Annotated in this window: 54 protein-coding genes and 1 pseudogene (1 of these 55 only partly in view); 30 read left to right on the top strand and 25 right to left on the bottom strand. The window is 64.2% G+C overall.

Translation table 11 applies throughout. From position 1 onward, the window contains the following. The 4 genes from ACN8M7_RS16040 to lnt form a co-directional block, all read left to right on the top strand. A protein-coding gene (locus tag ACN8M7_RS16040; RefSeq protein WP_061241599.1) for a PhoH family protein crosses the window boundary here: on the top strand, positions 1-359 show its 3' end. It extends 634 nt beyond the left edge of the window; 359 of the gene's 993 nt are visible here — the last part of the coding sequence; its start codon lies beyond the left edge, outside the window; it ends in the stop codon at positions 357-359. Further along, positions 352-831: an rRNA maturation RNase YbeY gene (gene ybeY, locus ACN8M7_RS16035; protein WP_061240846.1), complete on the top strand. Its 480-nt coding sequence runs from the start codon at positions 352-354 to the stop codon at positions 829-831. The genes ACN8M7_RS16040 and ybeY overlap by 8 nt, the downstream gene beginning before the upstream one ends. Positions 832-837: 6 nt before the next feature. Continuing rightward, positions 838-1,677 carry a CorC family transporter gene (locus ACN8M7_RS16030; RefSeq protein WP_061240845.1) on the top strand — a complete coding sequence of 280 codons (840 nt, stop codon included), beginning with the start codon at positions 838-840 and terminating at the stop codon, positions 1,675-1,677. Positions 1,678-1,791: 114 nt separating this feature from the next. Further along, positions 1,792-3,315 (top strand): apolipoprotein N-acyltransferase, encoded by a 1,524-nt coding sequence (lnt, locus tag ACN8M7_RS16025; protein WP_490261412.1) that lies wholly within the window; start codon positions 1,792-1,794, stop codon positions 3,313-3,315. Positions 3,316-3,418: 103 nt separating this feature from the next. On the opposite strand, the gene ACN8M7_RS16020 is transcribed toward lnt, so the two are convergent. Then, the gene (locus tag ACN8M7_RS16020) at positions 3,419-4,195 is read right to left on the bottom strand and encodes a YdcF family protein (protein WP_490261411.1); all 777 of its coding nucleotides are present in this window, start codon (positions 4,193-4,195) and stop codon (positions 3,419-3,421) included. Between the two features lie 24 nt (positions 4,196-4,219). Next, positions 4,220-4,648, bottom strand: a complete 429-nt coding sequence (locus ACN8M7_RS16015; RefSeq protein ID WP_490261410.1) for a hypothetical protein — start codon at positions 4,646-4,648, stop codon at positions 4,220-4,222. 177 nt (positions 4,649-4,825) lie between these two features. Between ACN8M7_RS16015 and leuS the strand changes: the two genes are divergently transcribed. From leuS to lipA, 6 genes and pseudogenes are all read left to right on the top strand, one after another. After that, positions 4,826-7,438 carry a leucine--tRNA ligase gene (gene leuS / locus ACN8M7_RS16010; RefSeq protein ID WP_490261409.1) on the top strand — a complete coding sequence of 871 codons (2,613 nt, stop codon included), beginning with the start codon at positions 4,826-4,828 and terminating at the stop codon, positions 7,436-7,438. 54 nt (positions 7,439-7,492) lie between these two features. After that, positions 7,493-8,104 (top strand): LPS-assembly lipoprotein LptE, encoded by a 612-nt coding sequence (locus ACN8M7_RS16005; protein ID WP_490261408.1) that lies wholly within the window; start codon positions 7,493-7,495, stop codon positions 8,102-8,104. Positions 8,105-8,160: 56 nt separating this feature from the next. After that, entirely contained in the window at positions 8,161-9,192 is a 1,032-nt protein-coding gene (holA, locus tag ACN8M7_RS16000; RefSeq protein WP_490261407.1) for a DNA polymerase III subunit delta, read from the top strand. Positions 9,193-9,279: 87 nt separating this feature from the next. Beyond that, a pseudogene (gene arfA, locus ACN8M7_RS15995) lies at positions 9,280-9,426 on the top strand (alternative ribosome rescue factor ArfA); the annotation flags it as partial. A gap of 81 nt (positions 9,427-9,507) precedes the next feature. Then, a complete protein-coding gene (locus tag ACN8M7_RS15990; RefSeq protein ID WP_490261406.1) occupies positions 9,508-10,764 on the top strand; it encodes a lytic murein transglycosylase in 1,257 nt (418 codons plus the stop codon). A gap of 177 nt (positions 10,765-10,941) precedes the next feature. Then, a complete protein-coding gene (gene lipA, locus ACN8M7_RS15985) occupies positions 10,942-11,994 on the top strand; it encodes a lipoyl synthase (RefSeq protein ID WP_061240837.1) in 1,053 nt (350 codons plus the stop codon). Positions 11,995-12,062: 68 nt separating this feature from the next. Here lipA and lipB read toward each other — a convergent pair whose 3' ends face one another. From lipB to ACN8M7_RS15930, 11 genes are all read right to left on the bottom strand, one after another. Continuing rightward, a complete protein-coding gene (gene lipB / locus ACN8M7_RS15980) occupies positions 12,063-12,680 on the bottom strand; it encodes a lipoyl(octanoyl) transferase LipB (protein WP_490261405.1) in 618 nt (205 codons plus the stop codon). 5 nt (positions 12,681-12,685) lie between these two features. Further along, positions 12,686-12,964, bottom strand: a complete 279-nt coding sequence (locus tag ACN8M7_RS15975; RefSeq protein WP_490261404.1) for a DUF493 domain-containing protein — start codon at positions 12,962-12,964, stop codon at positions 12,686-12,688. A 219-nt stretch (positions 12,965-13,183) separates the two neighbouring features. Then, a complete protein-coding gene (locus ACN8M7_RS15970) occupies positions 13,184-14,359 on the bottom strand; it encodes a D-alanyl-D-alanine carboxypeptidase family protein (RefSeq protein WP_490261403.1) in 1,176 nt (391 codons plus the stop codon). 109 nt (positions 14,360-14,468) lie between these two features. Continuing rightward, positions 14,469-15,482, bottom strand: coding sequence for a septal ring lytic transglycosylase RlpA family protein (locus ACN8M7_RS15965; protein ID WP_490261402.1), 1,014 nt, complete (start codon positions 15,480-15,482; stop codon positions 14,469-14,471). Continuing rightward, complete coding sequence (gene mltB / locus ACN8M7_RS15960) at positions 15,479-16,489, bottom strand: lytic murein transglycosylase B (protein ID WP_061240832.1); 1,011 nt, start codon at positions 16,487-16,489, stop codon at positions 15,479-15,481. Before mltB ends, ACN8M7_RS15965 begins: the two co-directional genes overlap by 4 nt. A gap of 19 nt (positions 16,490-16,508) precedes the next feature. Beyond that, positions 16,509-17,612 carry a rod shape-determining protein RodA gene (gene rodA / locus ACN8M7_RS15955; RefSeq protein WP_197432208.1) on the bottom strand — a complete coding sequence of 368 codons (1,104 nt, stop codon included), beginning with the start codon at positions 17,610-17,612 and terminating at the stop codon, positions 16,509-16,511. Positions 17,613-17,650: 38 nt separating this feature from the next. Next, complete coding sequence (gene mrdA, locus ACN8M7_RS15950) at positions 17,651-19,543, bottom strand: penicillin-binding protein 2 (protein WP_490261401.1); 1,893 nt, start codon at positions 19,541-19,543, stop codon at positions 17,651-17,653. A 14-nt stretch (positions 19,544-19,557) separates the two neighbouring features. Next, positions 19,558-20,025 (bottom strand): 23S rRNA (pseudouridine(1915)-N(3))-methyltransferase RlmH, encoded by a 468-nt coding sequence (gene rlmH / locus ACN8M7_RS15945; RefSeq protein WP_013717179.1) that lies wholly within the window; start codon positions 20,023-20,025, stop codon positions 19,558-19,560. Between the two features lie 9 nt (positions 20,026-20,034). Next, the gene (rsfS, locus tag ACN8M7_RS15940; protein ID WP_003240193.1) at positions 20,035-20,388 is read right to left on the bottom strand and encodes a ribosome silencing factor; all 354 of its coding nucleotides are present in this window, start codon (positions 20,386-20,388) and stop codon (positions 20,035-20,037) included. 65 nt (positions 20,389-20,453) lie between these two features. Continuing rightward, entirely contained in the window at positions 20,454-21,113 is a 660-nt protein-coding gene (nadD, locus tag ACN8M7_RS15935) for a nicotinate-nucleotide adenylyltransferase (RefSeq protein ID WP_061240829.1), read from the bottom strand. Beyond that, a complete protein-coding gene (locus ACN8M7_RS15930) occupies positions 21,114-22,379 on the bottom strand; it encodes a glutamate-5-semialdehyde dehydrogenase (RefSeq protein ID WP_490261400.1) in 1,266 nt (421 codons plus the stop codon). A 303-nt stretch (positions 22,380-22,682) separates the two neighbouring features. Between ACN8M7_RS15930 and ACN8M7_RS15925 the strand changes: the two genes are divergently transcribed. Next, positions 22,683-23,912 carry an alpha/beta fold hydrolase gene (locus ACN8M7_RS15925; RefSeq protein ID WP_490261399.1) on the top strand — a complete coding sequence of 410 codons (1,230 nt, stop codon included), beginning with the start codon at positions 22,683-22,685 and terminating at the stop codon, positions 23,910-23,912. 30 nt (positions 23,913-23,942) lie between these two features. Here the strand turns inward: ACN8M7_RS15925 and ACN8M7_RS15920 are convergent, their stop codons facing one another. Beyond that, positions 23,943-24,797: a class I SAM-dependent methyltransferase gene (locus ACN8M7_RS15920; protein ID WP_490261398.1), complete on the bottom strand. Its 855-nt coding sequence runs from the start codon at positions 24,795-24,797 to the stop codon at positions 23,943-23,945. Between the two features lie 66 nt (positions 24,798-24,863). On the opposite strand from ACN8M7_RS15920, the gene ACN8M7_RS15915 reads away from it, so the two are divergent. Next, a complete protein-coding gene (locus ACN8M7_RS15915; protein WP_490261397.1) occupies positions 24,864-25,580 on the top strand; it encodes a DNA-3-methyladenine glycosylase in 717 nt (238 codons plus the stop codon). Further along, entirely contained in the window at positions 25,577-26,893 is a 1,317-nt protein-coding gene (locus tag ACN8M7_RS15910; protein WP_490261396.1) for a bifunctional DedA family/phosphatase PAP2 family protein, read from the top strand. The genes ACN8M7_RS15915 and ACN8M7_RS15910 overlap by 4 nt, the downstream gene beginning before the upstream one ends. A 9-nt stretch (positions 26,894-26,902) precedes the next feature. Here ACN8M7_RS15910 and ACN8M7_RS15905 read toward each other — a convergent pair whose 3' ends face one another. The 3 genes from ACN8M7_RS15905 to ACN8M7_RS15895 form a co-directional block, all read right to left on the bottom strand. After that, entirely contained in the window at positions 26,903-27,487 is a 585-nt protein-coding gene (locus ACN8M7_RS15905; protein WP_490261395.1) for an LON peptidase substrate-binding domain-containing protein, read from the bottom strand. A gap of 61 nt (positions 27,488-27,548) precedes the next feature. Then, on the bottom strand, positions 27,549-28,265 hold the full coding sequence (locus tag ACN8M7_RS15900) for an LrgB family protein (protein WP_061240822.1): 717 nt from the start codon (positions 28,263-28,265) through the stop codon (positions 27,549-27,551). Further along, on the bottom strand, positions 28,262-28,621 hold the full coding sequence (locus ACN8M7_RS15895; protein WP_061240821.1) for a CidA/LrgA family protein: 360 nt from the start codon (positions 28,619-28,621) through the stop codon (positions 28,262-28,264). The genes ACN8M7_RS15900 and ACN8M7_RS15895 overlap by 4 nt, the downstream gene beginning before the upstream one ends. Positions 28,622-28,919: 298 nt before the next feature. Between ACN8M7_RS15895 and ACN8M7_RS15890 the strand changes: the two genes are divergently transcribed. The 6 genes from ACN8M7_RS15890 (at position 28,920) to ACN8M7_RS15865 (ending at position 35,674) form a co-directional block, all read left to right on the top strand. Continuing rightward, on the top strand, positions 28,920-29,375 hold the full coding sequence (locus ACN8M7_RS15890; RefSeq protein WP_061240819.1) for a MaoC family dehydratase: 456 nt from the start codon (positions 28,920-28,922) through the stop codon (positions 29,373-29,375). A 136-nt stretch (positions 29,376-29,511) separates the two neighbouring features. Further along, positions 29,512-31,236, top strand: a complete 1,725-nt coding sequence (locus ACN8M7_RS15885) for a C13 family peptidase (RefSeq protein WP_490261394.1) — start codon at positions 29,512-29,514, stop codon at positions 31,234-31,236. A gap of 144 nt (positions 31,237-31,380) precedes the next feature. Then, complete coding sequence (locus tag ACN8M7_RS15880; protein WP_490261393.1) at positions 31,381-32,022, top strand: oxidoreductase; 642 nt, start codon at positions 31,381-31,383, stop codon at positions 32,020-32,022. Between the two features lie 16 nt (positions 32,023-32,038). Then, the gene (locus ACN8M7_RS15875; RefSeq protein WP_061240816.1) at positions 32,039-32,383 is read left to right on the top strand and encodes a DUF5629 family protein; all 345 of its coding nucleotides are present in this window, start codon (positions 32,039-32,041) and stop codon (positions 32,381-32,383) included. Between the two features lie 3 nt (positions 32,384-32,386). Then, on the top strand, positions 32,387-32,998 hold the full coding sequence (locus ACN8M7_RS15870) for a class I SAM-dependent methyltransferase (RefSeq protein WP_061240815.1): 612 nt from the start codon (positions 32,387-32,389) through the stop codon (positions 32,996-32,998). Between the two features lie 66 nt (positions 32,999-33,064). Next, positions 33,065-35,674, top strand: a complete 2,610-nt coding sequence (locus tag ACN8M7_RS15865) for an EAL domain-containing protein (protein ID WP_490261392.1) — start codon at positions 33,065-33,067, stop codon at positions 35,672-35,674. A gap of 3 nt (positions 35,675-35,677) precedes the next feature. Here the strand turns inward: ACN8M7_RS15865 and ACN8M7_RS15860 are convergent, their stop codons facing one another. Beyond that, complete coding sequence (locus ACN8M7_RS15860; RefSeq protein WP_061240814.1) at positions 35,678-36,304, bottom strand: response regulator transcription factor; 627 nt, start codon at positions 36,302-36,304, stop codon at positions 35,678-35,680. Positions 36,305-36,390: 86 nt separating this feature from the next. Continuing rightward, entirely contained in the window at positions 36,391-38,325 is a 1,935-nt protein-coding gene (locus tag ACN8M7_RS15855; RefSeq protein ID WP_490261391.1) for a PAS domain-containing sensor histidine kinase, read from the bottom strand. Between the two features lie 141 nt (positions 38,326-38,466). Here ACN8M7_RS15855 and ACN8M7_RS15850 point away from each other — a divergent pair, with 141 nt between their 5' ends. The 6 genes from ACN8M7_RS15850 (at position 38,467) to ACN8M7_RS15825 (ending at position 46,333) form a co-directional block, all read left to right on the top strand. Beyond that, positions 38,467-40,086: an acyl-CoA synthetase gene (locus ACN8M7_RS15850; protein ID WP_490261390.1), complete on the top strand. Its 1,620-nt coding sequence runs from the start codon at positions 38,467-38,469 to the stop codon at positions 40,084-40,086. Positions 40,087-40,211: 125 nt separating this feature from the next. Further along, the gene (locus ACN8M7_RS15845) at positions 40,212-41,585 is read left to right on the top strand and encodes a solute carrier family 23 protein (protein ID WP_490261389.1); all 1,374 of its coding nucleotides are present in this window, start codon (positions 40,212-40,214) and stop codon (positions 41,583-41,585) included. Between the two features lie 61 nt (positions 41,586-41,646). After that, complete coding sequence (locus ACN8M7_RS15840; RefSeq protein WP_490261388.1) at positions 41,647-43,419, top strand: acyl-CoA dehydrogenase C-terminal domain-containing protein; 1,773 nt, start codon at positions 41,647-41,649, stop codon at positions 43,417-43,419. A 105-nt stretch (positions 43,420-43,524) separates the two neighbouring features. Further along, positions 43,525-44,703, top strand: a complete 1,179-nt coding sequence (locus ACN8M7_RS15835; protein ID WP_490261387.1) for an acetyl-CoA C-acetyltransferase — start codon at positions 43,525-43,527, stop codon at positions 44,701-44,703. Between the two features lie 122 nt (positions 44,704-44,825). Beyond that, on the top strand, positions 44,826-45,692 hold the full coding sequence (locus ACN8M7_RS15830) for an MBL fold metallo-hydrolase (protein ID WP_490261386.1): 867 nt from the start codon (positions 44,826-44,828) through the stop codon (positions 45,690-45,692). 161 nt (positions 45,693-45,853) lie between these two features. Further along, positions 45,854-46,333, top strand: coding sequence for a YbaK/EbsC family protein (locus tag ACN8M7_RS15825; RefSeq protein ID WP_490261385.1), 480 nt, complete (start codon positions 45,854-45,856; stop codon positions 46,331-46,333). An 85-nt stretch (positions 46,334-46,418) separates the two neighbouring features. Here ACN8M7_RS15825 and ACN8M7_RS15820 read toward each other — a convergent pair whose 3' ends face one another. From ACN8M7_RS15820 to mpl, 4 genes are read right to left on the bottom strand one after another with little or no spacing between them, the layout of a single operon-like run. Then, positions 46,419-46,709: a YceK/YidQ family lipoprotein gene (locus ACN8M7_RS15820; protein ID WP_490261384.1), complete on the bottom strand. Its 291-nt coding sequence runs from the start codon at positions 46,707-46,709 to the stop codon at positions 46,419-46,421. After that, positions 46,706-46,975, bottom strand: a complete 270-nt coding sequence (locus ACN8M7_RS15815; protein WP_394326859.1) for a DUF2845 domain-containing protein — start codon at positions 46,973-46,975, stop codon at positions 46,706-46,708. Before ACN8M7_RS15815 ends, ACN8M7_RS15820 begins: the two co-directional genes overlap by 4 nt. 22 nt (positions 46,976-46,997) lie before the next feature. Further along, positions 46,998-47,627 carry a flavin prenyltransferase UbiX gene (gene ubiX, locus ACN8M7_RS15810; RefSeq protein WP_061240806.1) on the bottom strand — a complete coding sequence of 210 codons (630 nt, stop codon included), beginning with the start codon at positions 47,625-47,627 and terminating at the stop codon, positions 46,998-47,000. After that, on the bottom strand, positions 47,628-48,983 hold the full coding sequence (gene mpl, locus ACN8M7_RS15805) for a UDP-N-acetylmuramate:L-alanyl-gamma-D-glutamyl-meso-diaminopimelate ligase (protein ID WP_490261383.1): 1,356 nt from the start codon (positions 48,981-48,983) through the stop codon (positions 47,628-47,630). It lies immediately after the preceding gene. Between the two features lie 247 nt (positions 48,984-49,230). Here mpl and ACN8M7_RS15800 point away from each other — a divergent pair, with 247 nt between their 5' ends. Next, positions 49,231-49,686, top strand: coding sequence for a GNAT family N-acetyltransferase (locus tag ACN8M7_RS15800; RefSeq protein ID WP_061240804.1), 456 nt, complete (start codon positions 49,231-49,233; stop codon positions 49,684-49,686). A 27-nt stretch (positions 49,687-49,713) separates the two neighbouring features. Here the strand turns inward: ACN8M7_RS15800 and ACN8M7_RS15795 are convergent, their stop codons facing one another. Next, positions 49,714-51,297 carry a serine/threonine-protein kinase gene (locus ACN8M7_RS15795; protein ID WP_490261382.1) on the bottom strand — a complete coding sequence of 528 codons (1,584 nt, stop codon included), beginning with the start codon at positions 51,295-51,297 and terminating at the stop codon, positions 49,714-49,716. Positions 51,298-51,411: 114 nt separating this feature from the next. Here ACN8M7_RS15795 and ACN8M7_RS15790 point away from each other — a divergent pair, with 114 nt between their 5' ends. The 3 genes from ACN8M7_RS15790 (at position 51,412) to ACN8M7_RS15780 (ending at position 54,254) form a co-directional block, all read left to right on the top strand. Then, positions 51,412-52,239: a M90 family metallopeptidase gene (locus tag ACN8M7_RS15790; RefSeq protein ID WP_490261381.1), complete on the top strand. Its 828-nt coding sequence runs from the start codon at positions 51,412-51,414 to the stop codon at positions 52,237-52,239. A 78-nt stretch (positions 52,240-52,317) separates the two neighbouring features. Further along, positions 52,318-52,845: an inorganic diphosphatase gene (gene ppa / locus ACN8M7_RS15785; protein WP_061240801.1), complete on the top strand. Its 528-nt coding sequence runs from the start codon at positions 52,318-52,320 to the stop codon at positions 52,843-52,845. A 203-nt stretch (positions 52,846-53,048) separates the two neighbouring features. Beyond that, the gene (locus tag ACN8M7_RS15780) at positions 53,049-54,254 is read left to right on the top strand and encodes a tyrosine-type recombinase/integrase (protein ID WP_262948125.1); all 1,206 of its coding nucleotides are present in this window, start codon (positions 53,049-53,051) and stop codon (positions 54,252-54,254) included. A gap of 149 nt (positions 54,255-54,403) precedes the next feature. Here the strand turns inward: ACN8M7_RS15780 and ACN8M7_RS15775 are convergent, their stop codons facing one another. Then, positions 54,404-54,739 carry a YegP family protein gene (locus ACN8M7_RS15775; protein ID WP_003118434.1) on the bottom strand — a complete coding sequence of 112 codons (336 nt, stop codon included), beginning with the start codon at positions 54,737-54,739 and terminating at the stop codon, positions 54,404-54,406. 370 nt (positions 54,740-55,109) lie between these two features. Between ACN8M7_RS15775 and ACN8M7_RS15770 the strand changes: the two genes are divergently transcribed. After that, complete coding sequence (locus tag ACN8M7_RS15770) at positions 55,110-56,144, top strand: GGDEF domain-containing protein (protein WP_170050457.1); 1,035 nt, start codon at positions 55,110-55,112, stop codon at positions 56,142-56,144. Positions 56,145-56,328 lie beyond the last annotated feature (184 nt).

The raw sequence follows: 56,328 nt of genomic DNA, 5'->3' as shown, positions 1-56,328 counted from the left end.
AGCAAGTCATCGAGATTGCGCCGCTGGCCTACATGCGCGGGCGCACGCTTAACAACAGCTTCATCATTCTCGACGAGAGTCAGAACACCACCGTCGAGCAGATGAAGATGTTCCTCACCCGTATCGGTTTCGGCTCCACCGCCGTGATCACCGGCGACATCACCCAGGTCGACCTGCCGCGCGGCACCAAGAGCGGCCTGGCCCACGTCATCGAGGTACTGCGTGACGTGCCTGGCATCAGCTTCACCCACTTCAAGCCCAAGGACGTGGTGCGCCACCCATTGGTGCAGCGCATCGTCGAAGCCTACGAGCGCCACGACGCACGCCTGAACGGCAAGGGCGACAGCCACGATGCTTGAACTGGATCTGCAACTGGCCAGCGACGGCCAGCACCCGGACGAGGCGCAACTGCGCCGCTGGTGCGAACTGGCCCTGCGCCAGCGCACCGCCGATTCGGAGCTGACCATTCGCCTGGTCGACGAGGCCGAAGGCCGCGAGCTGAACCACACCTGGCGGCACAAGGACTACGCCACCAACGTCCTGTCCTTCCCCGCCGAGATTCCCGATGGAATTCTCGACATCCCGCTGCTAGGCGATCTGGTGATCTGCGTGCCGGTGGTCGAGCGCGAGGCGGCCGAGCAAGGCAAGGCCCTGCACGCGCACTGGGCCCACCTGGTGATCCACGGCTGCCTGCACCTGCTGGGTTATGACCATATCGAGGAAGACGAAGCCCTCGAGATGGAAGAACTGGAACGACAATTGCTCGCCGAACTGGGTCACCCCGACCCTTATGCGGACGACGAATCTCCTATTGATAAGGACCCCGAGTAAAACGCCATGAGCGAAGACCGATCGAGCAACGAGCAGAAGTCCTGGTTCAACAAGCTGACCCAGGCTTTTGCTCATGAACCAAGGAACCGCCAGGAACTGCTGGAAGTCCTGCGCGAAGCCCACCAGAACAAACTGCTCGACAGCGAAGCGCTGGCCATTGTCGAAGGCGCCATTCAGGTCGCCGACCTGCAGGTTCGCGACATCATGGTCCCGCGCTCGCAGATGATCAGCATCAAGGCCACCCAGACGCCCCGCGAATTCCTGCCCGCCATCATCGACGCTGCGCACTCGCGTTACCCGGTGGTCGGCGAGAGCCTCGACGACGTCATCGGCATTCTCCTGGCCAAGGATCTGCTGCCGCTGATCCTGCAGGGCGAACAGCCCAACTTCAACATCAAGGATCTGCTGCGCCCGGCCACTTTCGTGCCCGAATCCAAGCGCCTCAACGTGCTGCTGCGCGAGTTTCGCGCCAACCACAACCACATGGCCGTGGTCATCGACGAATACGGCGGCGTTGCCGGCCTGGTGACCATCGAAGACGTGCTCGAACAGATCGTCGGCGACATCGAGGACGAGCACGATGTCGAGGAGGACGGCTACATCAAGCCGCTGCCCTCCGGCGACTACCTGATCAAGGCGCTGACGCCCATCGACAGCTTCAACGAGACCTTCGACAGCGAGTTCTCCGACGACGAGTACGACACCGTCGGCGGTCTGGTGATGAACGCCTTCGGCCACCTGCCCAAGCGCAACGAAGTCACCGAGATCGGCGAGTTCCGCTTCCGCGTGCTCAATGCCGACAGCCGCCGCATCCACCTGCTGCGCCTGACCCCGGTCAGCCGCTGACGGCTGGTATCCGGGGATGGCGAGCGCGCCTCCCCGGCTTGCATCCGGCTACGACTTGCCGCCTGCCACTGCCTGCCCCTACCCTTGCGCCACCCTGATTCCAAGGATCAACCCATGCTGCAATGGATCACTCGTCCGGGCTGGCCCGGCCACCTGCTCGCCTGCGGCGCAGGCGCACTGACCACCCTGGCGCTCGCCCCGTTCGATCTCTGGCCATTGGCCGTGCTGTCCATTGCCCTGTTCTATTTCGGCCTGCGCCATCTGCGCCCCGGCCAGGCAGCGCTACGCGGCTGGAGCTATGGCTTCGGCCTGTTCGCCTCTGGCACCAGCTGGGTGTATGTCAGCATCCACGACTACGGCGCCGCCTCCCCCGCATTGGCGGGTGCTCTCACCCTGGGCTTCGTCGCAGGCCTGGGCCTGCTCTTCGCCCTGACCGCCGCCCTCTGGGCACGCTGGCTACGTCGCAGCGAAGCGCCGCTGGCCGATGCCCTGGCGTTCGCCGCGCTGTGGGTCGCTCAGGAAGTGTTTCGCGGCTGGTTCCTCACCGGCTTCCCCTGGCTGTATGCCGGCTACAGCCAGCTCGACGGCCCGCTGAGCGGTCTGGTGCCGGTTGGCGGGGTCTGGCTGGCGTCCTTCGTCATTGCCCTGTCGGCAGCGCTGATCGTCAATCTGGAGCGCCTGCGCCCGCAAAAGCCGCGTTACGTCTGCGCCCTGCTCCTGCTGCTGAGCCCCTGGCTCGCTGGCCTGGCCCTGAAGGATCACAACTGGACGCGACCATCGGGCAACAGCCTCAGCGTCGCCGCCGTGCAGGGCAACGTCGAGCAGAGCATGAAATGGGATCCGGCCCAGCTCAACGCGCAGCTCGCGCTTTATCGCGATCTCAGCTTCAGCGCCAAGCCGGTCGACATTCTGGTCTGGCCGGAAACGGCGATCCCGGTGCTCAAGGACATGGCCCAGGGCTATATCGGCGTGATGGACCGCTTCGCCCGTGACCGCAACAGCGCGCTGATCACAGGCGTGCCCGTGCGCCAGTCCAACGAGCACGGGGAAATTCGTTACTACAACGCCATCACCAGCTTCGGCGAGGGCCAGGGCACCTACCTCAAGCAGAAGCTGGTGCCATTCGGCGAGTACGTGCCCCTGCAGGACCTGCTGCGCGGCTTGATCGCCTTCTTCGACCTGCCCATGTCCGACTTCGCCCGCGGCCCGGCCGACCAACAGCCGCTACTGGCCAAGGGACATCGCATCGCGCCGTTCATCTGCTACGAAGTGGTCTATCCGGAGTTCGCGGCAGCGCTGGCGGCGGATAGCGATATCCTCCTGACCGTGAGCAACGACGCCTGGTTCGGCACCTCCATCGGCCCGCTGCAGCACCTGCAGATGGCGCAGATGCGTGCACTGGAAGCAGGGCGCTGGATGATCCGCGCCACCAACAACGGCATGACCGTGGTGATCGACCCACAGGGGCGCATCCAGTTCAGCCTGCCACAGTTCGAACGCGGCGTGCTGTACGGTGAGGTCCTGCCCATGCAGGGGCTGACGCCCTATCTGCAGTGGCGCATCTGGCCGCTGGCGATACTCTGCGCCCTACTGCTGGGCTGGGCGCTGCTGGCCAGCCGCATGGCCAAGACGGTATAGGAGCAGCGGAGCAAGACACCGAACAGGCCTTGAGGCGCGATCGAGCCGCCAAGCCACAGCATCGCAGGAGCGGCTGGGCGGCACTCCGCTCCTACGCGAAGGTTCAGCCTCGATCACCGCCATATATCAGCGGATAGCTCAGCAGGCCAATGACCTCATTGAGCAACTGACTGCTCTGCCAGATCACCCGTGACTCGGGCAGCCAACCGCCCAGGGGCCGGCTGTAGCCGGCACTGAGATAGCCCATCGGCGCGCTGATCACCTCGAAACCGGCCTGCTCGAAACACCAGCGCGCCCGCGGCATATGCCAGGCCTGGGTGACCAGCACCACGCGCCGCACGCCCTGCGGCTGCAACAACCGCGCACTGAGCACGGCGTTCTCCCAGGTGGTGCGGCTTTCCTCCTCCAGCCAGCGAATATCCAAGCCATAGTCGCGCTGCATGGCATCGGCCATCAGTGCAGCTTCGCTGGGCGGCTGGCCGTAATGCAGGCCACCAGTGGCTGCCAGGGGCAGGCCAGACGCACGCGCCAGACGAGCGGCGTAGCGCAGCCGCTCCAAGGCCATCAGCCCCGGCTGATCGGTTCCACCCCAACCCGGATCGTTCTGCTCGCGCCCGGCGCCGAGAATCACGATGGCATCGGCACGCTGCGCCAGCGTCGGCCACTGCGTCTGCTCCAGTACCGGCTCACGCTCGAGCCAGGCGGCGCTCCATTGCATCACCGCCGGCAGGCTCATCAGCCACAGCCCAGCGAAACCGACGGCAAAGCACGTAACCGCCACTCGCGGAAAGCGGCGGCGCAGCCACCAACCCAGCAAAATCAGCAGGAGCAGAACGCCTGGCGGCATCAGCAATTGTTTGAGGATGTAGCGAATCGGCATCAGGCACCTCCGGGGCGCCCAAGCCTAACGAGGTTTACCGCTACGAAACAACTTCGAACCACAGGCCTGACAGGCCTGTGCATCCTGCCCGCGATGCCAGTTCACTGCGGTGCCACAAAGCGCACAACAAAGCGCCTGACGGCGCTTCATCAACGGCTTGACCCTGGCCATCGATTTGCCGCCGACGGCCTTGGCGCTACGCAGTGGCTGGCGCTGGATCAACGCCAACTCCTCGGCCGCTGAGTGCCAACCGCGCAGCCAGTGCAGGTCGCGATTGAGATAGGCGCGGATCAGCTCCAGTTCCGCCGGGCTCAATCCATCGAGCTCCAGCTCGCGCAGCGGCTCGGCATGCAGGCGGTTGGCGGTGTCGGCTTCCTCCAGCGCCAAGGCAAGCCTTTGCAGCAGTCGTTCGTAAAGACCACCACCCCGTTCCGCCTGCCGAGCATCGACCATCTAACACCTCGCGAGCCCCGACGACTGCGGGCCTTGAATAAAGCTTAGCGAAGGCCCTGCCGGCAGCCTGGCGCCGCGACAAACGGCGGGGACAGCACAATCGGGTTTCCCTCGGCAGACGGCGCTCATGTATGCTACGACGTTTTCCGCAAGCCCCATTCCTTCAGCGCCAGAGCCATGCACGAACAGTACTCGCCCCGTGAAATAGAAGCCGCCGCGCAGTCCCACTGGGACGCGCAAAAATCCTTCGTCGTCAGCGAACAGCCCGGCAAGGACACCTTCTACTGCCTGTCGATGTTCCCCTACCCCAGCGGCAAGCTACACATGGGGCATGTGCGCAACTACACCATCGGTGACGTGATCGCGCGCTACCAGCGCATGCAGGGCAAAAACGTGCTGCAGCCGATGGGCTGGGACGCCTTCGGCATGCCGGCGGAAAACGCCGCGATGAAGAACCAGGTGGCGCCGGCCAAGTGGACCTACGAGAACATCGCCTACATGAAGTCCCAGCTCAAATCGCTGGGCCTGGCCATCGACTGGACGCGTGAAGTCACCACCTGCAAGCCGGATTACTACCGCTGGGAACAGTGGCTGTTCACCCGCCTGTTCGAGAAGGGCGTGATCTACCGCAAGAACGGCACCGTCAACTGGGACCCGGTGGACCAGACCGTACTGGCCAACGAGCAGGTCATCGACGGCCGTGGCTGGCGTTCGGGCGCGCTGATCGAGAAGCGTGAAATCCCGATGTACTACTTCAAGATCACCGCTTACGCCGAAGAGCTGCTGAGCAGCCTGGATGAGCTCGATGGCTGGCCCGAGCAGGTCAAGACCATGCAGCGCAACTGGATCGGCAAGAGTTTCGGTGCCGACATCGTCTTCGACTACGACGTCGCCAGCATCGGCATCGACGGCCAACTGAAGGTTTACTCGACCCGCCCTGACACCTTGATGGGTGCCACCTACGTCGCCGTGGCCGCCGAGCACCCGCTGGCCCAGCGCGCTGCCGAGGGCAACCCGGCCATCGCCGCCTTCATCGCCGAGTGCAAGGCCGGCTCCGTGGCCGAGGCCGACATGGCCACCATGGAGAAGAAAGGCCTGGCCACCGGCCAGTTCGTCACTCATCCGCTGACCGGCGACAAGCTGCCGGTATTCGTCGCCAACTACGTGCTGTGGGGCTACGGCGAAGGCGCGGTGATGGCCGTACCGGCGCATGACGAGCGCGACTTCGAATTCGCGGGCAAGTACGACCTGCCGATCAAGCAGGTCTACACCGGCGAAGGCAAGGACTACGACGCCAGCACCTGGCAGGACTGGTACGGCGACAAGGCCGGCCTGACCACCATCAATTCCGGCAAGTACGACGGTCTGGACTTCAGCACCGCTTTCGACGCCATCGTCGGCGACCTGGAAGCCAGCGCGCACGGCACCCGCAAGACCCAGTTCCGCCTGCGCGACTGGGGCATCAGCCGCCAGCGCTACTGGGGCTGCCCGATCCCGATCATCCACTGCGATAGCTGCGGCGACGTGCCGGTGCCGGAAGACCAACTGCCGGTGGTACTGCCCGAAGACGTGGTGCCGGACGGCGCCGGCTCGCCGCTGGCCAAGATGCCCGAATTCTACGAATGCAGCTGCCCGAAATGCGGCGCCCCGGCCAAGCGCGAAACCGACACCATGGACACCTTCGTCGAGTCGTCCTGGTATTTCGCCCGCTATGCCAGCCCGAACTACGACAAGGGCATGGTCGACCCGGCTGCGGCCAACCACTGGCTGCCAGTCGATCAGTACATCGGCGGCATCGAGCACGCCATCCTGCACCTGCTGTACGCGCGCTTCTTCCACAAGCTGATGCGCGACGAGGGCCTGGTGTCCTCCAACGAGCCGTTCAAGAACCTGCTGACCCAGGGCATGGTGGTCGCCGAGACCTACTACCGCACCCTGGAAAACGGCGGCAAGGACTGGTTCAACCCGGCCGACGTCGAAGTCGAACGTGATGCCAAGGCCAAGGTCATCGGCGCCAAGCTCAAGAGCGACGGCTTGGCCGTGGAAATCGGCGGCACCGAGAAGATGTCCAAGTCGAAGAACAACGGCGTCGACCCGCAGGACATGATCGATGCCTACGGCGCCGACACCTGCCGCCTGTTCATGATGTTCGCCTCGCCGCCCGATCAGAGCTGCGAATGGTCGGATGCCGGCGTCGAAGGCGCCAACCGCTTCCTGCGCCGCGTCTGGCGTCTGGCCCACAGCCATGTCGCCGCCGGCCTGCCGGGCCAGCTGGATGCCACCGCGCTGTCCGACGAGCAGAAAGCCGTGCGCCGCGCCATTCACCTGGCGATCAAGCAGGCCAGCAACGATATCGGCCAGCACCACAAGTTCAACACCGCCGTCGCCCAGGTGATGACGCTGATGAACGTGCTGGAAAAGGCTGCCACCGCGACCGAACAGGATCGCGCACTGGTGCACGAAGGCCTGCAAGTCGTTACCCTGCTGCTGGCGCCGATCACCCCGCACATCAGCCACGAACTGTGGCAACGCCTCGGTCACGCCGATGCGGTGATCGATGCGCAATGGCCGCAGGTCGACGAGTCCGCCCTGGTGCAGGACAGCCTGACCCTGGTGGTACAGGTCAACGGCAAGCTGCGCGGGCAGATCGAGGTTCCGGCATCCGCTTCCCGCGAAGAGGTCGAAGCCGCCGCCCGTGCCAACGAGAACGTGCTGCGCTTCACCGAAGGCCTGAGCATTCGCAAGGTCATCGTGGTGCCAGGCAAGCTGGTCAACATAGTCGCCAACTGATTAAGCTCGGCGCCACACATGTGTGGCGTCGTGATCCGCCAAGGGGATATGAGAATGATGAAACGGAATCTGCTGGTCATCGGCCTGGCTGGCCTGCTCAGCGCGTGCGGTTTTCAGCTGCGCGGCACCGGCGATGTGCAGTTCGCCCTGAAGGAACTCGATGTCAGTGCGCGCGACGCCTATGGCAACACCGTGCAGCAAGTGCGTGACGTTCTGGAAAACAACGATGTTCGCGTTTACGCCGGTGCGCCCTACAAGCTGGTGATCACCCGCGAAACCGAGAATCGTCGCAGTGCCAGCTACAGCAGCGGCGCACGTACCGCCGAGTACGAACTGACCATGGAGCTGGACTACGAGATCCGCGGCGCGAAGAACCTGCTGCTGACCGGTAACAAGGTGGAAGTGCAGAACTACTACCAGCAGGACGATAACAACCTGGCCGGCTCCGACCAGGAAGCGACTCAACTGCGCGGCGAGCTGCGCCGTGAAATGATCCAGCAACTCGTGCAGAACCTGCAGCAAGTTACGCCAGAGCAACTGGACCAACTGCAGCAGACCGCCGAAGCCCGCGCCAAGGCAGAAGCCGAAGCCCTGGAAGCAGCGCGTCGTGCTCGCGAAAGCCAGGTCGCCCCGCAGCAGTCGCCGATCGAACTGCCGGTCCAGTAACGGCACCAGGGCCGCTGCGGCGGCCCTGATCCACTCGCCTCGATGGCATCACCTCGATGAAGCTCGCCCCCGCCCAGCTCGGCAAACACCTGCAAGGCTCTCTCGCACCGGTCTATGCGATCAGCGGTGACGAGCCGCTGTTGTGCCAGGAAACCGCTGACGCCATCCGCAATACCTGCCGCCAGCAGGGTTTCGGCGAACGCCAGGTGTTCAATGCCGAAGCCAACTTCGACTGGGGCAATCTGCTGCAGGCGGGCGCCAGCCTGTCGCTGTTCGCCGAGAAGCGTCTGCTGGAGCTGCGCCTGCCATCCGGCAAGCCTGGCGACAAGGGCGCCGCAGCCTTGCTGGAATACCTGGCCCGGCCGCCCGAGGACACCGTCCTGTTGCTGAGCCTGCCCAAGCTCGACGGCAGCACGCAGAAATCCAAATGGGCCAAGGCCCTGATCGACGGCCAGGCCTGCCAGTTCATCCAGATCTGGCCGGTGGATGCCAACCAGTTACCGCAGTGGATTCGCCAGCGCCTGGCCCAGGCCGGCCTCAGCGCCAGCGCCGACGCGGTGGACATGATCGCCGCACGGGTGGAAGGCAACCTGCTGGCTGCCGCCCAGGAAGTGGAAAAACTCAAGCTGCTCGCCACAGGCAACCAGATCGACGCTGAAACCGTCCAGGCTTCCGTGGCCGACAGCGCCCGCTTCGATGTATTCGGCCTGATCGACTGCGCGCTCGGCGGCGATGCCGCTCACGCCCTGCGCATGCTCGAAGGGCTGCGCGGCGAAGGCGTGGAAACCCCGGTGATTCTCTGGGCCCTGGCACGCGAGATTCGCCTGCTGGCCGGCATCGCCCATCAGCAGAGCCAGGGCATCCCGCTGGACAAGGCCTTCTCCAGCGCTCGTCCGCCCGTATGGGACAAACGCAGACCGCTGGTCTCCAAGGCGCTGCAACGCCACAGCAGCAAGCGCTGGGGTCAGCTGCTGCAGCAGGCGCAGCTGATCGACGCGCAGATCAAGGGTCAGGCGCCTGGTAACCCCTGGAGCGAGCTGGCCATGCTGACCCTGCAGCTGTCCGGGCAACGGCTACGCCTCGACTGAGCCTGGGTACGCTGGACATTTTCTGTACAGCGGCGCATAGTCCGCGCCGTCTGCATTGGCGCAGACCAGTCTGCATGAGGAAACGCCATGAGCAAGAAAACCGGCAAACGGCCGAACAAGGCCAAATCCATCGTCGCCCAGCCACTGTTTCGCTCCCGCCAGGAGCGACCACAGAAAGGCAAAGGCAGCTACCGCCGCGAAGCCTCCCACAATTGGGAGGCTTCTTGCTTTATGGGCCTCTTCGTTTCGCTGATAGCCCAGAATCCCCGTCGGGCATGCTAAGGTAACCGCCTGCTTAAACGCCCTGAGATAGACATGCCACACCAGTTTCCTCGTCGCGCCCTGGCTCTGCTTCCTCTCCTGCTACTGGCCGCCTGTGCCCAAGCCCCAGCGGAAAATCTGCCGACCGCCACGACTCCGGCAATGCCCCAGCCCACCATCGCAGTGCCATTGAGCAGTTTCGCCGACTGGCGCCAAGCCTTGCGCAGTGAAGCGATTGCCGCCGGTATCGACGCCAGCCTGTTCGACCACGCATTCGCCGGCATCAGCCCCGACCCTGCAGTGCTCAGGGCTGACAGCAGCCAGCCCGAGTTCACTCGCCCGGTGTGGGAGTATCTCGACGGCGCCGTGTCCTCCAGCCGTATTGGCCGTGGCCGAGTATTGCTGGCGCAGCACAACGCCGTACTGCAACGCATCGAACAGCAATATGGTGTCGAAGCGCAGATTCTGGTCGCCATCTGGGGCCTGGAAAGCAATTTCGGCAACAACATCGGTAGCAACAGTGTCATTCGCTCTCTCGCCACCCTCGCCTATGACGGTCGTCGTCAGGGTTTCTGGCGCGTGCAGTTGCTGGCCGCCCTGCAGATCCTGCAGAACGGCGACGTGGCCAGCGAGCGCATGATTGGCTCCTGGGCCGGCGCCATGGGCCAGACCCAGTTCATGCCCACGACCTACAACCAGCATGCGGTGGACTTCGACGGGGACGGCAAGCGCGACCTGTGGAACTCCTCGACCGATGCCCTGGCTTCGGCGGCGCACTACCTGCAGGCATCTGGCTGGCAGCGTGGCCAGCCCTGGGGCTTCGAGGTGAACCTGCCCGATGGCTTCGACTACGCCCTGGCCGACCCGGACCAGCGCCGCACGCTGGCCGAATGGGCCGAGCTTGGCGTACGTCCACTGGCGCCGACCGGCGCCGCCGCCAGCGCACGCGCCAGCCTGCAGTTGCCCGCCGGGCACAAGGGCCCGGCCTTCCTGCTGCTGGACAATTTCCGCAGCATCCTCAAGTACAACAACTCCACCTCCTACGCGCTGGCCATCGGCCTGCTGGCCGACAACCTGCTGCGCCCGAGCGAAGTCAAAGGGCAGTGGCCACGCGGCGAACGCCAGTTGGGGCGTAGCGAACGCGTCGAACTGCAGGAGTTGCTGACCAAGGCCGGATTCGATCCCGGCCCGGCCGACGGTATCATCGGCGCCAATACGCGCAAGGCCATCCGCGCCCTGCAGCTGCAACTGAACTGGCCAGCCGATGGCTACCCCAATACCGAGCTGCTGCAACAGCTGCGCGCACGCTAAGCCGAGCAAACGCTGTTCCTGTTGCCTGCCAGCGATGGCAGGCAACAGACCGATCAGGCGCGTCATCGGCATTTTGTCGACAGGCGGCCCCAGCGTCTGCATACACCTTCTGTGGTAGACTGGCCGGCGGCCAAAAGCCACCTGCCCACGGAGCCTCTACCGGAGCCCTGATTTCCGATGTCCGACACCTCCTCGCCCAAATCCGTCGCCAGCGGCGAAAAATTCCGCACCGCCCAAGGCATCACCGCGATCAAGGATGGTCAGAAGCGCCGCGCCTCGGCCGAACCCCAGGTCTTCGAGCCCAAACCCAAGTGGTTGCGAGTCAAGGCCCCTGGCGGCAGCCGCTTCGAAGCGGTCAAGCGCAACGTCGGCGAGCACCGCCTGAGCACCGTCTGCCAGGAGTCGCATTGCCCGAACATGGGCGAATGCTGGTCCAACGGCACGGCCACCATCATGCTGATGGGTTCGGTATGCACCCGCGCCTGCCGCTTCTGCGCCGTCGACACCGGCAATCCCAACGGCTGGCTGGATCTGGAAGAACCGCAGAACACCGCCAAGTCGGTAGAGCTGATGGCGCTGCGTTACATCGTGCTGACCTCGGTAGACCGTGACGACCTGGAAGACGGCGGCGCCGGGCACTATGCGGCCTGCGTGCGCGCAATCAAGGAAAACACCCCACAAGTGGTAGTAGAGGCCCTGACGCCGGATTTCGACGGTGATCACCAGGCCATCGAGCGCGTGGTCGATTCCGGCCTGGAAGTCTTCGCGCAGAACGTCGAGACGGTCAAACGCCTGACCCATGTGGTGCGCGACCCACGCGCCGGCTACGAGAAGACCCTCAAGGTCCTCGAGCACGCCAAGAAGCACCGCCCCGACGTGCTGACCAAGACCAGCCTGATGCTGGGCCTGGGTGAAACCGACGAGGAAATCATCGAGACCATGGATGATCTGCGCGCCATCGGCGTCGACATCCTCACCCTCGGTCAATACCTGCAGCCCACGCGCAATCACCTCAAGGTGCAGCGCTGGGTCAGCCCGGAAGAGTTCAATCGCTTCCGTGACATCGGCCTGGAGAAGGGCTTCATGGAAGTCGCCGCTGGCCCGCTGGTGCGCTCCAGCTACCGCGCCGACCGCGTGTTCGAGAAGAACAACCTGGGCCTTGCCGCACCGGTTCCGGTGCCTGGCCAGGAAGTCGATACCAGCCTGATTCCGGCATTGAACCTGAACTGACGGGTAGCGTTGGATAAACGAAAGGGGCGCCATGGCGCCCCTTTTTGTGTCTGCACGCTTGCCGCTGCTTACTGATAGCCCAGCCTGTCACGCAGCGCCTTCTCCAGACGCTGCGATACCTCGTCGAACGCAGGCGGCGCTTGCAGCAGGTCACGCACCTGGACCATCTTCAACCCGGCGTAACCGCAAGGATTGATGCGCAAGAACGGCGACATGTCCATATCGACATTCAGCGCCAGGCCATGGAACGAGCAGCCACGACTGACGCGCAGGCCCAGGGACGCGATCTTGTCGCCCGCCACGTACACACCCGGCGCATCCGCCTTGGGCGCGGCCTCGATGCCGTAACTGGCCAGCAAGTCGACCAGACTCTGCTCCATGGCGGTGACCAGCTCACGCACGCCAAGATCGAGACGACGCAGATCGAGCATCAGATAGGCCACCAACTGGCCAGGACCGTGATAGGTCACCTGGCCGCCACGCTCGACCTGCACCACCGGAATGTCGCCTGGCGCCAGCAGATGCTCGGCCTTGCCAGCCTGACCCTGGGTGAACACCTTGGGATGCTGCAACAACCAGATCTCGTCTGGCGTTTGTGCGTCACGCTCGACGGTGAGCCGACGCATGGCCTCCAGCGTAGGCTGGTAATCGACCAGACCAAGGTGGCGAACGATGAGTTCGGGCATCGGCTTCACAGCACCATGTGCACGCGGCCGGTGGCACGCAGATCGACGTGAATCGCCTGCAGCTGCTCGATGCTGGTCGCGGTGATGAGCACCTGCACGGAGAGGAAATTGCCATTGCGGCTGTCGCGCATCACCAGCGTGGATGCATCCAGATCCGGCGCATGGCGCTGGATCACTTCGATCACCAGATCGGAAAATCCTTCGCCAGCAGTGCCGATCACCTTGATCGGGTAACGCTCGCAGGGAAATTCGATCTTGGGTGGTTGAACGTCATTATCGGTCATGTCGTCAGCGGGCCTGTGGCCCGTCCAGAAAGGGCCGCCCCGGGCTGGAGCGGACTGGTTGAGTCAGGGCGCGTCCATGAGACGCTCGGCACAAGATGCAGTGCCCGGAAGACAGGCTGAATGAAACGGCGGAGCAGCCCCCTTTACAAGACGTAAGTGGGTGCTGCTCCGCCGTTTTCAATGCTGGAGCACAACGTGGCTCGCTTCCAGCGCGCCCGATCAGTTGAACAGGCCGAAGAAGAACAGGCGAATGCTGTCCCACAGACGACGCAGCAGGCCGCCCTCTTCCACCGACTGCAGCGCCACCAGATCGGTGCTGCGCACCACCTCGTCACCCAGTTTGACTTCGACCTTGCCGATCACGTCGCCCTGCTGGATCGGTGCGATCAGTTGCGGGTTGAGCGTCATGCTGGCCTGCAGTTTTTCCAGCTGGCCCTTGGGCATGGTCATGGTCAGGTTTTCCGCCAGCCCCGCCTTGACCTGGCTCGTCGCGCCTTTCCACACGGTGGCCTGGGCCAGCTCGGCGCCCTTCTGGTAGAAGGTGCGGCTTTCGAAGAAACGGAAGCCATAGGTCAGCAGCTTCTGGGTTTCCGCGGCGCGAGCCTGCTCGCTGTCAGTGCCGAACACCGAGGTGATCATGCGTGCACCATCGCGTACGGCCGACGCCACCAGGCAGTAGCCAGCCTCGGAGGTGTGGCCGGTTTTCAGGCCGTCGACAGTGCGGTCACGCCACAGCAGCAGGTTACGGTTGGGCTGCTTGATGTTGTTCCAGAGGAACTCCTTCTGCGAGTAGATCGCATAGTGCTCCGCGTCTTCGTCGATGATCGCGCGAGCCAGGATCGCCATGTCATGGGCACTGGAGTAGTGATCCGGATGCGGCAGGCCAGTGGCGTTCATGAAGTGGCTGTTCTTCATGCCGAGACGCTCGGCGGTGGCGTTCATCATGTCGGCGAAGGCGTCTTCGCTACCGGCGATGTACTCGGCGATGGCGATGCTCGCGTCGTTACCGGACTGGATGATGATGCCGTGCAGCAGGTCGTCGACCGTGGCCTGGCTGTTCAGTGGCAGGAACATGGTGGAACCACCGGAAGCGGCGCCACCGGTACGCCAGGCGTGCTCGCTGATGGTGACCAGATCCTTCTCGCCGATCTTGCCGTTGCGGATTTCCAGGGTGGCGATGTAGGCGGTCATCAGCTTGGTCAGGCTGGCTGGCGGCAGGCGCTGGTCAGCATTGTTCTCGACCAGGACGTTGCCGCTGGCGGCGTCCATCAGCACGTAGGATTTGGCGGCCAGTTGCGGCGCCGCAGGCACCACCTGCTGGTTGGCCATGGCAAGTGGCGCGGCCAGAAGGGTCAGTACCAGTGAAGCACGTTGCACGAAGCTGGTGATGTTCATCCGTCTCTCGAAAATCGTTGCATGGGTTTGTACGGCCCCGCAGGGCCATCTTGCGGCTCGCCAACGGGCAAGCCTCGGATTTAGTCCGGCAAAAGCCGGTTAAGTGCCATCAGTCGGCACGTACCAGTGTGGGTTGACCAAGGTTGGCAAGCCGCACGCTGCTCTGCAGCTGCTCAGCCTCGCCCTGGTTGCTGATCGGCCCCATTCGGACCCGATGCAGAATCTGCTGGTCGCGTACCACTGAGCTGATGAACACCGGCACACTGCTGGTCTGGCTCAGCTTGGACTTGAGCAGCTCCGCAGCGTCCGGATTGGCGAAGGCTCCCACCTGGAGATACAGGCCAGAAGCTCCGAGTGAATCGTTTTTTTTTGCGTCGATCTGTACCGGCACCACCGCAGCGGCGTGCTGAGCAGGCGGCGGCGCGTACTTCTCGACGGCAGGCGCTGCTGGCTGGGCCGCCGGCTGGGCGACGGCTGCCTTGGCTGGCTGGTTGTTGGCCAGCACCAGCGGCACCGGACGACCCTGCTGCGCCCACCACTCATGCGGATCGATGCCTTCGACCTTGACCCGCGCCGTGCCTTTCTCGGCATAGCCAAGCTTCTTCGCCGCCGCGAAAGACAGGTCGATGATGCGGTCCGAATAGAACGGCCCACGGTCGTTGACTCGCAGGATCACGACCTTGCCGTTCTCCAGGTTGGTCACGCGCACGTAACTGGGCAGCGGCAGGGTCTTGTGCGCAGCGGTCATGCCGTACAGGTCGTAGGTCTCACCGTTGGCTGTGGCCTGGCCGTGGAACTTGGTGCCATACCAGGACGCCGGGCCGACCGCCTGATAACGGCGCGCGTCCTGGATCGGGTAGTACTGCTTGCCGAACACCACATAGGGGCTGGCCTTGACCGGCCCGTAGTGCGGCATGGGAATGGCATCCTGAATCTTGGAGACGTCGACGTCCCACCAGGGCGCGCCATCACGATGCGGGCGGTTGAAATCGTCCGGCCCGGAGATACCGGCCGACTGCCCGGGCGCGGTGCCTGGCTGCGGCGCCCGATTGGAGGAGCAGCTCGCCAGCAACAGCGCTGCCGTTACGCAGGCTGCCAGCGGCAGCAGTTTTGATGCACTCATCGATTACCCCGTGCTTCGACCAGCAGCTCGGCCAGTTGGTTGACTGCCATGGCATACATCACGCTGCGATTGTAGCGGGTGATGGTGTAGAAGTTGGGCAAACCGAACCAGTATTCGTCGCCTTCGGCACCTTCCAGACGAAACGCGGTGACCGGCACGTCTTCAGCCAGCTGGTCCTGGCTGCTCCAGCCCAGCTCGCGCAGCTCGGCGACGTTCTTCACCGGATCCAGGCCCTGGGTCAGGCCTTCGTCGACACGCGCACCACTGACCTCAACGCGACTGGCGACCTGGCCACCGGCCTGCCAGCCGTGACGTTTGAAATAGCTGGCGACACTGCCAATGGCATCGGTCGGGTTGCTCCAGATGTTGATATGCCCGTCGCCGTCGAAATCCACGGCGTAGGCGCGGAAGCTGCTCGGCATGAACTGCGGCAGGCCCATGGCCCCAGCGTAGGAGCCTTTGAGCGAGAGCGGGTCGACCTGCTCTTCACGGGTCAGCATGAGAAACTCACGCAGCTCCTTGCGGAAGAACGGCGAGCGCGGCGGATAATCGAACGCCAGGGTGGACAACGCGTCCATCACGCGCCAACTGCCGGTGTTGCCGCCGTAGAAGGTCTCTACACCGATGATCGCAACGATGAACTGCGGTGGCACGCCGTACTCGGCCTCGGCCTTCTCCAGCGCCGCCTGGTTCTTGCTCCAGAACTCAACACCCTGGGCGATACGCTTGTCGGTGATGAAGATCGGCCGGTATTCCTTCCAGGGTTTGACCTTCTCGGCCGGACGCGAGATGGCGTCGAGAATGGCCTGCTTGCGCTCGACACCGGCGAACAGCGCGTACAACTGCTCGCTGGCAAAACCGTAGTCACGGGTCATTTCCTCGACGAACTCGGTCACCTGCGGCGAGTTCTGGTAATCGGCCGCCAGCGCCTGGGCACTGTTGCCGAGCATGCCGGCGATGCCAACGCCAATGAACGTACGAGCTGCCCAACTGCGCAGAGAATGCATTAACTCAAAACCCCCAAAATCAAACCTGAGCGATCCACTTTCTATGAGTGTGAATCGCCATCAATATCCCGAAGCCTGACAACAGCGTGACCAGATGGGTTCCGCCATAACTAATGAAGGGCAGCGGAACCCCAACCACCGGCAGCAAACCACTGACCATGCCGATGTTGACGAATACGTAGACGAAGAAGGTCATGGTCAGCGCCCCGGCCAGCAGCTTGCCGAACAGCGTCTGCGCCTGGGCAGTGATCACCAGGCCGCGCGCCAGCAACAGCATGTAGAGCAGCAACAGCAGACAGACACCGACCAGGCCGAACTCCTCCGCGAGCACGGCAATGATAAAGTCCGTATGGCTTTCCGGCAAAAAATCCAGGTGCGACTGGGTGCCCAGCAACCAGCCCTTGCCCAGTACGCCACCGGAGCCGATGGCGGCCTTGGACTGGATGATGTTCCAGCCTGCGCCGAGCGGATCGCTCTCCGGGTTGAGAAAGGTCAACACGCGGCGTTTCTGGTAGTCGTGCATGAGGAAGAACCACATGCCCACGGCAATCGGCACCACCGCTGCCGCCGCCCCCAGGATCCAGCGCCACTGCAGCCCCGCCATGAACACGACGAAGCCACCCGAGGCGAGAATCAGCAGCGAGGTGCCCAGATCCGGCTGCTTGGCGATCAGCACCACCGGCACGATGATCATGGCCAGACTGACGACGATATGCTTGAAGCGCGGCGGCAGGTTATGCCGCGACAGGTACCAGGCGATGGTCATCGGCATGATGATCTTCATCAGCTCCGAGGGCTGGAAGCGAATCACCCCGGGGATGTTGATCCAGCGCGTAGCGCCCATGGCGGTGTGCCCCATGACCTCCACCACCGTCAGCAGGGCGACTCCGATCACGTAGGCCAGCGGCACCCAGCGCGCCATGAAGCGCGGGTCGAACTGGGCGATGACCACCACTGCAACCATGCCGATGCCGAAGGACGATGCCTGCTTGATCAGCAGCTCGACGTTCTTGCCACTGGCCGAATAGAGAATGAACAGGCTGCCGGTCCCCAGAATCAGCAACAGCAACAGCAACCAGCCATCGATATGCATGCGCTGCAACAGGCTGGCGCGACGGCGCAGGACGTCTTCGTCGGACAGGGTACGGTCGAAATTGCTGATCATCGCTGACTGACCTCGGCAGGCGTGGGCAAGGCGAACTCGGCCTTGAGCTGACCGGTATTTTTATCCAGCAGCCAGGCATCCATTACCTGCTTGACCACTGGCGCGGCGACGCCGGAACCGGACTCACCGTTCTCCACCATCACCGCGACGGCGATCTGCGGGTTGTCCGCCGGCGCAAAGCCGATGAACAACGCATGGTCACGGTGGCGCTCCTGCACCTTGTTACGGTCGTACCTCTCACCCTGCTTGATCGCGACCACCTGCGCCGTCCCGCTCTTGCCAGCGATGCGATAGACCGCGCTGTCGCCCACCTTGCGCGCCGTGCCGCGAGCACCGTGCAGCACTTCTTCCATGCCGTGAATGCCGTATTCCCAGAACTTAGGATCACGCAGGACGATATCCGGAATCGGGTTGGGGTCCACCGGCTGGACACCGCCGACACTCTTGGCCAGGTGCGGACGAATCCACTTGCCACGCGTGGCCATCAAGGTGGTGGCCTGCGCCAGCTGCAGCGGCGTGGTCTGCATGTAGCCCTGACCGATGCCGAGAATCAGCGTCTCGCCCGGATACCAGGGCTGGCGGAAGCGCGCACGCTTCCAGTCGCGCGATGGCATCAGGCCCGAGGTCTCCTCGAACATGTCCAGCGCCACTCGCTGACCGAGACCGAAGCGGCTCATGTAGTCATGCAGACGGTCGATGCCCATCTTGTGCGCCAGCTCGTAGAAATAGGTGTCGTTGGAACGGGCGATGGCCAGGTTGAGATCGATCCAGCCGTCACCGCTGCGGTTCCAGTTACGGTACTTGTGGCTGTTGTTGGGCAACTGGTAGAAGCCCGGGTCGAATACCCGTGTGGCCGGGGTGATCACCCCGGCATCCAGCCCCGAGACGGCGACCATCGGCTTGATGGTCGAGCCCGGCGGATAGAGGCCACGCAACACCCGGTTGTACAGCGGCTGGTCGATGGAGTCGCGCAACTCGCCGTAGGCCTTGAAGCTGATCCCGGTGACGAAGGGGTTGGGGTCGAAGCTCGGCTGACTGACCATGGCCAGTACCTCGCCAGTCTTCGGCTGGATCGCGACCACCGCCCCGCGCCGCCCGCCCAGGGCATTCTCGGCCGCTTCCTGCAGGCGCGAGTCGAGACTCAGGACGATGTCCTTGCCCGGCTTCGGATCGATACGATTGAGCACCCGCAGCACGCGGCCACGGGCGTTGGTTTCGACCTCTTCATAGCCGACTTCGCCGTGCAGCTCATCCTCGTAGAAGCGCTCGATACCGGTCTTGCCGATATGGTGAGTGCCCGCATACTCGGTCGGATCCAGGCGCTTGAGCTCCTGCTCGTTGATCCGCCCGACGTACCCCACCGAGTGGGCAAAGTGCTCCTGCAAAGGGTAATGACGCACCAACTGCGCAGCCACCTCGACACCCGGCAGACGGAACTGATTGACCGCGATGCGGGCGATCTGCTCCTCGGAAAGCTCGAACAGGATCGGCACCGGCTCGAACGGGCGCCGCCCCTGGCGCACCCGACGGTCGAACAGAGCACGGTCTTCCTCGGTCAGGTCGAGCACCTCGACCACGGTATCGAGCACCTGCTGCCAGTCGCCGGCACGCTCGCGGGTCACGGTCAGGCTGAAGCTGGGCCGGTTGTCGGCGATGATCACGCCGTTACGGTCATAGATCAGCCCCCGGGTGGGCGGAACGGGCTGTACATGGATACGGTTGTTTTCCGCCAGGGTGCTGTGATGCTCGTACTGAACCACCTGCAGGTAGTACATGCGCATGATCAGCACACAGGTCAGCAGGACGATCACCACGCCGCCGACGACCACCCGGCGCTTGACCAGGCGAGCGTCCTTTTCGTGATCCTTGAGGCGAATCGGCTGCGGCATCGTGGACTACTGGCTCACTTGTGGTACGGATGGCCGGACAGCACGGTCCAGGCCCGGTAGATCTGCTCGCCAAGCAGGATACGCACCAGCGGATGAGGCAGGGTCAGCGGCGACAGCGACCAGCGTTGCTCGCTGCGCGCACAGACCTCCGGCGCCAGCCCTTCCGGGCCGCCGACCATGAGGTTGACGTTGCGCGCATCGAGGCGCCAGCGATCGAGCTCCGCCGCCAATTGCTCGGTGCTCCATGGCTTGCCATGGACCTCCAGCGTGACGATACGTTCGCCGGGCTGCACCTTGCTCAGCATGGCCTCGCCTTCCTGACGGATCAGGCGGGCAACGTCGGCGTTCTTGCCGCGCGTGTTGAGCGGAATCTCCACCAGCTCCAGCGGCAATTCGGCCGGCAGACGCTTGACGTACTCCTGCCAGCCCTCCTCGACCCAGCGCGGCATGCGCGAGCCGACGGCGATCAGTTTGATCCGCACGGCTTGCGCTTACTCTGCGCTGTGCTGGGCGCGGCTCTGCTCGGCGCCCTGCCACAGGCGCTCGAGGTCGTAGAACTGACGTGCGGTCGGCAGCATCACGTGCACGACGATATCGCCCAGGTCGAGCAGGGCCCATTCGCCGCTGTCCAGACCTTCGCTGCCGATCGGCCGCACGCCCTGCTCCTTGACCTTCTCCAGCACGTTTTCCACCAGCGACTTGACCTGACGGCTGGAGCTACCGCTGGCGATCACCATGAAATCGGTGATGCTGGTCTTGTCCTTGACGTCGATCACGGTGATGTCGGTCGCCTTGATCTCTTCCAGCGCCGCCACGGCGATCTTGACCAGCTCTTCGCTGGGCATGTTCTGCTTGCTCATAAAAACTCATTTGCCTCGTGTAATGGACGCCAGCGCACATGCACGGCGTTTCAAGCATGGGACGCACGGTACAGATCGTGCGCCTGGATATAGGCCAGTACCGCATCGGGCAGCAGATAACGCGCCGAGCGGCCGGTTGCCAGTAGATGGCGAATCTGCGTGGCGGAAATCGCCAACGGAGTCTGCCAGATGAAACTGATTTGCCCGCCAGCACCCTCCAGGCTCAGAGGGTCGCTGACACTGCGCGCCGCCAGCAGATCGCGCAGGGCCTCCGGCGCCTCGCTGTCGGCATCCGGCCGCTGCAGCACCAACAGATGGCAATGCTCGAGCAACTCCTGCCAGCGATGCCAACTCGGCAAGCCGCAGAAGGCATCCCAGCCAAGCAGCAGGAACAGCTGATCGTCGTCTGCCAGCTCGGCACGCACCGACTCCAGCGTGTCCAGGGTGTACGACGGCTTGTCGCGGCGCAGTTCGCGGTCATCGACCGTCAACCGCGTCTCGCCAGCTACCGCCAGCTCGACCATGGCCAGACGCTGTTCCGCCGTCGCCTGCGGCGTATCGCGGTGCGGCGGCCTGGCGCTGGGGATCAGCCGCAGTTCGTCCAGCGCCATGAATTCGGCCACTTCCAGCGCAGCACGCAGATGCCCGATATGCACCGGGTTGAAGGTACCGCCGAGCAGGCCGATGCGTCGGGCGCCGAGTCCTTTCATTTATGTACGAATGTGTCCGTCGCCGAAGACCACGTACTTCTCACTGGTCAGCCCATCCAGCCCGACCGGGCCACGAGCGTGCAGCTTGTCGGTGGAGATGCCGATTTCCGCGCCCAGGCCGTATTCGAAACCATCGGCGAAGCGGGTCGAAGCGTTGACCATCACCGACGCGGAATCCACTTCGGTGAGGAAGCGCCGCGCATCGCTGAAGTTCTCGGTGATGATCGAATCGGTGTGCTGCGAGCCGTAGTGATTGATGTGCTCGATGGCCGCATCCAGCGAGTCGACGATGCGAATCGCCAGGATCGGCGCGTTGTACTCGGCGAACCAGTCGTCCTCGCTCGCTTGCAGCACGTCGCTGCCGAGCAGTTCGCAGGTGGCGGCATCGCCACGCAGCTCCACGCCCTTGTCGCGGTAGATGGAGGCCAGCGGCGGCAACACGCGTGCGGCGATGGCCTGGTGTACCAGCAAGGTTTCCATGGCGTTGCACGGCGAGTAGCGCTGAGTCTTGGCGTTGTCGCAGACGCGAATGGCCTTGTCGAGATCGGCCGCGACATCGACATAGACGTGGCAGACGCCGTCCAGGTGCTTGATCACCGGCACCTTGGCGTCGCGACTGATGCGCTCGATCAGGCCCTTGCCGCCACGCGGCACGATCACGTCGACGTATTCGGGCATGGTGATCAGCTCGCCGACCGCGGCGCGGTCGGTGGTTTCCACCACCTGCACGGCGGCAGCCGGCAGATCGGCCTCGGCCAGGCCCTGCTGGATGCAGCGGGCAATCGCCTGGTTGGAATGAATGGCCTCGGAGCCGCCACGCAGAATGGTGGCATTGCCCGACTTCAGGCACAGGCTGGCGGCATCGATGGTCACGTTCGGACGCGACTCGTAGATGATGCCGATCACCCCCAGCGGTACGCGCATCTTGCCGACCTGGATGCCGGACGGCAGGTAGCGCATGCCCTGAATCTCGCCGATCGGGTCAGGCAGGGTCGCCACCTGGCGCAGCCCTTCGATCATGCTGTCGATCACCTTCGGCGTCAGCGCCAGGCGATCGACCATGGCCGGCTCCAGACCACTGGCGCGGGCGGCGGCCAGGTCCATTTCATTGGCGGCGGCAAGCTCGGCGCGGGCGGCGTCGAGGGCATTGGCGGCGGCCTGCAGCGCGCGATTCTTCTGCGCGGTGCTGGCGCGGGCGAGCACCCGCGAAGCCTGGCGGGCGGCCTGGCCCAGGCGGGTCATGTATGCGTGCACGGACTCGGTCATGGCGGCGGAGGTCTGGCAGTTGGAAAAAGGGGCTGATTATAGCGGGCTCGCAAGTCCGCGCCCAGCGGCGTCTGGCAAGCGGTAGACAGCACGTTCGCCAGAACCCGGCGGTAACGCCGGCAGCCGCGCTGCAAAGGCGCTTGTAGCGCAACGGTGACACCCACGCACAGAGGCCGCCCGAAGGTTGGGTAAACAAATCGCCGCCTGATGTTTACCTTGCAATCGAGGTTTTGCCGAAGCCGGCGAGACGGCGCCGAGTGCCGCCCCACCAGAACAACGATAAAAGCCCCTGGAGTGCACCCCATGCGTTACCGCACCGACTACAGCGCCGCCCTGCTCGCCAGCCCGCCTGAAGTGATCGAGATCGCCGGTTGGCGCCTCCACTACCAGGCCTACTCCAAACGCCAGCGCGACGCTCGCGCACCGGTGCTGATGCTGGGCGGGGCGTTCCAGAGTTTTCGTTCCTTTGCCGCGGAAGTCGACGAGCTGCTGGTGGAGCACCCCGTGATCCTGCTCGACCTGCCCAGCCAGGGTGGCAATCTGCAGCTGGCCCCCGAGCTCGGCCTGGAACAGCTGGCCGACCTGATCGCCGCCTTCGCCGAGCAACTGCGCTTGCCACCACTGATGCCCATCGGCCTGTCCTATGGCTCGGCACTGGCGGCGCTGTTCGCAGCGCGCCATCCGCAGCGTTGCGCGCGCCTGCTGCTGGCCGGCATCACCGCCTTCGGCCGTCCAGGCGCTCGGAGAATGCTGGAGGAAGGCCTGGCCCTGCTCGAGGAAGGCCGTAGTGGCGAGTTCGCCCATGGCGCCGTATGCGGCCTGCTCAACCCGCTGCAACTGCAGGCGACCGGCATTTCGCCGGTGTTTCGCAAGGCGCTGCTACGGCAGATTCAGCGTCTGTCACCGACCGAGGTAGAGCGTTATCGGCAGAACAGTCAGCGTCTGTTGGCATTCGGCGGCTTCAGCCAGCACCCGCAATGCCCGACCCTGGTACTGGCCGGCGAACATGACCACTTCACCCAGCCCTGGGAGCACGCCCACTTCGCCGCCGCCTGCGCCAGTGCCGACTGCGTGCTGATCCACCATGCCGACCACCTCGCCCAGTTCGAACAGCGCGAAGCCTGCGCCGCGCTGTACCGTCCGTTTCTTGGCGAGCGGGCTCTGCCCCTGCGCAGCCCGGGCAGCACGCGCCTGCAGGGCGAGCAGCTACTGCAGTTGGAGAAACGTTGCGAACCCCGCCTTGCGCCACGCCAGCGTCAGGCGCGGCTGCAGCATGCGGAGGGCCAGCAATGGGTAGTGGAGCTGAGCGAACTGGGCTTCTTCGGCGGCCAGCTGCAAGGCGACCTGCCTCGTGACCTGCCGCTGCGCGGCTGGCAACTGAGCTACGCCGGCCTGCCGCACCAGCCGCTGTTGCCACTGCGCCAGGACGAGCAGGGCCTGGCCTTCGTCTTCCCGCATACCGATGCAGAGGCCTGCCTGGCGCTGGCCGAGCGTATCCATCCAGCGCCCCTGCCGACGGCCGCGTGCGCCTGACTCGGGCCACGTATCGAGCCGCGCGAGGCGCTAAACCTGCGCCTGAATCACCCGCACCAGTCCGGGCAAACGCGACGGCTTGAGGCCCAGGCTGGAGGCATCGGCGCTGGGGTCGAGCACCTGAACCTGAGCGAAGCCGCAGCGCTGGAAACCCGCGACGATCTCGTCGTGACTGCGGTAATGCAGTGGATAGCTGCCGCGGGTCAGCCTGCCGATCAGCTCGACGCCCCAGCGCAGCTGGCGATAGCGCGGATGTTCATGCAGATCCGGATAAAGCTCGGTCAGATAGATCGCACTGGGGAAATCACTCAGTTCGCTGGCAAGCCGGCTCCAGAAGCCCTCGATCAGCGCCAGCGGGAAGTAGTTGACCAGCCCCTCGGTGATCACCACCACCGGCTGACTGCGGTCCAGATCCGCGAACAGCGTGTTGAGTTTCTGATTGCCACGCTCGGCGAGAATGTCCACTGCACACACCCGATGCCGACCATCCAGCCAGCCTTCGCCATGCAGCAGCAGACGCTTGCGCGCCGCCATGGCCGGCAGATCGGCCTCCAGGTATTGCAACTGAGGGTAACGCGAGCAAAAGCGGCGACCACGCGGCGACAGGCCACAGGCGATTTCCACCACCTGGCGCACCCCTTGCCGCTCGATGGCGGCGCTGAGCTGCGCATCGATCTGCAGGTGCCGTTGCAGCAGCAATGCCTCGATATCCAGCCCGAAACCAGCCCTGGCCCCCCAGGCCAGCGGCCACAGCAACTTGTGCACGAGGCTGCCGAACGCGGTGACGAAGGCGGGCTCGGCGAGGCGGTGGCGATACCAGACGTAACCGGTGTAATGCGCCGACGGGCTGATATGGGCGCTGCTGGCTCGGGCGCGTTCAGGCATTTTTAAGGCTCTTGTTGTTATGCTCGCGCGCCCAGACTATGCCTGCTTGAGTGAATACGACAGTTCATGCCCGCCGAACCCACCCTTAGTTTGCCCTGGCCCGGCGCCCGGCCGTTGCCTGATGCCTTTTTCGACCGCGACGCGCAGCTGGTCGCTCGCGAACTGCTCGGCAAGGTGATTCGCCACCGCGTCGGCGCACTGTGGCTGAGCGCAAGAATCATCGAGACCGAGGCCTACTATCTGGTCGACAAAGGTAGTCATGCCTCGCTCGGCTACACCGAAAAACGCAAGGCGCTTTTCGCTGACGGCGGGCACATCTACATGTACTACGCACGCGGCGGTGACTCGCTGAACTTCAGCGCCCATGGGCCGGGTAATTCGGTGCTGATCAAATCCGCCCATCCCTGGCTCGATGCCGTCAGCGGCGCCGATGCCCTGGCCGCGATGCAGCGCAACAACCCCGACAGCCAGGGCCTGCCACGCGCGCCGGAACGCCTGTGTGCCGGGCAGACCCTGCTGTGCAAGGCGCTTGGCCTGAAAGTGCCGGACTGGGATGCACGCCGCTTCGATCGGCAACGGCTGTTCGTCGAGGATGTCGGCGAACGACCGCAAGCGATCATCCAGTGCGCGCGCCTGGGCATTCCCAAGGGGCGGGACGAGCACTTGCCGTACCGTTTCGTCGACGCCCGGTATGCCCGTCACTGCACGCGCAACCCTTTGCGCCGAGGACAGGTCGAAGGGCGTGACTATCGATTGTTGAACCTCTCTGGAGCAGAGCGATGAGCGTCTGGCTGGACAACCTGACCACCTGGCTGAGTGGCAACCCGCAATGGCTGGGTGTGGCGATCTTTCTCATCGCCCTGCTCGAATGCCTGGCCCTGGTAGGCATTGTGCTGCCCGGCGTGGTGCTGCTGTTCAGCGTCGCGCTGCTCGCCGGCAGTGGTGTACTGACGTTGCCGCAAACATTGTTGCTGGCCTATGCCGGCGCGCTGTGTGGCGACCTGATTTCCTACTCGCTGGGCAGACGTTTCAAGCACGACATCGGCCGCCTGCCAGTGCTGCGTCGCCATCCGCAGTGGATCCTGCGCGCCGAGCTCTATTTCCGTCACTACGGCGTGGCCAGCCTGCTGGTCGGTCGCTTCATCGGCCCGCTGCGCCCCATGCTGCCGTTGGTGGCCGGCATGCTGAACATGCCGCTACTGCGCTTCATTCTGGTCAGCCTGGTGGCGGCGGCCGGCTGGGCCGTGGCCTACCTGTTGCCGGGCTGGGCAACCGGCGCCGCGCTGCGCCTGCCGATGGCGGAAGGTTTCTGGACCGAAGCGGCGGTGCTGCTGGCCGGTATCGGCATGATCCTGCTGCTGACCATTCAGGCCAGCCTGGCGGAAAAACCACGGGCCAGCCTGCTGGGCGGCGGCCTCAGCCTGGCGCTGCTGATAGCCATCGTCATCGGTTGGCCGCATCTCGATGCACTGGATCAGGGGTTGATGACCCTGGTGCAGGAACAGCGCCAGGCGCACCTGGATCAATGGATCGGCACTCTGACCCGACTTGGGGACTTTCATATCCAACTGGTGGCGGCGGCAGTACTTTGCACCCTGCTGCTGCTGGCGCGCCGCTGGCGCCACCTGCTTTTTGCCGGTTCGACCCTGCTGGTCACCGCTATCGGCAACACCACACTCAAGCACGGATTCGCCCGGGCGCGGCCCGATGTGCTGAGCGAGCCACTGAGCACCTTCAGCTTTCCCAGCGGCCATAGCTCGGCAGCCTTCGCCTTCTTTCTGGTTCTCGGGGTACTGGCAGGGCGTGGTCAATCCGCACGCCTGCGCCTGGCCTGGCTGACAGTGGCGTGCCTGCCAGCCGCGGCGATTGCCTTGTCGCGGGTCTATCTGGGCGTGCATTGGCCCAGCGATATCATTGCCGGATCCCTGCTGGCCTCCGCCGTCTGCGGCCTCAGCCTGGCCCTGTGCCAGCGCCAGGAGCCGTTGCCGGCGCTGCCGGCCCGCCTGTGGTGGATCATCCTGCCGGCCTGCCTGGCGGTACTGGGCGGCATGGCGACCTGGCAGCTGTCCAACGCGCTACTGCGTTATGCCTACTGACCTGTCGCCTCAGGCATCGCCCTGCAGTTGCTCCACCATGGCCTGCAGCTGGCTCAGGCGCAGCTCGGGGTCGTCCAGTTGCAGCAACTGCAGCTTCTGCCCGGGTTCCAGCGGCAGCAGATAGGCGAGCTGATTGGCCAGCTGCAACTGGCCACTGGGCAACCCGGCCATGCCCAGCCCTTCCACCAGCGGGTGCTGGGCCAGGGCCGAGAGCAGCGCCGCCAGGTCAGCATGTTCGCCGAGCAGCGGAAGCTCTTCATGCTCTTCGAGCCATTCCACGTCGGCGATGGTCAGCTGGTCCGGCAGCACCTGGGCGCGTCCCACCTTGAACCGACGACCGCCTTCCACGCGAATCCCGAGCAGGCCGTTGGGACGCTGCTGGAAGTCGCGCACCAGCGCCTCGCAGCCGATGGCAGCGAAACGACTGGCGGCCTCCCCCACTTCCTCGCCCTCGACGATGCACACCACGCCGAAACCGCTGCCCTGTTTCATGCAGCGGCTGATCATGTCCAGGTAGCGCGCCTCGAATATCTGCAGGTCGAGCACGCAGCCGGGAAACAGTACGGTGTTGAGCGGAAACAGTGGCAGATTCATGGTTTAAAGGCCTGCTATCAATGCAATGGTGCCGGGGCAACAGAGATTGCCGCGCAGGCTCTCACAGGAACAGGACAATCGCCAGAGGCAACAACACGGCCGTGATCACGCCCATCAGGCTCATCGCCAAGGCGGCGAAGGCACCGCACTCGTCGCTCTCCTGCAGCGCTCGCGCCGTACCCACGGCATGCGCGGTCAGGCCCAGCGCCATGCCCTGCGCGGCGGGGTGATGAACCCGGCACAGGCGCAGGATGGTCGGCCCGACGATGGCGCCGATGACCCCGGTGATCATCACGAACACTGCCGCCAGCGCGGCGATACCGCCGATCTGGTCGGCCACCAGCATAGCGATCGGCGAGGTGACCGACTTCGGTGCCATGCTCATCAGCACCAGTCTCTCGGCGCCGAACAACCAGGCCAGCCCTGCGCCGAGCACGGTGGCGAAGGTGCCGGCGATCAGCAGGGTCAGGATGATCGGCCAGAACAGCTGGCGAATCCGCCGCAGATTGAGATACAGCGGTACGGCCAGAGCCACGGTGGCCGGGCCGAGCAACAGGGTCATCGCCGCGACGCTGTTGCGGTACTCGGCGAAGCTCAGGCCACACAGCAGCAGAATGCCGATCACCGTGAGCATCGAGACCAGCACCGGCTGCAGGAACACCCAGCGGGTGCGCTCGTAGCCGGCCATGGCCAGCTGATAGGCGCCCAGGGTAATACCGATGCCGAACAGCGGGTGATGGGTCAGCGCCTGCCAGGCGCCCAGCCAATCCGGACTCATGCGTCCTCCCCGCGCTGCTGGCGCTCGATCAGTTTCTGCATCAGCCAGCCGGCGAAAGCCAGCGACAGCAGCAGCGACAGTACCAGGGCACCGACCACGGCCCAGAAATCGGCGGCGATATCACTGGCATAGACCATCACCCCCACGGCAGGCGGCACCAGGATCAGCGGCAGATACTTGAGCAGGCTGCTGGACGCGATACTGAGCGACTCGCCCACCTCGCCACGCAGCATGAGAAAAACGAACAACAGCAGCATGCCGATAATTGGCCCTGGCAGCATCGGCAGCAGCAGCACATTGAGGACGGTACCCAGCAACTGGCACAGCACCAGCCAGGAAAGGCCGCGAAGCAGCATGTTTGTGGTCTCCAGAAGACGAGCGATGACCGCGAGCGTTGCTTACCAGCAAACCGCTGAAAAATGCACATGGCTTTCCAGCGGCCTACTAGAGGGGATTCCGGGCATCTATTGGGGCATGTCGGCCATTATAGGCCCGATCCCCCTTCACTGGCCCCCGTATTGCTTCGTCGAGCAGGCCTATGCCTCGTCATTCATCACGCCTAGGCAAGCTTGACCCGCTGCCGCCCCCATGATCATGTAGGCCGCAACGGTTTCACGCACACAAGAAAAACACCCGCGTCCTCAAGGAGGAACTATGCCGTTAGTACCCGTAGCAGAGCTCAAGGACTATGTAGGCAAGGAACTCGGCAAGTCCGAGTGGCTGAGCATCGATCAGGAGCGCATCAACCAGTTCGCCGAGTGCACCGGCGACCACCAGTTCATCCACGTCGACCCGGAAAAGGCCAAGCTGACCCCCTTTGGCACCACCATCGCCCACGGTTTCCTGTCACTGTCGCTGATACCGATGCTGATGGAAAAGATCATGATCCTGCCGCAGGGCCTGAAGATGGCGGTGAACTACGGCCTCGACAGCGTGCGCTTCGTCCAGCCGGTCAAGGTCGACTCCAAGGTGCGTCTGGTGGTGACGCTGATCGAAGCCACTGAGAAGAACCCCGGTCAGTGGCTGCTCAAGGCTCGGACCGTGCTGGAGATCGAAGGTCAGGAGAAACCGGCCTACATCGCCGAACCGCTGACCCTCTGCTTCGTCTGACATCCGCGCGTTCCCGTTTCCGGCTTCAACCGTCGAAACGGGAACCGTCTCGCATCGGCAAAGCGTGCGATGCGGCAGCGCAAGCGTCCAGGCTTGCGGCATACTGCCGCCCAAAGCACCGACCTGGACGTCCGTCATGAATCCTCTCGCCTTGCGTTTGCTGCCGCTGTGCCTCTCCCTGCTGATCGCCGGTTGCGACGAAGCACGCCCGCTGCTGCCAGCCAATGCCACCCTGCCGGATGGCGGCCAGTATCGCGGCGAGATCGTCGACGGCCTGCTGCAGGGCCCAGGGCGCCTGGACTACCGTAATGGCAGCTGGTTCGTCGGCCAGTTCAAGGACGGCATGCTCGAAGGCAGCGGTGAGTGGCAGGGCCCCGGCGGCGAACACTACCTGGGCGAGTTCCACCAAGGCATGTTCCATGGCCAGGGCACCCTGACCTACAGCGACGGCAGCCGTTACCAGGGTGGCTTCGAACGCAACCGATTCAGCGGCGAAGGCCTGCTCGAACAGGGCGGCCAACGCTACCAGGGGGAGTTTCTCAACGACCGCTTCCACGGCCTGGGCAAACTGGAAATGACCGATGGCAGCAGTTTCCAGGGCCAATTCGTCAACGGCCAGCAGGAGGGCCAGGGCGTGCGCAGCGACGCCTATGGCAATCAGTACAGCGGCGTATTCGTCCAGGGCCTGCTCAGCGGCCAGGGCAGCTACCGCAATGCCGATGGCGACAACTACAGCGGCGGTTTCCTCAACGACGAATTTCACGGCAAGGGCCGTTACCAGAGCGCCAGCGGCGAACTCTGGGCCGGCGAGTTCGTCGAGGGCGTGCTACAGGGCCCTGGTGAATATACCGACGACGCCGGCACCCGCTACCTCGGCGACTTCGCCGACTGGCAATACGAAGGCGAAGGCCTGCTCACCCTGCCCGACGGCAGCGCTTACCGAGGTCGCTTCTCGGGTGGCGAATACAGCGGCAAAGGCACGCTGACCCTGGCCGATGGCAGCCGCCAGTCCGGCACCTGGCAAAGCGGCCGTCTGGTGCGCGACGAGCAGGGGCAGGTCCTGCCTGACAGCCTCGAGCTGGGCCTGCTGCTGCAAGGACAGCTGCTCGACCAGGCCATTGCCGCCATCCCGGCCTCGACGCCGGCACGCGAACTGTATGCGCTGACCCTGGCCGGCGACGGCAAGCAAAGTGTGTTCATGCGCGAGGCGGACTACGTCAGCCGGCTGATGCGCGAGCGCTTCGGCGCCTATGGCGGCATCACCCTGGTCAACCACCGCGACCATCTCGCAGACCGCCCGCTGGCCACCCGCGAGAACCTCACCCGCGCGGTCCAGGCGCTGGCCGAGCGCAGCGGCGAGGAAGACCTGATCTTCATCTATCTGACCAGCCACGGCTCGCGCCGCCACGAACTCAACCTCGACCAACCGCGCCTGCAACTGGCCGATCTGCCCGCCAGCGAACTGGCCGCCCTGCTCGCCCCCCTCAAGCAGCGCGACAAGGTAGTGGTGATCTCCGCCTGCTATTCCGGTGGTTTCATCCCGCCGCTGAAAGATGAAAAGACCCTGGTGATGACCGCCGCGCGCGCCGACCGGGTGTCCTTCGGCTGCAGCGAGGAAAACGACTTCACCTATTTCGGCCGCGCCCTGTTCGCCGAAGCCCTCGGCGAAACCGACAACCTCGAACGGGCCTTCGAACTGGCCAAGGAACGGGTCGCCGAGCGTGAGCAGAGCGACGGCTTCGAACCGTCCGAACCGCAGATCTGGGCGCCACGCGGCGTCCTCCAGCACTGGCGTGAGCTGCGCCAGAGCCAGGCCGAACGTGCGCTCGGCGCCGTGGCCAACGCTCCGGCCAAGGACTGACAGGCCGTTGAAAAACACAGGAGAGCCAGGCAAGACGGTTTTTGACGCAGCATTGCCAACGCACGACTGCATGCAGAAAGCCAAAGCCGAGGTAGTTTTTCAACAGCCTGTTAAGCTGAACTGTAACGAACAAGAGACGACTGCATGTACCTGACCCCGCAGCACATCCTTATCGCTGGCGCCACCGGACTCACCGGCGAGCACCTGCTCGACCGTCTGCTCAGCGAGCCGACGGTCGCCCGCGTGCTGGCGCCGACCCGCCGCCCCCTGGCCGCGCACCCTCACCTGGAAAACCCGGTGGGTGAACTGCTGACTCTGCTGCCGCAACTGTCCGGCCAGGTCGACACCGCTTTCTGCTGCCTGGGCAGCACCATAAAGCAGGCCGGCTCGCAAGAGGCCTTCCGCGCCGTCGACCACGATCTGGTACTGGCCTTCGCGCGCCGCGCTCGCGAGCTCGGCGCGCGGCATCTGGTGGTGATCAGCGCCCTGGGCGCCAACGCCAATTCGTCGGTGTTCTACAACCGCGTCAAAGGCGAGACCGAAGAAGCGCTGAAAGCCATGGACTGGCCGCAGCTGACCATCGCCCGCCCGTCGCTGCTGCTCGGCACGCGCCATGAGTTCCGTCTCGGTGAGCGCCTGGCGGCGCCGCTGCTGCGCTGGTTGCCAGGCAAGTACCGCGGCATCGACGCCTGCGCCCTGGCCCGCGCCCTGTGGCGTCTGGCCCTGGAGGAGGAAGACGGTGTGCGCGTGATAGAGTCTTCCGACCTGCGCCGCCTGGGGCGCTGATGCCGTGGATGATGCGATGAAACCGACAAGCCTGATCGAGGCCCTGCAAGACGCCGACATGCTGGAGATCGATGGCCTGTATGCCTGGCAGTTCGACCTCGACACCGAATTGCTGGCGCAGATCAGCGCCGGCACGGCTGGCAGCGACAGCTCCGCCAAACCCTTGCTGCAGGTGCACTGCATCGATGGCCGCGAGCGCCGTCTGTGGAAGTTTTCCCTGGCTTCGGTGCAGGCCGCACGCTACAGCGAAGCGGACGACAGCTGGCAGATCGAAAGCAACGAGGTCAGCCACGCCCTCAAGTGTTTCGCCGCCTATCGTGGCGACAACGACGAGGACGACGAAGGGCAAGACGAGGCCTGAGCCATGGGCCTTTATGACCGCCATATCCTGCCGCATCTGATCGATTTCGCCTGCGGCATGGGAGCGGTCATGAAGGCCCGTTCGCAAATCGTGCCGCTGGCGCACGGCCGCGTGCTGGAGATCGGCATCGGCAGCGGCCTCAACCTGAGTTTCTACGATCCGCAGCGGGTCGAGGTGGTCGTTGGCGTCGACCCGTCCGCCGCCATGCAGCGCCTGGCCCGCGAACGCGCCGCACGCTGCCAGGTGCCGGTGGAAATGATCGCCCTGGAGCTGGGCCAGATTCAGGCCGAGGACGCCAGCTTCGACGACATCGTCTGCACCTTCACCCTCTGCACCATCCCCGATGCCGTCGCCGCCCTGCGCGAAATGCGCCGCGTGCTCAAACCCGGTGGTCGCCTGCTGTTCTGCGAACATGGCCTGGCGCCCGACCTGCCAGTGGTGCGCTGGCAACGCCGGCTCACCCCGCTGTGGAAGCCTGTGGCTGGCGGCTGCCATCTGGACCGCGACATACCTGCGCTGATCGCCGCCGGTGGCTTTCACATCCGCCAGCTGGATAGCGGCTACCTGAAGGGGCCAAGGCCCATGACCCATGTCTTTCGCGGCTGGGCCGACTAGCAGCGCGCGACTCGCATCCTCCGTATAGACAGCCATACTGCAGAGCAGATTGTTGGAATTCTGCGAATGGAAATCGACTTGCGTATGTACACCCTCTCCCTGCCACGCCTCGCGCCCCTGTTGCTGTGCCTTGGTCTGCTCAGCTGCACCTTCAGCCTCGCGGCTGAAGCGCGAACCGTAAGGGTCGGCGTGTACGCCAACGAGCCGAAGATATTTGCCGATGGCAACGGGCAACCATCGGGCATTCTCGGCGAACTGCTGCAGGCCATCGCCAACGAGGAAGGGTGGCAGCTGCAGGCAGTGCCCTGTACTTGGCAGCAATGCCTGCAGATGGTGCAGGGCGGCGAGATCGATCTGCTGCCGGATGTGGCCTTCAGTGACGAGCGGGCGAAGACGATGGACTTTCACCAGATTCCGTCGCTGTTCAGCTGGTCGCAGCTTTTCGCCCACGAGACGCTCCAGCTGGGCAGCGTGCTCGACCTGCGCGGCCTGCGTATCGCAGCCCTGCAGGGGTCGATCCAGTACCAGTACCTGCAAGACCTGCTCGACGGCTTTGGCCTGCAGGCACAGATGATTCCACTCGACGACCTAGGCCAGGGCTTCACCATGGTCCTCGACGGCAAAGCCGATGCGGTGGTGGCCAACCAGCTGTTTGGTGACTACCACGCGGCCCGTTACCACCTGAACGCGACCCCGATCATGTTCCAGCCCGCGCAGCTGTTCTACGCCACGCGCAAGGGCAGCAACGGCGAGCTGCTCAGTGCCATCGACCGTCACCTGAAGTCCTGGCAGTCATCGCCCAACTCGATCTACTTCCAGGTGCTGCACCGCTGGAGTGGCGAAGCTCATAGCCACAGCGTTCCCGTCCTACTCTGGTGGGGCCTGGCGCTGCTGGTCGCACTGCTGAGCCTGGCCATTGGCGGCAGCCTGCTATTGCGCCGCCAGGTTGCCGACAAGACCCGTCACCTGAAGACCAGCGAAGCGCGCCTGAACACCATCCTCGACAGCGTCGAAGCGCATATCTACATCAAGGACCCGCAACTGCGTTACCAGTACGCCAATCGCAAGGTCTGCGAACTGTTCAGGCGCAGCGCCGAGCAGGTCATCGGCCACACCGATACCGACTTCTTCGACGACGATACAGCGCAAGCGCTGGGTATCAACGACCGGCGCGTACTGGCAGGCGAACGCATCGAAAGCGAGGAAACCAACCGCGACCGCCAGGGCCGCAACGAGCGCACCTACTTCTCGGTGAAGCTGCCGCTGCGTGCAGCCGACGGCAGTATCTACGCGCTGTGCGGTATTTCCACCGACATCACCGAGCACAAGAAGAACCTCGAGCAGATCCATCAACTCGCCTACTACGATGCCCTCACCGGCCTGCCCAATCGCCGCCTGTTGCTCGAGCACCTGCAGTTCGCCCTGGCCCGCCGCAAACGCAACCAGCGCGAAGGCGCTCTGCTGTTCATCGACCTGGACAACTTCAAGCTGCTCAACGACACCCTCGGCCACGACATGGGCGACCTGCTGCTGCAACAGGTCAGCGAGCGCCTGCTCAGCCAGATACGCCTCGAGGACAGCCTGTCGCGCCTGGGCGGCGACGAGTTCGTCTTGATTCTGGAAAACCTCGAGCCCGAGCCACAAGCGGCCATCGCCGCCATCGAGCAGGTCGCCGACAAGCTCCTGCGCGCCCTGGCCACCCCGTTCGAGCTGCCCGGCTACAGCCACAGTGGCAGCGCCAGCATCGGCGTAGCGCTGTTCTCCCAACCCCACGAGAAGCCCGAGGAACTGCTCAAGCACGCCGACCTGGCCATGTATGAAGCCAAGGCTGCCGGGCGCAACACCCTGTGCTTCTTCGACCCGCGCATGCAGCAGGCACTGGCGGCACGCGCCACCCTGGAACATGAGTTGCGTCGCGCCTTGAGCGAGGGCCAGTTGCTCCTGCACTACCAGCCTCAGGTCAATGAACAGGGTGAGCTGCTTGGCGCCGAAGCCCTGGTGCGCTGGCAACATCCGCAGCGTGGTCTGGTGCCGCCCGGCGAGTTCATTGCGCTGGCTGAAAGCACCGGGCTGATCCTGCCCATGGGGCGCTGGATCCTGCACACGGCCTGTCAGCAACTTGCATCATGGGCCAGTGATGCGCAGCGCGCCGAGCTGACCGTGGCGATCAACGTCAGCGCCCGCCAGTTCCATCACCCTGACTTCGTCGCCGACGTGCTCGCTGCACTCAAGGAAACCGGAGCCGACCCGCACAGGCTCGAGCTGGAGCTGACCGAGAGCCAGCTGGTTCAGGACATCGAAGCGCTGATCGACAAGATGGTGCAACTCAAGGCCCATGGTGTGCGCTTCTCGCTGGATGATTTCGGCACCGGTTACTCATCGCTCAGTTACCTGAAGCGCCTGCCACTCGACCAGTTGAAGATCGACCGCAGCTTCGTCGGCGATCTGCTCGACAATGCCAGCGACACCGCCATCGTGCGCACCATCCTCGCCCTGGGCCAGGCGCTGGAGTTGCGGGTCATCGCCGAAGGTGTAGAGAGCCAGGCGCAGCGTGATGCCCTGCTAAGCCTGGGCTGCCGTTACTTCCAGGGCTACCTGTATGGTGTCCCGCAGGTGCCCGAACGCATCGGCGTCTATGGCGAAAGCACCCTCGACCTGCCACCGGGCGCGGCCTGAGACTCAGGCACGCAGTGCCAGGCCATCCACCAGACCAGCGGCAATGGCCATCCCCACCAGCTCTGGCAGGCTCTCGGCCTGCATGCGCTTCATCACCCGCGAGCGATACAGGTCGATGGTCTTCACGCTGATATCGAGCTGCTCGGCGACTTCACGGTTGGTGTAGCCGCGCACCAGCGGCAGCAACACGTCGCGCTCGCGCGGAGTGAGCTGGTCGAGTCGAGCCTGAACCTCGGCCAGGCGTGGGTCCTGCCTGGGCACTGGAGCACGGCGCGCCAGCGCCTGCTGCACGCTGTCGAGCAGCAGTTGCTCGTTGTAGGGTTTCTCGATGAAGTCCACCGCACCGGCCTTGAATGCGCGCACCACGATAGGCACATCGGCGTGACCACTGACGAAGATCACCGGCAGGTCGATGCCGCGCGCGCGCATCTCCTCTTGGACATTGAGCCCGCCCATGCCCGGCATGCGCACATCGAGCAGTACGCAGGCATTGGCCGCCGCATCGCAGGCGTCGAGAAAGGCGCGACCGTTGGTGAACGGCACGCCGGTAAGGCCCACCGACTCCAGCAGCCAGAGGGTCGAGTCGAGCATGCCCTGGTCGTCATCGACCACATAAACCAGTTGTTGCATCCCTGTGCAGCTCCTCTTGTTGTTATGCGTTTCATCGGTCGCGGCGAACACCACTCCCACAGCTTGCAAGCTGCGTGGGAGGGGCTTTAGCCGCGACCGTTCGACAACGACTCGTCGTCCCTGCCCAATGGCAGGCGACACTCCAGGCACAGCCCGCCACCGTCGGCAGGAAACGCCTCCAGCGCCCCACCAAAGCCTTCGATGATGCTGCGGCTCATGGACAGGCCAAGCCCCAGGCCATCGGCCTTGCTGGTGTAGAACGGGGTGAACAGCTTGCCCATCTGCTCGTCGCTGACACCCGGCCCCTGGTCGATCACCCGGATCGCCAGGCTGCCGCTGCCCTCGCCGGCCTCCAGGCGTATCTGCGACGCAGAGCCCGGATGCCGATCGCGATTGGCCTCGATGGCATTGCGCAGCAGGTTCAGCAACACCTGCTCGAGCAACACACGGTCGGCGAATACCGGCGGCAGATTGTCCGGCAAGGCGTCGCTGACCGCCACCTGCGCCGCGCCCGCCTCCCAGTTGCACAGACGCACGGCTTCGCGCGCCACCTCGGCCAGATCCAGTGCCTGCATGCGCCGTTGGCCCTTGCGCAGGAAGGCGCGCAGACGCTTGATCACCACCGAAGCGTGGTTGGCATGCTCGGTGATCCGCGCCAGCCCCTGGGCCACCTTGCCGACGCCTACCGGGTCGCCACCGACGCCCTGCAGGTAACGCTGGCTGGCGCTGGCGTAGTTGACCACCGCCGCCAGCGGCTGGTTGATCTCATGGGCGATGCCGGAGGCCAGTTCGCCCAGGGTGATCAGGCGCGTGGTGTGCGCCAGCTCGTCCTCCAGGCGCCGCTTGTTTTCCTCGGCATGGATGCGCGCGGTGATGTCGCGCGACACGCTGACCACCTCCACCACCGCACCGGTGTAGGTCTCGCGGATGGCGCGACTGGCGGTCTCGAACCAGAGATAGTGACCGTCGCGATGACGAATGCGATAGGTCATGGTGTGGTAGCCGTCCTGCTCCAGTGCCTCGCGAGCCTGCTGCGCCTGCTGGGTCTGATCCAGAGGGTGCAACAGGCTGTCGACGCTGCGTCCGCGCAGCTCCTCCGGCCAGTAGCCGAGCAGCGTCCAGCTGGCCGGCGAGGCATCGAGGAAAACGCCATTGGGCGTGTGGCGGGAAATCAGGTCCGTGGTGTTCTCGGTAATCAGGCGATACAGGCGGCGCGCCCGCGCCGCTTCGCGCTGCTCGCGAATTTCCTGGGTCGCCTCACGGCAGCGCGCCAGCACGCGGCGCTCAGCCAGGTCGGGGATGAAGCTCCAGATCAGGATGCGTTCCCCGTCCTGCGCCTCCACCGCCTCGATGGCGCGGCCCTGCTCCAGGCAGGCGCGCACCAGCGGTACATGGTTGACCGGCAGTAAGGCGCCGACCTGCGCCAACGTGCGCTCGCCGAGCAGCCCCTGCAACGCCTGGTTGAATTCCAGCGCCCGCGCCTGTTCGTCGAGCAGCAGCGCCGGCTGCGGGTCGGCCGACAGCAGCGGCGCGCTGCGAGCCATGCCACCGGCCAGCGCGACCAGTTGCGCGAGCAGCTCGCGTAGCCAGGGTAGCCATTCCAGGCCGGCGTTCTCGTCGACCTGAAGCAACAGCAGGCCGGCCGCGCCCGGCTCCAGACTCAGCGCCAGCGCCTGACCGTGGTGAATCGCCGCGCGGCGCAGTCGCCCGGCCAGCCAGCAGGGCAACTGACGCAGCGTCTCCAGGCTCAGACAAGGTTGCGTCGCCAGCGCCTCGAACAGCGCCTGGTCGCTGGCCGCCAGCGGATCCCCCTGGCCCGGCGGCAACCGTGGCCCGTTGTCGTCCTGGGCGTAGGTGCGGCTGGCCGGCTGCCAGGTCAGGTACCAAGCCTGGCGCACCTGCGGGCAGCCCAGCACGGCACGACGCAAAGCGGCCGCCCGTTCGTTGAGGGATGGCGCTTCGCGCTGGATGCGCAGCCAGGCCTGCAGCGGCACCGCCGCCTGATCACTCGAAAGATTCATATAGTAACTATTCTATAAAACCTTGGTACAACTTCCATAAAAAATAGAAATGACCTATAAATCACCGCCAGCAAGCTTCGGTAATGCCTGCATCATTACCGGAATAACCAGAGCTAACAATCAGCCAAAGGTGTATCCGCCATGTCGATCTACGAGCAGGGCCTCGGCCGCGCCGCCGTCAACCATGTCGCCCTCAGCCCCCTGAGCTTCATCGAACGCACGGCGGCGGTGTACCCGCACTACCCGGCGGTGGTACACGGCTCGATTCGTCGCGACTGGGCCGAAACCTACGCACGCTGCCGGCGCCTGGCCTCGGCGCTGGCCGGGCGCGGCATTGGCCAGGGCGATACGGTGGCGGTGATGCTGCCGAACATTCCGGCGATGCTCGAAGCGCATTTCGGCGTGCCGATGATCGGCGCCGTGCTCAACACCCTCAATGTGCGCCTGGACGCCGAAGCCATCGCTTTCATGCTGCAGCATGGTGAAGCCAAGGTGGTGATCGCCGACCGCGAGTTCTTCGACGTGGTGCACGCCGCCATCGGCATGCTCGACCATCCGCCGCTGGTGATCGATGTCGACGACCCCGAGTACGGCGAAGGCCAGGCGGTCAGCGACCTGGACTACGAGGCCTTCCTCGCCGAGGGCGACCCCGAGTTCGCCTGGCAGTGGCCGACGGACGAGTGGCAGGCCATCAGCCTCAACTACACCTCCGGCACCACCGGCAACCCCAAGGGCGTGGTCTATCACCACCGCGGCGCCTTCCTCAACGCCATGGGTAACCAGATGACCTGGAACATGGGCAACCACCCGGTTTACCTGTGGACCTTGCCGATGTTCCACTGCAATGGCTGGTGCTACCCCTGGACCATCACCGCCCTGGCCGGCGTGCACGTATTCCTGCGCCGCGTCGACCCGGCGAAGATCCTCACCCTGATCCGCGACGAGCAGGTCAGCCACCTGTGCGGCGCGCCCATCGTGCTCAATGCGCTGGTGAACATGCCGGCCGAGGCCAAGGCGGCCATCGATCATCCAGTCAAGGCCATGGTCGCCGGCGCCGCGCCACCGGCCAAGGTGATCGGTGCGGTAGAAGAGATGGGCATTTCCGTGACCCACGTCTACGGCCTCACCGAGGTCTACGGGCCGGTGACCCTGTGCGCCTGGCACGCCGAGTGGGACGAGCTGCCGCTGGAAGAACGCGCCACCATCAAGGCGCGCCAGGGCGTGCGCTACCCGACCCTGGAAGGGGTGATGGTGGCCGACCCGAAAACCCTGGAACCGGTGCCGCGTGATGGCCAGACCATCGGCGAGATCTTCATGCGCGGCAACACCGTGATGAAGGGCTACCTGAAGAACCCCAGCGCCACCGCCGAAGCCTTCGAGGGCGGCTGGTTCCACACTGGCGACCTGGGCGTGTGCCACGCAGACGGCTACGTGGAAATCCGCGACCGCCTCAAGGACATCATCATCTCCGGCGGCGAGAACATCTCCACCATCGAGGTCGAGGGCGTGCTCTATCGCCACCCTGCCGTACTGGAGGCGGCCGTGGTCGCCCGACCGGACGAGAAATGGGGCGAGACGCCCTGCGCCTTCATCACCCTCAAGACCGGCCAGCAGGTCAACGACAGCGACATCATGACCTTCTGCCGCGAGCACCTGGCTGGCTTCAAGGTGCCCAAGACCGTGGTCTTCACCCAACTGCCGAAGACCAGCACCGGCAAGATCCAGAAGTTCGTCCTGCGCGACATGGCCAAGGCGCTTTGATCACGTAGCCCGGATGCAATCCGGGGAATCCGAATCGCTGTCCCCGGATTGCATCCGGGCTACGGCACAACCGCACCGTTTTCACAACAACAAGAACCGGCCAAGACGGCCGACGGAGAACCCTCATGCAAATTTTCAAGCGCCGTGACGGCGATGAGCAACCGCACTGGCCTCTCGGCCCGTTCAAGCTACGCTTGCCCTTCGTGCATTACCGCTGGGAAACCGCCGAGATGCTGCAGGCGCTGATCATGTTCGTGGTCAGCCTGGCGATGATCCCGCTGCTGGAGAAGTACCTCGGCCTGCCCTACGACGTGGCCCTGGCCTACGTGGTGGTATGTGGCATCGGCTTCATGTTGCCGGCGCTGCTCGGCGTGCCACTGGTGCCCGGCTGGATCACCCCCGGCATCCCCGTGGTGCTGCTGTTTCTCGGCAACTACGAGCCCGGCCCGCAAGCGATCCAGGCGCTGTTCGCCCTGCAGTTCCTGGTGTTCGTGATCTTCCTGTTCCTCGGCGTGACCCGCTTGGGCAGCGCCCTGGTGCGGCTGATCCCCAACTCGATGAAGGGCGGCATCATCATCGGTGCCGGTATCGCTGCGCTGATGGGCGAGATCAGCGCCGGCGGCCGCCTGGCCAACACGCCGATCTCCCTGGTGCTGGGCAGCCTGATCTGCCTCTACCTGATGTTCTCGGTGTCGTTCAAGGGCCTGACCGAACGCGTGCCGCTGGCGCGCAAGATCGTCAACTACGGCATGGTGCCGGGCATGCTGATCGCCATTTTCATCGGCATCGCCGTGGGCGAATACAAGATGCCGGACGTGAAATGGGACATCACTGCGCCGGCCTTCGGCGAGATGTGGAACTACCTGCCATTCAATGTCGGCTTCCCCGGCCTGGACGTGTTCATGCTCGCGGTGCCTACCGCAGTGATCGCCTACGTGATCGCCTTCGGCGACATCATCGTCGGTCAGTCACTGATGCAACGCGCCGATGAACTGCGTACCGACGAGGTGATCGAAAACAACGTCGACCGCATCCACCTGGTGACTGCCATCCGCAACGCCCTGCACGCCTTCTTCGCGCCCTACCCGGGCCTGGCCGGCCCGCTGTGGACGGCCGTGGCGGCGACCATGGCCGAGCGCTACAAGTACGGACGCAAGGCGATGGACTCGATCTACAGCGGTGCTGGCACCTTCTGGATCACCGGCTTCGCCGCGCTGTTCATGCTGCCGCTGGTCAGCTTCTTTCAGCCGGTGCTGCCGATCGCCCTGTCGCTGACGCTGATCCTCACCGGCTATATCTGCCTGATGGTCGGTTTCGAGCAACTGAACAACAACACCGAACGCGGCATCGCCGGCACCATGGGTGTGGTGCTCGCCGTCTACGGCGCAGGCTGGGGCCTGGCCGCAGGCGCGGCGCTGTACATTCTGGTCGAACGCACCCATCTGCTTAAATTCACCAGCGTCACAGATAAGCCGCAGAATCCGGCGCAAGCCGACTGACGTTTTTTTCGTTCCACACGCGCCGCGCTTGTCGCGGCGCCCCTGCTGTCGAGGTTGCACCATGCCCGAGTTCAACGCCCCGTTGCGCGACATGCGCTTCGTCCTTCATGACGTGTTCCAGGCGCCCAGCCTGTGGGCGCGCCTGCCGGCCCTGGCGGAAACCGTCGATGCCGACACCGCAGACGCCATCCTCGAAGAAGCGGCCAAGGTCACCGGCGGCCTGATCGCCCCGCTCAACCGCAGCGGCGACGAGGAAGGCGCGCAGTGGGACGGCGGTGAGGTGCGCACCCCGGCCGGTTTCCGCGAAGCCTATGCCACCTACACCGAGGGCGGCTGGGTCGGCCTGTCCGGCAACCCCGAGTACGGCGGCATGGGCATGCCCAAGATGCTCGCCGTGGCCTTCGAGGAAATGCTCTACGCCGCTGGTTCCAGCTTCGCCCTGTACTCGGCGCTGAGTTCCGGCGCCTGCCTGGCCATCGACGCCCACGCCAGCGAGGAACTGAAAACCACCTATCTGCCACCGATGTACGAGGGTCGCTGGGCCGGCTCCATGTGCCTGACCGAGGCCCATGCCGGTACCGACCTCGGCATTATCCGCACCCGCGCCGAACCGCAGGCCGATGGCAGCTACCGCATCACCGGCAGCAAGATCTTCATCACCGGCGGCGAGCAGGACCTGACCGAGAACATCATCCACCTGGTACTGGCCAAGCTGCCGGATGCGCCAGCCGGGCCGAAAGGCATCTCGCTGTTTCTGGTGCCCAAGGTCATGGTGAACGCCGACGGCGGCCTGGGCGAGCGGAACGCGGTGAGCTGCGGCTCCATCGAGCACAAGATGGGCATCAAGGCCTCGGCCACCTGCGTGATGAACTTCGACGGCGCCACCGGCTACCTGATCGGTGAGCAGAATCGCGGCCTGGCGGCGATGTTCACCATGATGAATTACGAGCGCCTGTCCATTGGCATCCAGGGCATCGGCTGCGCCGAGGCATCCTACCAGTCGGCGGTCGGCTACGCCCGCGAGCGCATCCAGAGCCGCGCCGCTACTGGCCCGGTGACCCCCGACAAGGTCGCCGATCCGATCATCGTGCATGCCGACGTGCGCCGCATGCTGCTGACCATGAAGGCGCTGAATGAGGGCGGACGCGCCTTCGCCTGCTACGTCGGCCAGCAGCTCGACCTGGCCAAGTACGCCGAGGACGCGGATGAGCGGCACAACGCCGAAGCCCTGGTCGCCCTGCTCACCCCGGTGGCCAAGGCCTTCTTCACCGACACCGGGCTGGAAAGCTGCGTGCACGGCCAGCAGGTATTCGGTGGCCACGGTTACATCCGCGAATGGGGCCAGGAACAGCTGGTACGCGACGTGCGCATCGCGCAGATCTACGAAGGCACCAACGGCATCCAGGCGCTCGACCTGCTGGGGCGCAAGGTGGTGGCCAATGGCGGCGCCGCACTGTGCCTGTTCGCCGGTGAGGTGCGCGATTTCGCCCACGCCAACGAGTCGCCTTTTGGCGAGCGTCTGGTCGAAGCGCTGGAGCGCCTGGAGGCCGTCAGCGGCTGGCTGCTGGAGCAGGCCAAGGCCGACCCGAACTCGGTGGGCGCCGCCTCGGTGGAGTACCTGCACCTGTTCGGCTACGTCGCCTACGCCTACATGTGGGCGCGCATGGCCGCCGTGGCGCAGCGCAAGCAGAGCGAAGACGCAGCCTTCTACAGCGCCAAGCTGGCCACCGCCGAGTTCTTCTTCGCCCGCCTGCTGCCGCGCACCCTGAGCCTGGAAGCGAGCATTCGCGCCGGCAGCCAGTCTCTTTACGGCTTGGCCGCCGAACAGTTTTGAATAGTTGAGCGTGTTGCGCGGCCGCTTCGGCGCCGCGCCTTTTTATTCCCCCTGGGCGTGCCCTGCACACCCACAGATTGCGCCGGATAGCGGCGAGGATTAGTTATGCGTGAAGTCGTGATAGTCGCCGCCTGCCGTACCGCCATCGGCAGCTTCCAGGGATCACTGAGCCGCATCCCGGCACCGGAGCTGGGCGCGCTAGTGATACGCGAACTGCTGGCTCGCAGCGGCGTGGACGAGGCCCAGGTGGACGAGGTCATCCTCGGCCAGGTGCTCACCGCCGGCAGCGGACAGAACCCGGCGCGGCAGAGCGCCCTGCTCGCCAGCCTGCCGCACACGGTGCCGGCCATGACCCTGAACAAGGTCTGCGGCTCCGGCCTCAAGGCGGTGATCCTCGGCGCCCAGGCCATTCGCGGTGGCGACGCCGAAATCATCATCGCCGGCGGCCAGGAAAACATGAGCCTGGCGCCCTACGTCATGCCCGGTGCCCGCACTGGCCTGCGCATGGGCCACACACAGCTGGTCGACACCATGATCCAGGACGGCCTGTGGGACGCCTTCAACAACTACCACATGGGCATCACCGCCGAGAACCTGGCCGAGCAATACGGCATCAGCCGCGCCGAACAGGACGCCTTTGCCCTGCGCTCGCAGCAACGCGCGCAGGCGGCCATTCTCGCCGGACGCTTCAGCGATGAGATCGTCCCGGTCACGGTGCCCCGCCGTGGCGCCGAAGCAGTGATCGTCGAACGTGACGAACAGCCGCGCGCCGACGCCAGCCTGGACAGCCTCGGCAAGTTGCGCCCGGCATTCAAGAGCGACGGTACGGTGACCGCCGGCAACGCCTCGACCCTCAACGACGGCGCCGCCGCAGTGCTGCTGATGAGTGCCGAGAAAGCCGCAGAGTTGAACCTGCCGGTGCTGGCGCGCATTGCCGCCCACGCCAGCGCCGGGGTCGATCCGGCGGTGATGGGTATCGGCCCGGTGTTCGCCAGCTGCAAGGCGCTGGAGCGTGCCGGCTGGAGTCTGGAGCAGCTCGACCTGATCGAGGCCAACGAAGCCTTCGCCGCCCAGGCCATCGCCGTCGGCCGCGAACTGCATTGGGACAGCGCCAAGGTCAACGTCAATGGCGGCGCCATCGCCCTTGGCCACCCCATCGGCGCGTCCGGCTGCCGCATTCTGGTCAGCCTGATCCACGAAATGCAGCGCCGCGATGCCCGCCGTGGCCTCGCCACCCTGTGCATCGGCGGCGGCCAGGGCGTGGCCCTGGCCATCGAACGCTAGCCTGTAACCAACGAGCCGCTGGCTGTAGAAAGTGCCAGCCGGCCCACGCCAGCATCAGCCGCAGGCTGGATTACGCTTCACCGATCCACCCTGCAAGCCCAGAAAAGAACAAGAGAACCCCCATGCGAACCCTGACCACACTGACCGGCAACAGCCAGAAACTCGATGGCGGCGCCATGTTCGGCAATGCCCCCAAGGCCCTCTGGCAGCGCTGGATGCCAGCCGACGAGCTGAACCGCATCGACCTCGGCTGCCGCGCCCTGCTGGTGCAGGAGGACGAGCGCAACATCCTCATCGAGACGGGCATCGGCGCCTTCTTCAGCCCCGAGCTGAAGCAGCGTTTCGGCGTACAGGAAGATCGCCATGTGCTGCTCGACAGCCTCGCCGCCATTGGCCTGAGCGATGCCGACATCGATATCGTGGTGCTCACCCACCTGCACTTCGACCACGCCGGCGGCCTGCTCGCCGCCTGGCAGGCGGATCAGCCCGCTCGCCTGCTGTTTCCCAACGCCCGGTTCATCACGGGTCGTCGTCAATGGCAGCGCGCACGCCACCCTCATGCCCGCGACCGCGCCTCCTACATCCCGGAACTGCTCGATCTGCTGGAACACAGCGGCCGCCTGCTGCTGATCGATGAAACCGACAGCTGCGAGCTGCTCGGCCCCGACTGGCGCCTGCACTGGAGCGACGGCCACACACCCGGCCAACTGCTCCCGGAAGTGGCCATGCCGGGCGGACCGGTGGTATTTCCCGGTGACCTGATTCCCGGCGCGCCCTGGGTGCATCTACCGATCACCATGGGTTACGACCGCTTCCCCGAAGGCCTGATCGAGGAGAAGGAAGCACTGCTCGCGGACCTGTTTTCACACGGCGGGCGACTGGTCTTCACCCATGATCCAGAGGTGGCCATGGGGCGGGTAACGCGAGATGAAAAAGGTCGTTATGGGCTTGATGAGGCGTCGAAAACGACACATCTGCTAGCGAACTGACAGCATCAGGCCTTGACGTGCCGGCCATGCAGCGCGAGCATGGCCGCTTGTTTTTTCGCCGTGTTCACGACCACGCTGGCGCCAGCAAGGCGCTGCTGCTGGCCAGCAGCAGACTGGCCACCGCGTCGTGTGCACCTCGACAGCCCTGGGGGAATCGCTTCATGAGCCTGGCCTCTGTACGCGCCTTCTTCGCCGCCAAGGCGCCCGACATTTCGATCATCGAGCTGCAGTCCAGTACCGCCACCGTAGCGCTGGCTGCCGAGGCACATGGCGTTTCGCCGGGCCAGATCGCCAAGACCCTGGCCTTTCGCATCGCCGAACGCGACGTGCTGATCGTCGCCCGCGGTGACGCCCGCATCGACAACCGCAAGATGAAGGAATGCTTCAGCGCCAAGGCGCGCATGCTCGATGCGCAGACGGTGATCGAGTTGACCAGCCATCCAGTGGGCGGCGTCTGCCCGTTTGGCCTGGCCACGCCGCTCAGCGTCTACTGCGACCGCTCGCTGTTGGCCTTCGATGAGGTGCTGCCAGCGGCCGGCGCCACCCACAGCGCCGTGCGCATTACCCCGCAGCGCATGGCCGAACTGGTCGATGCCGAGTGGATCGACGTGTGTCAGGAAGTGGAAACGCAAGCCTGCTGAACAGCTCGACGCAAGGAACACTGTGGTGTCGGAAGGTGTGTAGCCCGGATGCAATCCGGGGCCGGGTGTGGCGTATCTCGTTGGCCTACAGCCCGCCGCTGACACCCAGGCTCAGCCCCAACGCGGTGGCCAGGGAAAGGGGCAGCAGCAGGGTATCGAGCAGTGCACTGGCAGGCAGATCCAGCCCCGCATACCGCGGCGCCTCGGCACCAAAACGGTCCATCGGGCAGCAGCCACCATTGAGCGCATACCAGTCCAGTCGCGTGCCGGCGTAAACCACCGGCGCGTCGGGCTTTGCCGCATCCAGAGTACGCACGGTGGCACAACCGGTCAGGTTCAGCGCCAGCAGCAAGGTGAGCGCCAAGGGCCGCTTCATCCGCGTTCGACCCTTATCTCCACCAGCTTGCCATCGAGAAAGCGCAAGTAGCGATAGACGCCATTACGAGGCCCGTACACCCAACGCTCCACCGTCACCCCGCCGCCCTGCGGACTGCTCGGGGGCGTTACCTCGCGCTGATCGGGCTCACCACATTTGCGCAACACGTCGACACTCAGCTCACCCTCGTAAACCAGCGAGGTACCACAGCGCATCGAGGCCTCGGCCGCCGGCAGCAACGCCAAGGTGAGCGCGCTTGCCAGCAAACAACGACTCGTAATGGACACCTTACTCATCCGACACCAGATGATGCTCGCCCCAGCGCGGCAGCATGTCCTGGGGAATGCCCAGGCAATTGAGGATGCGCGCGACGACGAAATCCACCAGGTCATCCAGCGTCTGCGGCTGGTGATAGAAGCCCGGCGAGGCCGGCAGGATGGTCACGCCCAGGTTGGACAGCTTGAGCATGTTCTCCAGATGGATGCTTGAGTAAGGCGCCTCACGCGGCACCAGAATCAGCTGGCGGCGCTCCTTCAACGCCACGTCGGCGGCGCGCTCGATCAGGTTGTTACAGGCGCCGGTGGCGATGGCCGACAAAGTGCCGGTGCTGCACGGCACCACCACCATGGCAGTGGGCGCCCCGGAGCCGGAAGCCGCCGGGGCCATCCAGTCTTCCTTGCCGTAGACGCGAATCTGCCCGGGCGCCGCGCCGGTGTACTCGGTGAGGAACTGCGCCATGGACTGCGGCTTGGCCGGCAGGGCCACGTCGGTCTCGGTGGCCATCACCAGTTGCGCAGCCTTGGAGATCAGGAAGTGCACCTCGCGATCTTCCTGCACCAGGCAATCGAGCAGGCGCAGGCCGTATTGCGCGCCCGAGGCGCCGGTCATGGCCAGGGTGACTCTCTCAGGTCCGGACATTCATCCCTCCAGAGCTGCTGCCAGCTTGCCATGCAGGCCGCCGAAGCCGCCGTTGCTCATGATCACCACCTGGGTACCAGGTCGCGCCAGCGCCTTCACGCCGTCGATGATCGACTCCAGCGAATCGCACACCCGCGTCGGGTTGCGCGCCTGTGCCACGGTGGCAGCCAGGTCCCAGCCGAGATTGGCCGGCGCGTACCAGAACACCGCGTCGGCCTGCTCGGCAGACTCGGCCAGGCCGTCGCGGTGGGCGCCGAGCTTCATCGAATTGGAGCGCGGCTCGATCACCGCGATCATCTGGGTGTCGTCACCGACGCGCTTGCGCAGGCCATCGAGTGTCGTGGCGATGGCAGTCGGGTGATGGGCGAAGTCGTCGAAGACGGTCACACCAGCCACCTCGGCGACCTTCTCCATGCGCCGCTTGGCGTTGACGAACAGGCCCAGCGCCTCGATGCCCAGCGCCGGCACCACGCCGACATGGCGCGCCGCCGCCAGCACGGCCAGGGCGTTGGCGACGTTGTGCTGGCCGGTCAGTTGCCAGTCCACCACGCCCTCGACCTTGCCGTCGAAACTCACCTCGAAGCGCGAACCGTCGGCGCTGAGCAGGCGCGCCTGCCATTGGCCGCCTTCGCCAGTGGTCTGCACAGGCGTCCAGCAACCCATTTCGATCACCCGCGCCAACGCCGTTTCGCTGGCCGGATGGATGACCAGGCCCTCGCTCGGGATGATGCGCACCAGATGGTGGAACTGCCGCTCGATGGCCGCCAGATCAGGGAAGATATCCGCGTGATCGAACTCCAGATTATTGAGGATCGCCGTGCGCGGGCGGTAGTGAACGAACTTGCTGCGCTTGTCGAAGAAGGCGCTGTCGTACTCGTCGGCCTCGACCACGAAGAACGGCGTGTCACCCAAACGAGCGGAAATCCCGAAGTTCTGCGGCACGCCGCCGATCAGAAAGCCCGGCGCCATGCCGGCGTGCTCCAACACCCAGGCCAGCATGCTGGAACTGCTGGTCTTGCCATGGGTGCCGGCCACTGCCATCACCCAGCGCCCCTGCAGCACATGATCGGCCAACCACTGCGGGCCGGACACATAAGGCAGGCCCTTGTTCAGCACATACTCCACCGCCGGGTTGCCGCGGCTCATGGCATTACCCACCACCACCAGGTCGGGCGCCGGCTGCAGATGCGCCGGGTCAAAGCCCTGCATCAACTCGATGCCCTGAGCTTCGAGCTGGGTACTCATGGGCGGGTAGACGTTGGCATCGGAACCGGTGACGCGGTGGCCGAGTTCCTTGGCCAGAACGGCCAGCGACCCCATGAAGGTGCCGCAGATGCCGAGAATGTGAATGTGCATGAATGACCTCTGAACATGCCCAACGACGGGGCGTGAAGCGATGGCGGCAGGTTAGCACAGCGCCCGCCAGGCGACCGCTGCCCCTGTTCAGACAGACGCACGAATACCAAGTTGCCCACCCAGGATCAAATCAAACGCTTGCTTGGATTGCACTTTCAACTGGCTTTGAGGCAGCATCGGATGAACCGCTGGCACAACAGCTGCATCGCCACTCCTGCCCTATTACAGAGAGAAGCCGAGGCCCACCATGCGCATCGTCCAAGCCACCCTGGAGCACCTGGACCTGTTGACCCCGCTGTTCGTCAAATACCGCGAGTTCTACAACGAACTGCCCTACCCCGAGTCGTCGCGCAAGTTTCTCGAGAAGCGCCTGCGCCGCAAGGAGTCGGTGATCTACCTGGCGCTGGCCGACGACGAAGACAAGCTGCTCGGCTTCTGCCAGCTGTACCCCAGCTACTCTTCGCTGTCGCTCAAACGCGTGTGGATCCTCAACGACATCTATGTGGCCGAGGAGGCACGCCGGCAACTGGTCGCCGACCGCCTGCTGCACACTGCCAAGCAGATGGCCAAGGAAACCAGCGCCGTGCGCATGCGCGTTGCCACCAGCCGCGACAACGAGGTGGCGCAGAAGGTCTACGAGTCCATCGGCTTCATCGAGGATGAGCAGTTCAAGAACTACGTGCTGCCCATCAACTCCGATTGAGCGAGACGTCGATACGGCGGCTGCCCGTCAGCCGCCAAGACTCAGCAGAAGGACCAGCAGCAACGGCAGCGTGACCAGCCCCAGCGCAGCCAGGCGCGACTGCCGCAAGGGCGCGCGCTGCAGCGCCTGACTGCGACGCGCCTGCAAGGGCTGCTGCAAAGCCAGTTGCAACTCCGACAGTGCCTCGAAGCGCGCCTGTGGTTGCGGCGCCAGTGCGCGGGCGAGCACGCCATCCCAGCCTTGCGGCACATGCCCGGCAAAGGTCGCCAGCGGGACGTAGCAATGGCCAGGGCCGACATCGCTGCGCGCGGCCTCCGGCCATTGCCCAGACATCAGCCAGTAGACCAGAGCCGCCAGGGCGAACTGGTCGGCACGACCATCCAGCGCGCGACCGCTGCGCAGTTCCGGGGCCAGTGGCACCGCCTGTTCGGGCACCGGTTGACGTCCAACGCCAGGCAGGATGGCAGCCACCCCCGGCAGCAACAGCACCCGGCCGTCATCACCGAGCAGAATCTGCCTGGGATTCAACCAGAGCCCCTGCATACCGCGACGCTGCAACGCGCGCACGGCGGCGATCAGCTGCGTCAATATGGCCAGCAGCATCGGCACATCCGGCGCACCGCGAGCGGCCACCCAGTCGAGCAGATTGCGCATGTCACGGGGAGGTTTGCCCAGCACCAGATAGGCATGACTGCGCGCCTGCCGCGACGACAACACTTGAGGCAGCGCCTGCTGCGGACTGCGGCGCAAGACCCACTCGCGCTGCCAGAACGCCTCATCGGCATCCACCTCGGCGAACCAGAGCACGGCCTCGCGTCCGCCTTCATCACGCCCGACAAACATCCGTCCAGGCGGCCCATAAGGGCATTCGCGCATGAGCGTCCAGCCGTCGAGCTGCTGACCACTGGCGACCTGTACCAGGGCCGGGCGTACCGGGCTGGGCAGTGCAGGCGCATGTCCCTGGTGCTCGCCTACGCGCAACAGCACCGCCGCCCCAGGCGCCTGCAACAGCGGCTGCACCAGCGCCTCCAGTGGCGGTTGCGCCTGGCTGCACAGCGGGCGCAGTTCGCTGACATCGAGCAAAGGTTGTGGCGCCAGCAACAGGTGCTCGCCATGGCTCGGCAGCAGGCTGTGCTGCACCAGCGCCAGTTCGGCCTGAGTGCCCAGAGCCTGGCCCTCGCGCCCGCTGAGGACATGCAGCTGTTTATTCTGCCCACGCGCCAGGCCAACGCTGCCCGCCTGCAGAAACTGCAGTTCATCGCCCTGGACCAGCAGCACGCCCGCATGCAGTTCAGCGATCTGCTGCCCGCCCTGCTGTCGTCGAAACAGTTGCAGATTCAGGGCCGCCAGCACCTGCCTCGCCGCCTGGGTTTCGCTCCAGCCCTGCGGCGTACAGCGAAAATCAGCGAACAGGGCATCGAGTTGCAGTTCCAGAGCTTGCACCACATCAGGGCAATGCCGCGCCCATAGCAGCATGACCAACAGCAACGGAGGTCGTTGCTGGCGACCGGCCAGCCACATCGCCCGAGCCCGCGCGGCCTGGTACGGCAAGTCCAGGCCAGCAGCACAAGCCAGACCGATTCCGGGGTGTTCCAACAATTGCAGCGCCATGCTCAGCCCTCCTGCTGCAGCGAAGCTGCATGGGACGTTGCAGCCTTTATGCCGACTTGTAGCGAGAGCCTGGCGCCCTTATGTTTACCAGACCTTCTCAACGAGCCCGCATGCATGTGGTCAGTCAAGGCCTGGCGCCGTCGTCGCACCCTCGAACACAACCCTGTCGCGCCCACCGAATGGAGCGAAGTACGTCGGCGCCTGCCGATTCTCGATGGCCTCGATGAGCATGAAGAGCAAAAACTGCGCGAGCGTGCCGTGCTGTTCCTGCATGACAAGCACCTGACGGCGCTGTCCGGCCTGCAACTCGACCCGGTCCAACGCCTGCTGCTGGCCGTACAGGCGCAACTCCCCCTGCTGCACCTGGGCGAGCTGGACTGGTATCAGGGCTTTCACGAGATCATCCTCTACCCTGATGACTTCCTCAGCCCACAACGCCACCGCGATGCCAGCGGTATCGAACACGAATGGGACGACGCCCGCAGCGGCGAGGCCTGGCAGCATGGCCCGGTGATCCTTGCCTGGCCAGGTGTCGAGTCCAGCGGCGGCTGGGAGGGTTACAACCTGGTGATCCACGAACTGGCGCACAAGCTGGACATGCTCGACGGCAGCGCCAATGGCCTACCGCCGCTGCATCGCGACATGCGCGTGCAGGACTGGGCAACGGCCATGCAAAGCGCCTATGACGCGCTGAACGCCGAACTGGACGCCAACCCGAATGCCGAAACCGCCATCGACCCGTACGCCGCCGAAGACCCGGCGGAGTTCTTCGCGGTCACCAGCGAATACTTCTTCACCGCACCGGATCTGCTCGTGGCCGCCTTTCCCGATGTCTACCGCCAGCTATCGCTGTTCTATCGCCAGGACACCCTGGCCAGGCTGCAGCGTCTGCAGGCACAACACCCCGACTACCAGACGGTCGAAAACGCGACCAATGGCTGAGTCGGCTGGCGTAGTAACGCCATGCGAATACGCCTATAATACGCCCCACTTTTTTGGCCCTCCCTGGGAGTTTCCCCCATGAGCTACAGCAAGATCCCGGCTGGTAAAGACCTGCCGAACGACATCTACGTTGCCATCGAAATCCCGGCCAACCACGCGCCGATCAAATACGAAATCGACCACGACACCGATTGCCTGATGGTCGATCGTTTCATGGCCACGCCGATGTTCTACCCGGCCAACTACGGTTTTATCCCGCACACCCTGGCTGACGACGGCGACCCCCTCGACGTGCTGGTCGTGACCCCTTACCCGGTTGCTCCGGGTTCGGTGATCCGCGCGCGTCCGGTCGGCGTACTGCACATGAGCGACGAAGCTGGCGGCGACGCCAAGCTGGTCGCGGTTCCGCACGACAAACTGACCGTTCTCTACAAAGACGTTCAGGAATACACCGACCTGCCCGCGCTGCTGATCGAGCAGATCAAGCACTTCTTCGAGAACTACAAGGATCTCGAGAAGGGCAAGTGGGTCAAGGTAGAAGGCTGGGGCGGCGCTGAAGATGCCCGCAGCCTGATCAACAAGGCAGTCGCGGCTTACCAAAAATAAGCCCTGACCTCCTCCGAAAAGCCGGCCACAAGCCGGCTTTTTTATTGCCCGAAGAAATCCGACAAGATCCTACAGCACTAGTAAATACGCGCCTTACAGCTTAGCATCCGTCCCAAGACATCCCGTAGCCATCCATAAAATCCGCAACCAAAGTGTGGGTCAGAGTGTGGGTTGAGGGGTGTGGGTTGGAGTAGGAGCGAGTGATGGGCAAGCTGACCAGCAAGACCGTGGAGTCGATAGCCAAGGCTGCAACGCCAGGAAAAACCAATGATGGCGATGGCCTGTACTTCCAGGTATCCAAGAGCGGCGGCACCAGCTGGATCTTCCGTTACAAGCTGGATGGCCGCAGCCGCGAAATGGGGCTAGGCCCCTTCCCCGCCATCACACTCAGCCAAGCCCGGCAGCTGGCCGCTGATCAACGCAAGCTCCTCGCTTCCGGAAGCGACCCACTGGCAACCCGCGATGCGGCAAAGGAAGCCAAGCGCGAGGCCGAACGCCAGGCTGCAGCACGTCGCACGACGTTCGAGGATCTCGCTCGCGAATACCAACAGGCACATGGCGGCAGCTGGTCTGAGAAGTGGCGGAAAGGCTGGCTGCGCAAACTGGAGCTCTACGCTTTCCCGACCATGGGCAAGTTGTCGGCTGACATCATCAGCACCGAGCATGTGCTTGCTGCATTGCAACCCATCTGGGTAACCAAGACACGGACTGCTGATGAAATCAGGGGCCAGATCGAGCAAATACTGGATGCAGCCAAGACTCGGCGTTTACGCGAGGGAGACAATCCTGCCCGCTGGCGCGGGCACTTGGACAACTTGCTGAGCAAGGCAGAGAAGAAGAAGGCCAGGCAGCGCCAGCACTTCCCAGCACTGCAGTGGAAAGACACTCCGAAGCTGATATCCACCCTGGCCAACATCGATACACGTGACGCCATCGCAACGAGATTACTGATTCTGACCGGTGCTCGTTACCACATGATCCAACATGCTCAATGGTCTGAGTTTGACCTCGAAACTGGCACTTGGGCACTGCCGGCTGAGCGCATGAAGATGCGAAAACCTTTCGTCATTCCTCTATCGCCCCCGGTAGTCGAGATGCTGAATATCATGAATACGACTCATTCAATATATCTTTTCCCTGGGCAAGGGAAGAATGGTGTCATGCATGGCAACGCCATACGCAACCTGCTGCACAAGCTGGGGTATGCAGACATCACGAGACATGGCTTTCGATCGACCTTCCGGGACTGGGCAAACGAATGCACCAACTACCCGCGAGAGGTATGCGAGCTTGCGCTTGCCCATGATGAACGCGACCAGACCGAGGCGGCCTATTCGCGCTCCGACCTTCTGGAGAAGCGCAGGGCACTGATGGCGGAATGGGCCAAGTTCTGCACGAGCAAGAAGTGACCCACAGCAAGCCCAAAGCAGCCGGTAACAACAGGCAGAAACCGGCCAGAAGCGGTCGATCACATCCGAGCAGGGAAAAGCGGCTATTAAGAATACTCAGCCGCCCATCTCAACGAAATGCCCAAGTGATTTTGAACAGACTGAAGCGATTAATTGCCCACCTCAACAACCTTAGCGTCGGGTGCGTGGTTTTTCACCGACTCGATACCCTTGTCGCGTGAGGCTTCGGAGGCATATGACTGGCTCGTCCCGACTACTTGGTGATTACCCGCCTTAAGGTTGAACATAAACTTGTCAGCCCCGCTGGCCTTACGCTCGTAGCGTGCATCATCAGGCGCATTTTTTTTGACTGACTCGACTCCATTTAGACATCCAGACTTATCCTTGTAGCCCTCGCTGGCCAGAATTGCTTGGCCATTGTTGGCTTTGAGCCGAAAACGAAATTCACCCGCTTTGTCGTTGTATATTTCAAACGTCCCAGACATATAGCTATTCCTTATTTTTGGCTTTCATGAGATCCATCGATATCGCTGCGGTCCAAAAAATGACTGTTTGCCCATTAGAAATATGGTTTCTGTGTGATGCTAGCCAGGCAAAATCGATGCTCCAGCTTCAGTAGAACTGCATGACAAATGCACCATAACCCAAGAGCTAAACCAGATTTTTGAACAGTCAAAGTATAGACACAGATCTCAACACGGCTCGATTTCTTCGTCGAGTGAAGAGCCCAGCTTTTGCAGAGATATCCGAGCGGCTGCTTTTGGCCGACAGTGTCGCTTGGTGAAAGTCCGTACTGTTTACTACCCTGCTGATTGGTAGACAATCGATCTGCCCCTTCGCTGCCGGCGCGCCAAAATGGATCAAATACTTTCTATTCTGTCCGAAACCATCCCCAAAGCCCGAACTCTGGAGCAGCTCACGCGGCCCTTGCTGACTCTGCTCAGCAAGGTTACTGGTATGGAATCGACCTACCTGACAACCATTGATACCGAGGCAGGCGTCCAGCGTATCGAGTTCGCCCGCAACGTCGGTGAAATGGTGATTCCTGAAGGGCTGGTCGTGCCCTGGGCAGATACGCTGTGCAAGCGGGCGCTGGACGAGAACCGCATGTACTCGGACAACGTCACCGAATGCTGGGGTGATTCAGAGGCCGCAGCCGCTCTGGGCATCAGGACCTATGTAAGCGCGCCAATCAGATCCTTGGATGGCCGAGTGCTGGGTACAGTCTGTGCCGCCAGCTCGGGTCAGGTGGCCCGCGCTCCTGACGTGGAGCCATTGCTGATGCTGCTCTCAGGGTTGCTGAGCTACTCCCTTGAACGTGAATTGCTGGTTGAGCGGCTTCAGGTCGCTAACGCCGAGTTGGCCACAATGGCGCTGACAGATCCCCTGACCGGTCTGTCCAACCGGCGCGCCATCCTCAACGATGTCGCTCGCTTGTTCGCCCTGGCCCAGCGAGAGAACACGTACGTGCTAGTCGGTGTCGTCGATCTGGATGGCTTCAAGCTCATCAACGATACCTACGGCCATCAGGCAGGAGACCAATTTCTACGTGGCGTAGCCATCCAACTGCAGCATGGCCTCAGAACCAGCGATACCGTCGGGCGTGTTGGTGGTGACGAGTTCATCGTAATCGCCGTGAGCACGCCATCCGAACATCTGGACCTGGCAAGCGATATGCAATATGCCGCCGAGCTAATGCAGGATCGCCTTACTAAAGCGACGATAGGACGATATGGGTTGGGGCAAGATCTTGGCGATATCGACTATGCCGGAGCAAGTGTGGGTGTAGTGGCGGTGATGCCCGGCAGCATGACTGCGGACGAGGCCGTCATGCTGGCAGACCGCGAGATGTACAAGGTGAAACAGCAGCGTAAGCGTCAAAGGTTGTAGAAAACATTTCGCAAAGTGAATCGCCCCTACTTTTGTAGATTTCGGATGGCGGCTTTTGGCCCAGACTGTGTAAAAACGTTGGCATCGACCTTGCTGTGATTTGATCGATTCAAATCAGCGGGGGGACGTCAATGAAGCGTTTTATCCAGGGAGAGCATCGAGGCCAAAGCTCGCTGCTTCCCGA

It is taken from the genome of Pseudomonas spartinae (genome assembly GCF_965197125.1).
GTDB lineage: Bacteria > Pseudomonadota > Gammaproteobacteria > Pseudomonadales > Pseudomonadaceae > Aquipseudomonas > Aquipseudomonas composti_A.
Note: the sequence above shows the minus strand (reverse complement) of the source record. Positions and strands in the feature narration are given on the sequence as shown.

Coding starts and splice junctions, on each gene's coding strand:
- ybeY (WP_061240846.1), top strand. CDS start 352: ATGCTTGAACTGGATCTGCAACTGGCCAGCGACGGCCAGCACCCGGAC.
- ACN8M7_RS16030 (WP_061240845.1), top strand. CDS start 838: ATGAGCGAAGACCGATCGAGCAACGAGCAGAAGTCCTGGTTCAACAAG.
- lnt (WP_490261412.1), top strand. CDS start 1,792: ATGCTGCAATGGATCACTCGTCCGGGCTGGCCCGGCCACCTGCTCGCC.
- ACN8M7_RS16020 (WP_490261411.1), bottom strand. CDS start 4,195: ATGCCGATTCGCTACATCCTCAAACAATTGCTGATGCCGCCAGGCGTT.
- ACN8M7_RS16015 (WP_490261410.1), bottom strand. CDS start 4,648: ATGGTCGATGCTCGGCAGGCGGAACGGGGTGGTGGTCTTTACGAACGA.
- leuS (WP_490261409.1), top strand. CDS start 4,826: ATGCACGAACAGTACTCGCCCCGTGAAATAGAAGCCGCCGCGCAGTCC.
- ACN8M7_RS16005 (WP_490261408.1), top strand. CDS start 7,493: ATGATGAAACGGAATCTGCTGGTCATCGGCCTGGCTGGCCTGCTCAGC.
- holA (WP_490261407.1), top strand. CDS start 8,161: ATGAAGCTCGCCCCCGCCCAGCTCGGCAAACACCTGCAAGGCTCTCTC.
- ACN8M7_RS15990 (WP_490261406.1), top strand. CDS start 9,508: ATGCCACACCAGTTTCCTCGTCGCGCCCTGGCTCTGCTTCCTCTCCTG.
- lipA (WP_061240837.1), top strand. CDS start 10,942: ATGTCCGACACCTCCTCGCCCAAATCCGTCGCCAGCGGCGAAAAATTC.
- lipB (WP_490261405.1), bottom strand. CDS start 12,680: ATGCCCGAACTCATCGTTCGCCACCTTGGTCTGGTCGATTACCAGCCT.
- ACN8M7_RS15975 (WP_490261404.1), bottom strand. CDS start 12,964: ATGACCGATAATGACGTTCAACCACCCAAGATCGAATTTCCCTGCGAG.
- ACN8M7_RS15970 (WP_490261403.1), bottom strand. CDS start 14,359: ATGAACATCACCAGCTTCGTGCAACGTGCTTCACTGGTACTGACCCTT.
- ACN8M7_RS15965 (WP_490261402.1), bottom strand. CDS start 15,482: ATGAGTGCATCAAAACTGCTGCCGCTGGCAGCCTGCGTAACGGCAGCG.
- mltB (WP_061240832.1), bottom strand. CDS start 16,489: ATGCATTCTCTGCGCAGTTGGGCAGCTCGTACGTTCATTGGCGTTGGC.
- mrdA (WP_490261401.1), bottom strand. CDS start 19,543: ATGCCGCAGCCGATTCGCCTCAAGGATCACGAAAAGGACGCTCGCCTG.
- rsfS (WP_003240193.1), bottom strand. CDS start 20,388: ATGCCCAGCGAAGAGCTGGTCAAGATCGCCGTGGCGGCGCTGGAAGAG.
- nadD (WP_061240829.1), bottom strand. CDS start 21,113: ATGAAAGGACTCGGCGCCCGACGCATCGGCCTGCTCGGCGGTACCTTC.
- ACN8M7_RS15930 (WP_490261400.1), bottom strand. CDS start 22,379: ATGACCGAGTCCGTGCACGCATACATGACCCGCCTGGGCCAGGCCGCC.
- ACN8M7_RS15925 (WP_490261399.1), top strand. CDS start 22,683: ATGCGTTACCGCACCGACTACAGCGCCGCCCTGCTCGCCAGCCCGCCT.
- ACN8M7_RS15920 (WP_490261398.1), bottom strand. CDS start 24,797: ATGCCTGAACGCGCCCGAGCCAGCAGCGCCCATATCAGCCCGTCGGCG.
- ACN8M7_RS15915 (WP_490261397.1), top strand. CDS start 24,864: ATGCCCGCCGAACCCACCCTTAGTTTGCCCTGGCCCGGCGCCCGGCCG.
- ACN8M7_RS15910 (WP_490261396.1), top strand. CDS start 25,577: ATGAGCGTCTGGCTGGACAACCTGACCACCTGGCTGAGTGGCAACCCG.
- ACN8M7_RS15905 (WP_490261395.1), bottom strand. CDS start 27,487: ATGAATCTGCCACTGTTTCCGCTCAACACCGTACTGTTTCCCGGCTGC.
- ACN8M7_RS15900 (WP_061240822.1), bottom strand. CDS start 28,265: ATGAGTCCGGATTGGCTGGGCGCCTGGCAGGCGCTGACCCATCACCCG.
- ACN8M7_RS15895 (WP_061240821.1), bottom strand. CDS start 28,621: ATGCTGCTTCGCGGCCTTTCCTGGCTGGTGCTGTGCCAGTTGCTGGGT.
- ACN8M7_RS15890 (WP_061240819.1), top strand. CDS start 28,920: ATGCCGTTAGTACCCGTAGCAGAGCTCAAGGACTATGTAGGCAAGGAA.
- ACN8M7_RS15885 (WP_490261394.1), top strand. CDS start 29,512: ATGAATCCTCTCGCCTTGCGTTTGCTGCCGCTGTGCCTCTCCCTGCTG.
- ACN8M7_RS15880 (WP_490261393.1), top strand. CDS start 31,381: ATGTACCTGACCCCGCAGCACATCCTTATCGCTGGCGCCACCGGACTC.
- ACN8M7_RS15875 (WP_061240816.1), top strand. CDS start 32,039: ATGAAACCGACAAGCCTGATCGAGGCCCTGCAAGACGCCGACATGCTG.
- ACN8M7_RS15870 (WP_061240815.1), top strand. CDS start 32,387: ATGGGCCTTTATGACCGCCATATCCTGCCGCATCTGATCGATTTCGCC.
- ACN8M7_RS15865 (WP_490261392.1), top strand. CDS start 33,065: ATGGAAATCGACTTGCGTATGTACACCCTCTCCCTGCCACGCCTCGCG.
- ACN8M7_RS15860 (WP_061240814.1), bottom strand. CDS start 36,304: ATGCAACAACTGGTTTATGTGGTCGATGACGACCAGGGCATGCTCGAC.
- ACN8M7_RS15855 (WP_490261391.1), bottom strand. CDS start 38,325: ATGAATCTTTCGAGTGATCAGGCGGCGGTGCCGCTGCAGGCCTGGCTG.
- ACN8M7_RS15850 (WP_490261390.1), top strand. CDS start 38,467: ATGTCGATCTACGAGCAGGGCCTCGGCCGCGCCGCCGTCAACCATGTC.
- ACN8M7_RS15845 (WP_490261389.1), top strand. CDS start 40,212: ATGCAAATTTTCAAGCGCCGTGACGGCGATGAGCAACCGCACTGGCCT.
- ACN8M7_RS15840 (WP_490261388.1), top strand. CDS start 41,647: ATGCCCGAGTTCAACGCCCCGTTGCGCGACATGCGCTTCGTCCTTCAT.
- ACN8M7_RS15835 (WP_490261387.1), top strand. CDS start 43,525: ATGCGTGAAGTCGTGATAGTCGCCGCCTGCCGTACCGCCATCGGCAGC.
- ACN8M7_RS15830 (WP_490261386.1), top strand. CDS start 44,826: ATGCGAACCCTGACCACACTGACCGGCAACAGCCAGAAACTCGATGGC.
- ACN8M7_RS15825 (WP_490261385.1), top strand. CDS start 45,854: ATGAGCCTGGCCTCTGTACGCGCCTTCTTCGCCGCCAAGGCGCCCGAC.
- ACN8M7_RS15820 (WP_490261384.1), bottom strand. CDS start 46,709: ATGAAGCGGCCCTTGGCGCTCACCTTGCTGCTGGCGCTGAACCTGACC.
- ubiX (WP_061240806.1), bottom strand. CDS start 47,627: ATGTCCGGACCTGAGAGAGTCACCCTGGCCATGACCGGCGCCTCGGGC.
- mpl (WP_490261383.1), bottom strand. CDS start 48,983: ATGCACATTCACATTCTCGGCATCTGCGGCACCTTCATGGGGTCGCTG.
- ACN8M7_RS15800 (WP_061240804.1), top strand. CDS start 49,231: ATGCGCATCGTCCAAGCCACCCTGGAGCACCTGGACCTGTTGACCCCG.
- ACN8M7_RS15795 (WP_490261382.1), bottom strand. CDS start 51,297: ATGGCGCTGCAATTGTTGGAACACCCCGGAATCGGTCTGGCTTGTGCT.
- ACN8M7_RS15790 (WP_490261381.1), top strand. CDS start 51,412: ATGTGGTCAGTCAAGGCCTGGCGCCGTCGTCGCACCCTCGAACACAAC.
- ppa (WP_061240801.1), top strand. CDS start 52,318: ATGAGCTACAGCAAGATCCCGGCTGGTAAAGACCTGCCGAACGACATC.
- ACN8M7_RS15780 (WP_262948125.1), top strand. CDS start 53,049: ATGGGCAAGCTGACCAGCAAGACCGTGGAGTCGATAGCCAAGGCTGCA.
- ACN8M7_RS15775 (WP_003118434.1), bottom strand. CDS start 54,739: ATGTCTGGGACGTTTGAAATATACAACGACAAAGCGGGTGAATTTCGT.
- ACN8M7_RS15770 (WP_170050457.1), top strand. CDS start 55,110: ATGGATCAAATACTTTCTATTCTGTCCGAAACCATCCCCAAAGCCCGA.